This window comes from Lederbergia panacisoli (assembly GCF_024626525.1).
In the GTDB taxonomy this organism is placed as follows: domain Bacteria; phylum Bacillota; class Bacilli; order Bacillales; family Bacillaceae_C; genus Lederbergia; species Lederbergia panacisoli.
This window is the reverse complement of the sequence record NZ_JANJGU010000002.1, coordinates 1-57671: the sequence shown is the minus strand read 5'-3', so window position 1 is coordinate 57671 and position 57671 is coordinate 1. Positions and strand designations below refer to the sequence as shown.

Genomic DNA, 57671 nt, shown 5'->3' with positions numbered 1-57671 from the left:
ATCGGTCAGGAAATTAGAATGTATGATGATAATCCGGACTGGAGGCTATTTTTCGGAACGATCGAAAACATGTATCATACCCACCCAGTAAAAATAGATATAGCGGGAACGGTTGAGTCGATTTCACAGATTACAGCCGAACTTCTGTATGAGTGTTATAATACGTTTTACCACCCAAGCAACATGCTAATGTTTTTAGTAGGTCCTGTTAATCCGGAAGAAATGTTTAAACTCATTCACGAAAACCAAGCGAAGAAACAATATAGTGATGCCCCTGAAATACAGCGATATTTTGAGGAAGAGCCAGAAACCGTATATAATAAGAAACAAGAATTGAAAATGAATGTTCAAACTCCGAAATGTTATGTGGGTGTGAAAGGGAAAAACGTTGATCAAAGCGGCAGAGACATGCTAAAGCAGGAATTAGCTATAAATATAATTTTTGAATTGTTATTTGGAAAAAGTTCCGAAAACTATGAGGACCTTATTACAAGCGGCATAATTGATGACACATTTCAATATGACTATACGTTAGAGCGGGGATTTGGATTTGCTTATGTCGGTAGTGACACGAAGGATCCGGATGCTTTATCAGAACGTTTGCAAACCATTTTGATGGAAGCAAAAAACGGTCAATACTTATCGGATGAGGCATTACAACGAGCTAAGAAAAAACGAATAGGAGGATTCTTGCGCTCCATGAATTCTCCGGAATTTATTGCCAATCAATTTACAAGATATGCGTTTAACGGCATGGATCTTTTTGATACTGTTGCAGTCTTGGAAGAATTACAATTTGACTATATAAAGGAAGCAGCCAACGCATTTTTTGCGAAGGATCGAATGACTGTTTGTCAAGTTGTTCCAAAAAAATAAAGAAGCCGGCCCGGATAATACCGGGCTGTTTTTATGGGAGAAGAGAGTAAATGAAAAAATATGCGTTAATTACTGGAGCGAGTGGGGGAATAGGTGCAGCAACAGCTAGAAGGCTAGCTCGCAAGGGGTGGAATTTATATCTGCACTATAATCAGAATGAGAAAATAATAAACGATTTAATGACGGAACTTAAATCATTTGATATTGAGATGATACCTATTTGTGCGGATCTAACGTCCGATAATGGAGTACATATTGTTTGCAACTCGATATTCAACCTTAACGCCATAGTGTACTCAAGTGGTACGGCGCCATACGGATTATTTACAGATTTAAGTGAACAAACAATTGATGAAATGTTACAGATTCACGTAAAGAGTCCATTGGTAATGATACAAAAACTCCTTCCTCAATTAATGAAAACTCCTAAATCATCAATAGTACTAATTAGTTCCATATGGGGACAAACAGGTGCGGCATGCGAAGTAATGTATTCAACTGTTAAAGGCGCACAAATTGCTTTTATGAAAGCTATTAGCAAGGAAGTAGCGATGTCAGGGACAAGAGTGAATTGTGTGGCACCTGGTGCGGTAAAAACAAATATGTTGAACAGTTTTTCACAAGAAGAATTGGACATGCTTGAACAGGAAATACCTGTAGGAAGATTAGCAGAACCAGAAGAAATTTCAGATGTTATTTCTTTTTTATTATCGAAAGAATCATCATACATTACAGGGCAAGTAATTGGGGTAAATGGTGGTTGGTATACATAAATGTCATGTCAAAATCCTGCATAATGTCAGTTTTCCAAGTGCATAATAACATCGTACGTTATATTCCAAAGGAGGAAATGGCATGTCAGTACTTGAAAATTGGGATCAGTGGAAAAATTTCCTTGGCGATCGTCTAGATAATGCCCAAGACCAAGGAATGTCACAGAAAGTAATCAACTCGCTGGCACACCAAGTAGGCGATTATCTTGCAAAGCAAGTGGACCCTAAAAACGAGCAAGAAAGGGTACTTTCTGATTTGTGGTCTGTTGCTTCTGAAGAAGAACAAAAAGCAATCGCAAGCATAATGGTGAAACTTGTCGAAAATAATAGTACACATTAGATAAATGTTTTGGGACTGTCTTTTAAGTGGTTCAAATCCTACTTGGATATAAGGATTTGCCCTTAAAAATGGGACAGTCCTTTTCTATGCTTAAAAAAGATGATTGTATATATGTTTTTCTTTCATGTTTACTTAATTTCAGCTATGATATAATCGAGACTACTTTGATGAAGAACATAAAAACGGCTATCTTCAAGGGGATGTTTGAATGGACAGAAAAGAATGGTATTTGGAATATGAAATTACAATCGATCGTCCAGGCTTACTTGGGGATATTTCATCATTATTAGGGATGCTTTCAATCAATATTGTAAGCATTAATGGAATTGATAGCGGGAGGCGTGGCCTTTTAATACGTGCGAGTAGTAAAAATCAAATTTTACGGCTTGAATCTATATTAAAGACAGTTGAAACGATTAAAGTTACTAAAATTCGCGAACCGAAACTTAGGGACCGTCTTGCGGTAAGACATGGAAGATATATTCAACGTGATATGGATGATAAAAAAACATTTCGTTTCGTTCGCGATGAACTTGGACTTTTGGTCGATTTTATGGCCGAATTATTTAAACAAGAAGGTCACAAGCTTATCGGGATTAGAGGCATGCCGCGAGTAGGCAAGACAGAATCTGTAGTAGCATCAAGTGTTTGTGCCAATAAAAAATGGCTGTTTGTATCATCTACTCTATTAAAGCAAACAATACGTAAAGAATTAATAAAAGACGAATACAATGCTGATAATATATTCATTCTCGATGGGATTGTCTCAAGAAGAAGAGCTGATGAACGCCATTGGCAGTTAGTTCGGGAAATTATGAAACTTCCCGCAGTAAAAGTTATCGAACATCCTGATATTTTTGTTCAGCATTCTGAATTTTCCATGGAGGATTTTGATTATATCATCGAACTAAGAAATAATGATGATGAAGAAATTACATATGAAATTGTGCAAGACCATAATTTATTCACTGAACCAGACTTTGGTTTTGATTTTTAGGATTGGCAGGTGTTTTCATTGACGGAATTAGGGAGCCGACTTCGCATGGCTCGTGAAGAAAAAAGTATTACCTTAGATGAACTGCAAAATATTACGAGGATACAAAAAAGATATTTGCTCGCGATTGAAGAGGGAAAATATGATATCATGCCCGGCAAATTTTATGCGAGAGCCTTTATCAAACAATATGCAGAGGCAGTTGGACTGGAACCGGAACTACTATTTGAGGAACATAAAAATGAAATTCCTCTTGCATATGATGAGAATTTAACAGAACAGCTTTCCAGAACACAGTCTAGAAGATCAGTATCACCGAGCAGTTCTAAAGCTTTGGAACTTTTTCCGAAAGTTATTACGGCTATATTTGTACTCGCCCTATTAGTATTAATCTGGTTTTTAGTTACAAAATATATCGATTTAGGCGATAAATCAGCCGTAAATAAAAATAATAATGGAGCTGTGGATATAAAAGAATCAGGTGATGTTATTCCGCCTGCAGGTGAGAAAGAAGAAGAAACAGCACCTGCAGATGAAGAAACAGAAGAGGCTACTCCTGAAGAAACTGTACAGCAGGAAATGACGGTGGATGGTGTTTCTGGAACTACGACTACTTATACTTTATCAAATGCTGATAAATTTGAGGTGGAAGTGAAGGCGGCATCTGATGGTGCAACTTGGGTAAAAATTGCCAACAGTAAAAATGAAGTGCTTTTCACAGGGGAATTAAAAGATGGTGCAGGTGAGAAATTTGATCTTACCGATGATTCTAGTGTGAGTATCAGGGCTGGATTTACTCCTAAAACTGAAATTTATGTAAACGATGAATTACTGGAGTACGAATTGTCCCCGGAAGAAAAAAACAATACTGTGCAAAACATTATCATTCAATTTCAAAAGATGGAATAAGCAGTACTCGATCACTTTTTTACCGCCTTTTTGGCGGTTCCTTTTTTCATAAGCTTGAGGAGGTTCTTTCATGAATTTGCCAAATAAAATTACAGTCGCCAGGGTAATATTAATCCCGCTTTTTTTACTATTAATGCTAGTTCCTTTTAACTGGGGGAGGGTAAGCCTGCCTGGAACTGAACTAGAATTATCTCATTTAATCGGAGCACTCATTTTTATTTTAGCTTCTATAACTGATTGGGTGGATGGCTATTATGCACGAAAACATAATTTGGTTACCAATTTAGGGAAGTTTTTAGATCCATTGGCAGATAAACTTCTTGTCTCTGCCGCATTTATTGTTCTTGTCGAAATGCATCTTGCTCCATCTTGGATCGTCATAGTCATTATTAGTCGAGAGTTTGCAGTCACAGGATTAAGGATGATTTTATCCGGAACAGGTGAAGTTGTAGCTGCTAATATGTTGGGGAAAATTAAAACTTGGACACAGATTATTGCGATCTCACTTTTACTTTTACATAATGTTTTTTTTGAGGCTATTGGGTTTCCGCTCGATACAATTGCTTTGTGGGTGGCATTATTTTTTACAGTCTGGTCTGGCTATGAATATTTTTATAAGAACAGGGCGATATTTAAAAATTCAAAATAGAATTTTAAAGGGAAGGATATGCATATATGAATGCAGAAATTATAGCGGTTGGAACAGAGCTTTTATTAGGACAAATCGTCAATACAAATGCCAAGTTTCTTTCGGAACAGCTTGCTGAAATAGGTGTAAATGTTTATTATCACACCGTCGTAGGGGATAATCCAGTTCGGCTTGAAAAGGCCATTTTACATGCGGAAGAAAGAGCGGATTTGATTATTTTTACCGGTGGATTAGGTCCAACAAAAGATGATCTTACAAAAGAAACAATTGCAAAACATATCGGGACAAGCCTTGTTCTTGATGAGGATGCTATGCAAACCATTCTTGCATACTTCCAAAAAACCGGACGAACAATGACAGAAAACAATAAAAAGCAAGCACTTGTCCTTGATGGGGCTAGAGTACTTCCAAATGAACATGGAATGGCACCAGGAATGTTTTTACATAATAAACCATATTCTTATATGCTTTTGCCAGGACCGCCTCATGAAATGCAGCCAATGTTTCGCAAATACGGCCGTTTAGCTATATTAGATCAATTAGAATCACGTGAGAGAATTGAATCTCGTGTTTTACGCTATTTCGGAATCGGCGAATCACAGCTTGAGGTAGAGATAGAAGATATACTCGATACACAAACAAACCCAACGGTAGCTCCACTTGCAGGGGATAATGAGGTTACTTTACGAATAACCGCTAGGCATCAATCTGAAAGTGAAGCTCATAAAATGATTGATGCAATGGAAAAAAAGGTTAACGATCGAGTTGGACAGTATTTTTATGGATATGACCAAACTTCAATCATGAAAGAACTTCTTAAGGTTCTAGAAGAGAAGAAACTTACTATTGCATGCGCCGAGAGCTTGACAGGCGGGCTCTTTCAATCTGAAATGACTTCAATAGTTGGCGTAAGTACAATGCTGATTGGCGGCGTAGTATGCTATTCTAATAATGCAAAAATAAAACTATGTAATGTAAAAAAAGAAACGCTTGATCATTTCGGTGCTGTTAGTGAAGAATGTGCAATTGAATTAGCGGAAAATGTAAGAAACATGCTTGGAACAAATATCGGCATAAGCTTTACGGGCGTGGCGGGACCTGATTCATTAGAAGGCCACCCAGCCGGGACAGTATGGATTGGAATATCCTTTGACAATAAGCCCGCAAAAGCATATCTCCTTAACTTAGCAGGTTCTAGAAATGGCAATCAGAAGAGATCTGTTATGTATGGCTGTCATTATTTGCTGCAGGAATTAAAAAAATAGAGAAACTTTAAGAGGATGTCCAAAAGTGTAACTTTTTAGGGGCATCCTCTTTTTTGTATCATTCTTTAAACTCGTCCATTGAGTTTCCGTTCCAGGCGCTTCGTCTCGATTGGGTTGGAATCGGGACTCAACAGCAATTTTCTGGTGGTTTCGTCTCGATTGAGTTGGAATCGAGACTGAAAAGTAATTTTCTGGTGGTTTCGTCTCGATTGAGTTGGAATCGAGACTGAAAAGTAATTTTCTGGTGGTTTCAGTCTAGATTGAGTTGGAATCGAGACTCAAAAGTAATTATCCCATGGTTTCAGTCTCGATTGGGTTCGAATCGAGACTCAAAATCAGTTTTTCAATGCCTTCTCGTTTTCTCCGCAGGGTATTTCGCGCCTTCCACTACAGTCTACCCACCTGAAAATAATGTTTGAAATTTTGTCCAAAAAAAGTTAAAAATTGATTTTTTAACATCAAGCCACTAATAAAACAGTTTTTTCATTAGGCAATTATTCAATATGGGCTATTTTTCCGTTCGAAAATTATCGAATAAATGTTCGCTTTTTACTTGGCAAACCGAATAAAAACTTGTATACTGAAGTTAGCTTTTGATATGAACCACACTTTATTTAATAGAATATGAGTGTATAAGGAGGAAACTAAGTGAGTGATCGTCAGAAAGCATTAGATATGGCGTTAAAACAAATTGAAAAGCAGTTCGGAAAAGGATCTATTATGAAACTTGGAGAGCAGACAGACCGTAGAATTTCCACTGTCCCAAGTGGCTCATTAGCTCTTGATGTAGCTTTAGGAGTTGGCGGCTATCCGCGTGGACGTGTCATAGAAGTTTATGGACCAGAAAGCTCTGGTAAAACAACGGTAGCCCTTCATGCAATTGCAGAAGTGCAAGCAAAAGGTGGCCAAGCGGCCTTTATCGATGCAGAACATGCGCTCGATCCAGTTTACGCACAGAAATTGGGAGTTAATATTGATGCGTTGTTGCTTTCCCAGCCTGATACAGGTGAGCAAGCGCTTGAAATTGCGGAAGCACTTGTCCGAAGCGGTGCAATTGAAATAATCGTTGTTGACTCGGTGGCAGCTTTGGTACCGAAAGCTGAAATAGAAGGGGAAATGGGAGATTCACATGTAGGATTACAAGCGCGCTTAATGTCCCAAGCCCTTCGTAAACTTTCAGGTGCCATCAATAAATCGAACACAATTGCTATTTTCATCAATCAAATTCGTGAAAAGATTGGAGTTATGTTCGGAAATCCCGAGACAACACCTGGAGGACGCGCATTGAAATTCTACTCCTCCGTACGTCTTGAAGTCCGTCGCGCTGAACAACTAAAGCTAGGGCAAGATATTGTTGGGAATAAGACGAAGGTAAAAATAGTCAAAAATAAAGTGGCTCCTCCATTCAAAGTAGCGGAAGTAGATATTATGTATGGTGAAGGAATTTCTCGTGAGGGCGAAATCATTGATATGGGCTCTGAACTTGATATTGTTCAAAAGAGTGGTTCTTGGTATTCGTATAATGAAGAGCGCCTTGGACAAGGCCGCGAAAATGCGAAGCAATTTTTAAAAGAAAATCCTTCGCTTAAAAACGAAATTATGGTCAAAATTCGTGATCATTACGGACTTGATAAAGAAAAAATTGCACCACCAGAAGAAGAGATAGACCCGCAAGAAGAATTTAGTTTATTAAATGATTAATTAGTTTAAAAAGCAGAGCCTCCGCGCTTTGCTTTTTCCATTTATCGATAGATAACGAAAAAGCCAAACATAAAACGAACATCCCTTGACAATGAAACGCCACAACTATAAAATTAACATGTATATTTTACATTTTTTTCGCATGAAAATTTTGAGCTTGGCTCAGTATATTGAAACCTATGTAACAATGTACCAGCCGACATGTTAAAAACATGATACAAGTTAATAGCAAGAGGGGGTGAATTTATGGGTACACTCGCAATCATCATCTCCATTTTGCTTAGCCTTATCGTCGGTGTAGTTGTTGGCTATTTCATCTTTAAAACATTTGCTCAAGCAAAAATAACAGGTGCTAGAGGTTCTGCAGAGTTAATATTGGAAGACGCAAGCCGCGCCGCGGAATCTATGAAAAAAGAAGCCCTGTTGGAAGCAAAGGATGAAAATCATAAACTTCGAACTGAAACTGAACGTGAACTTCGGGACAGAAGAACCGAATTGCAAAAACAAGAAAACCGCTTATTGCAAAAGGAGGAGAACCTCGACAGGAAAGACGAAACTCTTGACAAGCGCGAAAATTTGCTTGAAAAGAAAGAGGAATCTCTTAATGAAAGACAACAACATATTGAAGAGATGGAAAGCAAAGTGGATGAGATGATCCGCAAGCAGAAAAGTGAGTTAGAACGCATTTCAGGCTTGACTCGTGATGAAGCAAAATCAATCATTTTATCGGGTGTCGAAAAGGAATTAGCACATGAATCGGCCATCATGATAAAAGAAAGTGAAATGCGAGCAAAAGAAGAAGCGGATAAGAAAGCTAAGAATATTCTATCTCTCGCCATTCAACGTTGTGCAGCCGAACACGTAGCGGAAACAACAGTATCCGTCGTCAATCTGCCTAACGATGAAATGAAAGGTCGAATTATTGGTCGCGAAGGCCGAAACATTCGAACGCTTGAAACATTGACAGGGATAGATCTCATCATAGATGATACACCAGAGGCTGTCATTCTTTCCGGTTTTGATCCAATTAGGCGGGAAACGGCTCGAATTGCGTTAGAGAAACTTGTTCAAGATGGTCGAATCCATCCAGCACGCATTGAAGAGATGGTTGATAAAGCAAGGCGGGAAGTGGATGAACACATTCGTGAAATTGGTGAACAAACGACATTTGAAGTGGGAGTCCACGGATTGCATCCTGACTTGATTAAAATTCTCGGACGCTTAAAATACCGGACAAGCTATGGGCAAAACGTTCTAAAGCATTCCATGGAAGTTGCCTTCCTATCTGGTCTTCTTGCAGCGGAACTCGGAGAGGATGAAACTCTTGCCCGCCGTGCAGGATTGCTTCATGACATTGGTAAAGCCATTGACCATGAAGTGGAAGGAAGCCATGTTGAAATCGGAATTGAGCTTGCGACTAAGTATAAAGAGCATGCCGTTGTCATTAACAGTATTGCTTCTCACCATGGGGACACAGAGCCAACATCTGTTATTTCTGTCCTAGTCGCTGCTGCAGATGCACTATCAGCTGCACGACCGGGTGCCAGAAGTGAGACGCTAGAAAATTATATAAGGCGCCTTGAAAAATTGGAGGAAATCTCCGAGTCGTATGAAGGGGTAGAGAAGTCATTTGCCATCCAAGCTGGTAGAGAGGTTCGCATAATTGTGAAACCAGAACAAATCAATGACTTGGAAGCACATAGACTAGCTCGAGATATCCGTAAGAGAATTGAGGATGACCTTGATTATCCAGGTCATATCAAAGTCACTGTCATTCGTGAAACAAGGGCTGTTGAATATGCAAAATAAGCAGTGTGATCTCACACTGCTTTTTTGTGTCTATAATGATAGAATAGAACTTAGAATGAACTTCACGCTAGAAAGGGATTTATATGGACATTTTATTTGTTGGCGATGTTGTAGGATCGCCTGGTAGGGAAATGATTAAGGAATATCTTCCCGCATTAAAAAGAAAATACCGTCCTCATCTAACCATTGTAAACGGAGAAAATGCCGCAGGTGGAAGAGGGATAACGGAACAAATTTATAAGCAATTTTTAGAAGCAGGTGCAAATGCTGTAACTCTCGGAAATCATTCTTGGGACAATAAAGATATTTTTGAGTTTATTGATAATGCGAAATACTTAGTAAGACCAGCCAACTTCCCAGAAAATACTCCTGGAAATGGTTTGATTTTTATTAGAATGAATTCCCTCGAGATTGCGGTCATCAACTTGCAGGGGAGAACCTTTATGCCGCCGCTTGATTGCCCATTTAAAAAGGTGGATGAACTTACAGCAATCGCAAAGAAACGGACAAATATTATTTTTGTTGACTTCCATGCTGAAGCGACAAGTGAAAAGCAAGCGCTGGGCTGGTATGTTGATGGGCAAGTATCTGCCGTAATTGGTACACATACACATGTGCAAACAGCAGACCATCGAATTCTCCCTAATGGAACTGCCTATTTGACAGATGTTGGAATGACAGGACCGTATGACGGAATCCTTGGAATGGAGAGAGAAGCTGTTATTAAGAAATTCATAACTGCCCTGCCAACCCGTTTTGAAGTGCCAAAAACAGGAAGGAAACAACTTAGTGCATGTTTAATTAATATTGATAATCAATCTGGTAAAGCATTAAATATAAAAACAATTCGCATCAACGATGATCAGCCAATGTTTGAGGAATAATTAAAATCCATAATCTTGATGTCTGGCTCCATCGCCTATCGACTAGCAAACTTCTTGTCCTTTTCGCTTGCGTAGGAAGCCAGGCTCGTCTTGTCTAGCTTCAGTCGCCAGCCCCTCGAGGTCAAATAACCTGAGGCAATAAAAGTCAAAATACGGACTTTTTTTGCCTCAGGACATTTGCTTGTCGGGGCTGATCAGGCGACTTCCGCTTTTCCAACCTCGCCGTGTTTCCTTTATCGCAAGTCTTGGGCCAAAAAAAGAACGTCGACTAAAAATCGCCACGTCCTGCGGCACGTCGACGGACCCGCATCCCGTGGGCCTGTATGTCGAAGAGCAAGGCGCTTTTCACCTTTCTAATTCTCCTGTCATGTGTTTTGGACAATCCGGAATAGTTCATAAATTCCCTGAATATAGTAACAATGGAAAGGTTAACTGCGATTGAGAATGACAAGACGATCGCTATGGGGAAATGACAAGGAGGAACAAGAAATGGAAATATTAAAAGTTTCAGCAAAATCTAATCCAAATTCTGTGGCGGGCGCGCTAGCAGGTGTTCTCCGGGAAAGAGGCAATGCAGAAATCCAAGCAATAGGGGCTGGAGCATTGAATCAAGCAGTGAAAGCAGTAGCTATAGCAAGGGGATTTGTCGCCCCAGGTGGTGTTGACTTAATTTGTATACCTGCTTTTACAGATATCATTATTGATGGAGAAGAAAGAACAGCCATCAAGCTTATTGTTGAGCCAAGGTAAAAAATAAAATGTAAAAGATGTATAATTAGGACTTGATTGCAGAGATGCAATCAAGTCTTTTCGAATTTTATTCAACAAATAGGGCCTTAAGTTGTATTCAAAAATAAAAGGCTATATACTAATAGAATGGATACATGTAATGAATAACATTTTCGTTCATCGATTTACGATAAGAAGAAAGGGGATTTTCATGAACGAGAAACAACGTTTAGAAAGTCAACAAGTTAACCAATCTACTACTCCTAGCCTGAAAAAGGAAAAGGATTATAGTCAATATTTCCAAACCGTATACACTCCTCCATCCTTGAAGGATGCTAGAAGGCGTGGGAGAGAAGAAATCAAGTATCATAATGATTATGAAATAGATGAAAAATATCAAGGTATGGGCACAGGCCGTAAATTTTATATACGCACGTATGGCTGCCAGATGAACGAACATGACACAGAAGTCATGGCAGGAATCTTTAGTGGTTTAGGTTATGAGGTTACTGATACAGTAGAAGATGCAGATGTGATTTTACTTAATACATGCGCTATTAGAGAAAATGCCGAAAACAAAGTATTTGGTGAACTCGGTCACTTGAAATCTTTGAAATTAGAAAAACCAGATTTATTGCTAGGTGTTTGCGGATGTATGTCACAACAAGAATCTGTCGTTAACAGAATCCTAGAGAAGCACCAATTCGTTGATATGATTTTCGGAACACATAATATCCATCGCCTGCCAGACATTTTGCATGAAGCATATATGTCTAAGGAAATGGTTGTTGAAGTATGGTCAAAAGAAGGCGACGTCATTGAAAACTTACCGAAAGTACGTAGAGGGAATATTAAAGCTTGGGTAAATATAATGTACGGCTGCGATAAATTTTGCACTTATTGCATCGTGCCTTTTACAAGAGGAAAAGAGCGAAGCCGACGACCGAAAGAAATTATCCAAGAAGTACGGCAATTGGCTGCACATGGGTATCAAGAAATCACGTTGCTTGGTCAAAATGTTAATGCCTATGGGAAAGATTTTGAAGATCTCAATTATCGTTTAGGCGATTTAATGGATGATTTAAGAAAAATCAATATCCCGAGAATTCGCTTTACAACTAGCCATCCACGCGATTTTGATGATCATTTAATTGAAGTGCTTGCAAAAAAAGGAAATATGGTTGAACATATTCATCTACCCGTTCAATCTGGTTCAAGTGATATATTAAAAATCATGGGTCGTAAATATACAAGAGAACAATATCTTGAACTTGTAAGAAAAATTAAAGAAGCCATCCCTGATGTTTCACTTTCTACGGATATTATTGTAGGTTTTCCAAACGAAACGGATGAACAATTTGAAGAAACGATGTCTCTTTATCGAGAAGTTGGTTTTGAAATTGCCTATACGTTTATTTACTCACCGAGGGAAGGAACTCCTGCTGCAAAAATGAAGGATAATGTCTCAATGGAAGTGAAAAAAGCCCGTTTGCAACGTTTAAATGACCTTGTAAATGAATTATCGAGGGAAGCAATGAAAAAATATAAGGGTCAAATTGTGGAAGTGCTTGTTGAAGGCGAAAGCAAAAATAACCCTGAAATCCTTTCTGGGTATACAAGAAAAAATAAGCTTGTAAACTTTAAAGGACCAAAATCTGCAATCGGTCAATTAGTAAATGTAAAAATCAGAGAAGCAAAAACATGGACCTTAGATGGCGAAATGGTTGAAGAACTAGAATCAGTAGAGGTGATGTAACATGGGGAAATATACGAAAGATGATATATTAAAACAAGCCCATGAATTGGCAAAAATGATAGCAGAAACTGAAGAGGTTGATTTTTTTAAACGTGCGGAAGCCGGGATCAATGAAAACCAAACAGTTCGAGAAATGATTGCGAGTATTAAAAGTTTACAAAAACAAGCTGTTAATTTTCAACACTATGGTAAAGATAGAGCATTGCAATTAACGGAAGAAAAACTTGAAAAACTAGAAGCTGAACTAGATGAAATTCCAATCGTACAGGAATTTAAACAATCACAAATCGATGTAAATGATTTACTCCAATTAGTTGCATCAGCTATTTCTAATAAAGTAACAGATGAAATTTTAATCTCAACCGGCGGCGACTTGCTCTCCGGTGAAACAGGTTCAAAAATAAAATACAGCGGGTCCAGCTGTTCATAAAGTAGTAAGCCATTATCCAATTGTGGATAATGGCTTTTTCAATGTGCCCAAATCGGTGAAATAAAGGGTAGATCTTAAACAAAATCCTTTGCTTTACATACAATATCATAGTTAGACCTAGTGAATTAGCCTTCACGTAATAAGCACATTCGTCTAGAGAAATGCATACGATGAAGGGAAAATGAATGAGGAGGGTTCGCTCGAATGGCAGAATATAGAGAAATAATAACAAAAGCGGTCGTGGCGAAAGGGAAAAAATATACAAATTCCAACAATGCGATCAGCCCGCAGCATCATCCTTCGAGCATTTTAGGCTGCTGGATTATCAATCATAAATATGAAGCGCGCAAAGTCGGCAAAAAGGTCGAAGTAAGCGGTTCTTTTGATATGAATGTTTGGTATTCCCATCACGATAACACGAAAACATCAGTAGCAACGGAGAGAGTGGATTATAAAGATGTCATCGCACTTCATTATCAAGACCCTGATTGCTTAGATGATAAGGTAGTATCTGCACGAGTTCTCCAACAGCCTAATTGTTTAGAAGCAGTGATTTCCAAAAAGGGCAACAAGATTCTAGTAAGCAATGAAAGAGAGTTTCTAGTGGAAGTAATAGGTGAAACAAAGGTTTGCGTAGCAGTTCACCCAGGTGAATGTCCTTGTGATGATGAGGATGAAGATGAGGATTGGACTGAAGAATTAACTGACAGCGAATTAGCTGAGGAGATTAATCCAGATTTCCTCGTCGCGAATGAAGCAGAATAAAGTCCGGGAAGAAAATCTTCCCGGTTTTTTTCTTTTTTATTGGAAAGTGTGAGTTTTAATATTAAACAGTTTATCTTTTCTTTATTAACACAACTAACACATAAGGCCCAACAACAATAAATTCTCCCTCGATGTCACGATTAGCATTTATTAAATCATTTGTAGCTACTACTTTCCATAAACCAGGTGAAGGTAATTGCAAATTATAGTTTTCTTTTGTTGGATTAATATAAATAGTAAAATCTTCACCATTGCCGAATAATGTGTAGGCAAATAAAGGCTTAGGTGTTTTTAATACGTGCAGTCTTCTTCTAATCTCATCATCTGATCTTAAACGAAAAACTTCATATTTTTTTCGCATAGAAATAAGATTATCAATAAACTTAATATTTTTTTCTTCTAACTCCCTTTTCTTCCAATCTAATTGATTTATTTCATCTCCTGAAATATAACTATTTTCAATCCCTTGCTTTGTTCTAAACCATTCTTGACCGGCATGAATAAATGGAACGCCTTGGCTTAATAAGGTGATACCTGTGGCTAGTGAATGTATTTTTTTTCTTACATCATCATTTTCATGACTGTTTGTTAATATCAATCGATCCCATAATGTATGATTATCATGACATTCAACGTAATTAATTGTTTGCAGGTGGCTTAACCCTTCAACATTTGATCCCATCACAAGATGAGGCAGCCGTTCCACAAGTCGTCCTCCACCATTGACATAACCGGTATCAGCCTCATTAAATAAATTTCCTTTCAATGAATCTCGAAAATAATCGTTGAAAAATCGAATGCCTTGTAATTGATCTGAATTTACAGTGGTTGCCCTTTTAAATGGATCTAATGCAGTTGCAAGATCCCAACCTTCTCCTAGCAGCATTATTGGATTTGATTCTTTTTCACAACGGCGAGCGATTTCATTCATTGTCTCTATATCAATTGCGCCCATTAAGTCAAATCTAAAACCAGACACTTGATATTCCGATATAAATAAATCAATCGTATCTAAAATGAGTTTTCGAACCATTGTTCGCTCAGTAGCTAAATCATTACCGACACCGGTGCCATTACTAATACTCCCGTCTTCTTTATAGCGGAAGTAGTAACCCGGGACAAGCTTTTCAAATGGTGATTGTTCCATAATAAATACATGATTAAAAACAACATCCAATATGACGGAAAGTCCAGCTTCATGGAAAGACTGAATCATATTTTTACATTCATTAATTCTAGATATAGGATCATTCGGAGATATGGAATAACTTCCTTCTAAGGCTTGGAAAAATAATGGATCATATCCCCAATTATACTGCTCCTTTGGCTCGAGCTCGTTTACACGGGCAAAATCATTGATTGGCAACAGCTGAATATGGGTAAACCCCAAATCTTTAATATAGGATAATCCAGTGGAAAAACCATTTTCAGTTTTTGCTTCTTTTTCACTTAAACCAAGAAAGGTACCTTTATTTTTAACTCCGCTTTCAGGATGAATGGTTGCGTCCCTAACATGCAATTCGTAAATAATGGCATCCTGTAAACTTTCTATAACTGGCCTTTTTGCTGTGATTTGGTTTGTTTTAGAAAAATCTATAACAATTCCTTTTTCACTATTGGCAAGCAATGATTTTGCATAAGGATCATTTACGCGCATCGTTTTTCCATTGACCGTTATTTCATATTCGTATGCAGAACCATGCCAATTTCCATCTATTTGACAAGTCCATACACCTTTTTTTTGTCGATTTAACTTTTTTGCCATATTATTCAAATATAATGTTACCGATGTGGCAATTGGTGCCCAAATTGAAAAATATGTGATGTCATTAATACAATACGCTCCTAATTTTTCATCAATTGCAGAATAATTTTCATCAAACCATTTCGTTTGAACAACCGCCCTTGGGTACACTGGAAAGGTCTCCTCACCCCATATTAATTCTAATATTTCACCCATTGGAAGAAAATCAGAAAATCCTATATTAACAGTAGATGAACCGGTTACATTTTTTATTTTTGCCATAAAATATTTCTTTTTTCTTGGCCAATAAATCTTTGGCAAATCTTGAAGAATTAGAGTTGAAATATTATTCGTTTTTAATGTTATATGATGAAAATCATCTATCCACGCTACATGTGTATCCACAAATGCCACTCCTTTTTAACCAATCTCTGGCTAGGTATTTGCAGTATATGTTCTCACCCTTGTTCACGTAAGTAATACCTTAAACTTGATCATCTATACATAAAAAAGATAGAGCTATATTTAAATAATTTAATCGACAAACCCATACATAAAGGCTTAAATCTCTGAAAGATGTGTCGAAGGAATCTTCGTTAAAACGTGCCGATTGTCTCCTATAATAGGAATTGTTATCGTCCGTGAAAGGAGTCAACGTATTGTATTTTAACATTTCTGAGCAGGACATATTTTTATTCCACCAAGGTACCAACTACCATAGTCAACAAATATTAGGTTGCCACCATATCAGATGGAAGGGGAAAAATGGTTTTAGATTTTCGATATGGGCCCCAAACGCGAAATGTATTTATGTTGTCGGTGATTTTAATCATTGGAGCGGGGAAGCGTACGCATTAAATCGAATTACAAATGAAGGGTTATGGGCAGGTTTTTTTACAAATATACCAGTAGGATCATCTTATAAATATAAAATTGTTACACCTAACGATGAAATTCTTTTAAAGTCAGATCCATATGCTCTTCAATCTGAGCTCCGCCCAGCAACTGCATCATTAGTTACAGAACCTTCTATATATGAATGGCAGGATCAGGACTTTCAGAAAAAAAAGTTGGAGTTTCATGCATATTCATCACCTATCTCAGTTTATGAAGTTCACTTAGGGTCATGGAAAAAGAAAGGTGATGGGGAATTTTATACATATTGTGAGCTTGCTGATGAGTTGGTTCCTTATGTTAAATCTTTAGGTTTTACCCACATCGAATTGCTCCCGCTTGCGGAACATCCATTTGATCTTTCGTGGGGATACCAAATTACCGGATATTTCTCTGTAACTTCTCGATATGGGTCTCCGGATGACTTTAAATATTTCGTTGATGTATGTCATCAAAACGAGCTAGGCGTCATTATGGATTGGGTGCCTGGACACTTTTGTAAAGATGATTGCGGTCTAAGAAACTTTGATGGCAAACCAATTTATGAATATAAAGATACGCGTAAGGCTGAAAAACGCTCATGGGGAACGTTAACGTTTGATTTTGGCAGGCCAGAAGTACAAAGTTTTTTAATCTCAAATGCATTATTTTGGCTTGAAGAATACCATGTTGATGGTATTCGCGTAGATGCTGTCGCGAGCATGCTCTATCTTAATTTTGATCGTCATGATGGTGAGGAGAAAATTTACAATTCATTTGGCGGCGAAGAGAATCTAGAAGCATATGCTTTTATGCGTAAATTGAATGAAATTGTATATGCGTATCATCCCAATGCATTAGTGATGGCAGAAGATAGCTCTGATGTACCACTTGTTACAGCACCAACCTATATGGGTGGTCTCGGATTTAATTATAAATGGAATATGGGTTGGATGAACGACTTGCTTGACTATATGAAAAAGGATCCTATTTATCGAAAATGGCATCATAATTTGCTGACATTTTCATTTATGTATACACATTCGGAAAATTTCTTGCTCCCATTATCACATGATGAGGTTGTCCATGGAAAAAAGTCACTATTAGATAAAATGCCTGGAGATCAGTGGCAGCAATTTGCCAATTTGCGATTACTTTATGGTTATATGATGGTTCATCCTGGAAAAAAGTTAATGTTTATGGGGGGAGAACTTGGACAATATGCTGAGTGGAAAGATCAAGATCAGCTTGATTGGCATTTACTCGACTACCCTTTGCATAAAGGAATTTTTAATTACGTAAAAGCGCTAAATCATTTTTATTTGGAAAATCCTGCTCTTTTCGAGTTAGACCATAAGTCTCAAGGATTCGAGTGGATAGATCCCCATAATATTGATCAAAGCGTCATTGCATTTAGAAGACGAGGTAAGACTCAACATGATGAATTAATTATTATTTGTAATTTTACTTCTAATGTTTCATATGACTATAAGGTTGGCGTTCCAGAGAGTGGTAAGTATAAGGAAATATTTAATTCGGATGCCGATGAATTCGGCGGCTCAGGTCAGTTAAATGAGGGGGAGCATTTTAGTTTTCCGAAGAAATGGCATGGATTGCCGCATCATATAAAAATCAAAGTACCACCATTAGCCGTCACGATTTTTAAACGGGAAATTACAATAATCGAGGAGGACGTAAATTGAAAGAATGTGTAGGTATGCTACTAGCTGGTGGAGAAGGTAAAAGGTTAGGAGCATTAACAAAGGAAGTGGCAAAGCCGGCAGTACACTTTGGAGGGAAATATCGCATTATTGATTTTACATTAAGTAATTGCACGAATTCAGGAATTCACACATTAGGTGTAATGACACAATACTCACCGCTTGAATTAAATAAACATATTGGCAATGGAAAACCGTGGGACCTGCACCGACAGGATGGTGGAGTAACGATTCTATCCCCTTATACTGCGCAAAGCGGGGGGAACTGGTATTCAGGAACTGCAGATGCCATTTACCAGAATATTCATTTCATCGATCTGCATAGCCCTGAGTACATTCTTGTAATGTCAGGGGATCATATTTATCAAATGGATTATAAAGCACTACTTGAAGAACATAAACAGTCAAAAGCAGATGTAACAATATCCGTTATTACTGTTCCTTGGGAAGAAGCATCACGATTCGGCATTTTAAATACGACTGAAGACTTAAGAATATATGAATTTGATGAAAAGCCGAAAGTGCCAAAAAGCAATTTAGCTTCAATGGGTATTTATATGTTTACATGGAAAACATTAAGAACTTATTTATTGGACGATGCCAATAATAAATATTCAACTCATGACTTTGGAAAAGATATTATTCCAGCAATGTTAGCTGATAACCTCAGGCTTTATGCATATCGTTTTAATGGCTATTGGAAAGATGTTGGTACTGTCCAAAGTTATTGGGAAGCAAATATGGACTTACTGGATGAAGATTGGAGATTATCATTAACGAACAAAAAACAGAGACTGTATTCGAATGACTCTGACTTTCCGCCACAGTTTATTGGTGAATCAGGAGTCGTAAAACATTCGCTTATTAATTCGGGTTGCTGGGTATTTGGAACGGTAGAAAACTCTATTTTATTTCAACATGTTCTAATCGAAGAAGGAAGCTTTGTTCATCAATCCATTTTACATCCAGGAGTAAAAGTTGGAAAAAATTCTATATTAGAACGTGTAATCGTTATGGAAAATACGGAAATTCCTGAAGGGACTTATATACGAATTAAAAATGATGAAGAACCACTTGTTATTGATGATGAAAAATTATATGAAATTTTACACGAAATAAAGGAGGCATAGTTTGATGAACACGATGATGGGATTAATAAACTTAGAGCATGAGCACCATTTTTTTCATGAATTAACCTATTTTCGGAATGGCGCCTCCGTTCCTTTCGTAGGTCGTTATCGCTTAATCGATTTTGCTCTATCTAATATGGTGAATTCAAATATTGAAGAAGTGGCAATCTTTACACGAAATAAATATAGATCTTTAATGGATCATCTCGGAACGGGTGAAAGTTGGGAGTTAGATAGAAGAAATGGTGGTTTATTTATCCTTCCGCCTGATTGGAACGACCCATCCGATATTTCAAAAGGTGATTTGCAATTTTTTCACAATAATCGTGATTACTTTGATAGGGGAAAGTCATCATACGTTTTGGTTAGTGGAAGCCAATTTGTAGCGAATATGGATTATAAGGATGCTTTTGCTTATCACTTAGAGCGGAAGGCAGATGTGACGCTCATTTCTACAAGGTTTGAAAATGAGCTGCCGGAACATGAACTTTGTTTACGAATTGAAGCAGATGATTTAGGAAGGGTTAAAAACATTACAAATGTTAGATCGAATCCACTTTTATATACGGGTATTTATATCGTTAATAAAGATGTTTTGATGGCATTAGTCGACCACTGTATTGCCCATCACCAAGATTACTTTTTTATTAACGGTATTAAGGAAAATCTTTCTAAATTAAAGGTTCAATCGTATGAGTATAAGGGGTATAGTGCTTTTATCAATTCAATTGAAAGTTTTTACAGACATAATATGAATCTATTAAATGAAGAAAATTATAGAGCATTGTTTTATAAAAAGCCTTTTGTACGAACAAAGGTTGGAAGTTCCCCACCCGCAACATATCTTTCCTCCGCAAATGTAAAAAGGTCGCTTCTAGCAAATGGCTGTGTCATTGATGGGAATGTGGAAGGAAGCATCCTTTTCAGAGGTGTGACAATAAAAGAAGGGGCGACGATCAAGGATTCAATCATCATGCAACGTTGTACAATTGAACCAGGGGTATACTTGGAAAATGTCATTTTAGACAAGGATGTCCATGTAAAAGCAAACCAGAGATTTATAGGATCAAAAGATAAACCATATGTCGTTGCAAAAAGGAAAGAAATGTAAGTTGGTGGAGCCGGCGGGAGGAGATAGCATGAAAAATGTCTTATTTGTAGCTTCAGAATGTACTCCATTTATTAAAACAGGTGGATTAGCCGATGTAATTGGTTCGCTGCCTCAGGCACTTAAGGAAAATGAACAAATCGACGTTCAAGTCATTCTTCCTCTCTATGATGAGATATCTGAAGAATGGAAAAGCCAAATGCATTTATTTAAATCAATCGATGTTCCAGTGGGCTGGCGTGATCAAGAGGCAAGTATATATAAGTTAACTTATAATCAAATTACTTATTATTTCATTTCGAATGATTATTATTTCACCCGCAAAGGCATTTACGGCTATTATGACGATGGTGAACGATTTGTCTTTTTTAGTAGAGCGGTGATAGAGGCATTAAATTATCTTGAACGAAAACCACATATTCTTCACGCCCATGATTGGCAAGCTGGAATGGCTGTTGCTCTTGCCAAAATTATGCAGCCGATTGAGGATTTAAAAACGGTTTTCACCATTCATAATATAAAATATCAAGGTGTTATGCCTATAGGGACGTTTGAGGATTTCTTTGAATTACCAGCAGAGCATATTGGCGGCCTGGAGTGGGATGGGAAGTTAAATTGTCTAAAAAGCGCCCTTTTTCATGCAGATAAAATTACGACCGTAAGTCCATCTTATGCTGAAGAAATTAAAGATCCTTATTACGGTGAAGGACTTTCTCCTATTTTGATAGAGAGAGCGGATGATCTAGTTGGGATTTTAAACGGAATTGATATAAAAGAATATAATCCATTAACAGATCCAGCTCTTCCCGTAAAATACCGTTCTTCCAAAGCTAGAAAAAAGGAAAATAAAATATTGCTGCAAGAAAAACTTGGTCTGACGATTAACAGCGATAAGCCTCTTTATGCCATCATTACTCGACTTGTAGAACAAAAAGGACTCCACCTTGTTCAACATATTTTTGAAGAGTTCCTTCAAGAAGATGTCCAATGTATTGTTTTGGGAACAGGCGATGAAGAGTTTGAATCGTATTTCTCTGATATCGCTCAACGTTATCCTGAAAAGGTAGCAGCACTTTTATACTTTGATGAAGGAATGGCAAGACAGATTTATGCAAGTGCTGATTTTTTTATTATGCCGTCTAAGTTTGAGCCTTGTGGATTAGCACAACTCATCGCTCTGCAGTACAAGGCTGTCCCCATTGTACGTGAAACAGGGGGTTTGAAAGATACAGTCCAGCCTTTCAATGAAATAACAGGAGAAGGAAATGGATTTAGCTTCACTCATTACAATGCTCACGATTTATTAGCCGTTTTATGTTATTCGTTAACCATTTATCGTTCACAAGAGCTATGGAATACCCTTGCTAAAAATGTGAATAAAAGTCAGTTTAGCTGGAAGAAGTCAGCTCGAGATTATGCAAACTTATATTATCAATTAACTATGGAGTATGCTTAAGGAGGTGAGGGCACACTTGCCTCAATTAACCGTTAATGAATTGGCAGAGAGAATTAAACATAAAATAGGGATTGAAAAAGGCAAAGAAATAAAAGACGCCGGTTCGATCGATGTGTATAATGCATTAGCTTCTATCGTAAATGAAGAAATTATTCCGAATTGGCAAAAGACTCAAAAGACATATAAGGAAAAGGAATGTAAACAAGTATATTATTTATCGATGGAGTTTTTAATCGGTACTTTACTTGAAAGTAATCTTCTTAATGTTGGATTATTAGATATTTCTAATGAGGCTCTGAAAAGATTAGGCTTTAATCCAGAACATATTTATGCGAAAGAGCGTGATCCTGGCTTAGGGAATGGCGGGTTGGGCAGGTTAGCTGCTTGCTTCCTTGACTCCCTAGCTTCCCTTCACTACGCAGGGCATGGTTATGGAATTAGATATCGATACGGCCTATTTGAACAACGATTTATCCATGGGAATCAGATAGAGCTTCCCGATTACTGGTTAAATGACGGTTATGCTTGGGAAACGAGGAAAGAGAAAGAGGCTGTTTGCATTCATTTCAATGGGGTTGTTCATATGTTTAAAAAAAACAATGGCAATCTCGAATTTAAGTATGAACATACGGATAAGGTAATGGCTATCCCTTATGATATACCTATAATCGGTTATCAAAATAATGTAATAAATACTTTGCGTCTTTGGAGTGCTGAACCAGCCTTAAATGAAACTAATTCTCGCGAAAATGAATCCAATCATTATCACGATCTTGATCATGATCATTCAATTGAACAAATATCCGGATATTTATATCCAGATGATTCCAGCCACGATGGGAAAGTGCTGCGCTTAAAACAACAATATTTTCTTGTTTCTTCAAGCATTCAAAATATTGTTCAACATTTTAAGCAAAATCACGCTTTATCACTGAAGCATTTACACGAAAAAGTAGCGATTCAAATTAACGATACGCACCCAAGCTTAGCAATACCTGAACTTATGAGAATTCTCATGGATCATGAAGGATATGGCTGGGAAGATGCGTGGAATATTACAACAAAAGTCATCGCATATACGAACCATACAACCTTAAGCGAAGCGTTGGAAACATGGCCTAAAGACATGTTGCAACATCTGCTCCCTCGTATTTATATGATTATTGATGAAATTAATGAACGGTTCTGTAAACATATTTGGTATAACCATCATGATCTCAGGGAACATATTCCCGAAATGGCCGTAATAGCATATGAAAGAGTACATATGGCGAGGCTGGCAGTTATCGGCAGTCATAGTGTAAATGGGGTTGCTAGAATCCATACAGAAATCCTAAAAAATAAAGAAATGAAACATTATTATTCATTATTTCCAGAACGATTTAATAACAAAACCAATGGGATTACCCACCGAAGATGGTTGCTAAAAGTAAATCCCGATTTATCTAGTCTAATTACAGAGATTATTGGCCCCCAATGGATTAAGCGTCCAAAACAGCTAATTAGCCTTTTAAAATATACGAGAGATCATTCTTTCTTACAAAAATTTGATCAGGTAAAGCAGAAAAACAAACAGGTATTAGCGAATTTTATTCATGAGCGTACAGGGATTTTAGTGGATCACCAATCCATTTTTGATGTACAAATAAAACGACTCCATGAATACAAGCGCCAGCTGCTCAATGTTTTTCGGATTATTTCTGTTTATAATGAAATAAAAAACAATCCTAATATCGATATGACACCTCGTACTTTTATTTTCGGAGCAAAAGCTGCTCCGAGCTATCATTTGGCAAAAGAGGTCATAAAGCTAATCAATAAGGTTGCCACAATGGTCAATTATGATTCCGACATTCGCGGGAAATTAAAAGTCATTTTTTTAGAAAACTATAATGTTAGCCTTGCTGAAAAAATTATTCCGGCTGCAGATATTAGTGAACAAATTTCAACGGCAAGTAAGGAAGCTTCAGGTACTGGCAATATGAAAATGATGATGAATGGTGCTTTGACTGTCGGCACATTAGATGGAGCAAATATTGAAATTAAAGATTTAGTAGGGGACCAAAATATATTTATTTTTGGATTAACGGCCGAAGAGGTGATTAATTATCAGCGTTATGGCGGCTATAATGCGCTGGATATTTATAACACGGATGACAGAGTAAAGCGAATTTTAGAGCAATTACATCACGGTGAATTTGGTCCGTATGAAATTGAATTTAAAGATATTTACTATAATATACTTTCACATAATGACCCGTATTTTGTGTTGAAGGATTTTGACCCCTTTATTGAAATTCATGAGCTTGTGGAACAAACATATCGCGATCGCTGGACATGGCTAAATATGAGCGTCACAAATATCGCCCACTCAGGTAAATTTTCAAGTGATCGAACGATACAAGAATATGCATCTGGAATCTGGAAAATAAAACCAGTCTAACAGGCTATCCATTAACGGATAGCTTTTTTACATTTCAAAAAAATAACTGTCATCTATGAATATGTTATACTAATCACGATAAGCTTTGAACGGAAAGGAATTATGAAAAAATGGGTCAATATACGCCAATGATTCAACAATATTTGCAAGTAAAGGCAAATTATGAAGATGCCTTTTTATTTTTTCGCCTTGGAGATTTTTATGAAATGTTCTTTGAAGATGCTATAAAAGCTTCACAAGAACTAGAAATAACGTTAACTAGTAGAGAGGGTGGAACGAAGGAACGCATTCCAATGTGCGGAGTTCCTTACCATGCCGCTGCTGGCTATATAGAAGTTTTGATACAAAAAGGATATAAAGTTGCAATTTGTGAACAAACAGAAGACCCGAAGCAAGCAAAAGGCGTTGTCAGGCGAGAGGTTGTGCAACTTATTACTCCTGGAACCGTCATGGAAGGGAAAGGATTACTCGAGAAAGAGAATAATTATATTACATCGATTACGATGTTTGATGAGAATACTTACGGAATTGCGTTTAATGATCTATCGACTGGAGAAAGTAAAGCAACCATTATAACAGGCTCCCATGAAGTATTATTAAATGAATTGTTTACAATCGGGGCGAAAGAAGTTGTAGTAGATTCAAATTTTGACAGCGAACTTAAGAAAAAAATAAATGAGCGAATGAGCGCGATAATTTCCATTGAAGAAAATGTAAACAATGATGATGAATTCATCAATATAATTGTGAAACTCTCGAATGAAAGATTGCAAACCGCGGCGAACCGTCTTCTTCATTATTTAAAGAAAACACAAAAGCGGAGTTTAGACCATCTGCAGCCTTTTTCTGAATATGAAGTAAATCAATATATGAAACTTGATTATTATTCAAAAAGAAATCTTGAATTAACAGAATCGATAAGAGGAAAAGGAAGTAAGGGCACACTATTATGGCTATTGGATGAAACAGTAACCGCAATGGGTGGAAGAATGCTGAAACAATGGATTGACCGCCCACTAATCAACGAAGCAGAAATTGGAAAAAGAGTGAATCTAGTAGAAACAACTCTACATCATTATTTTGAGCGCCAAGAGCTTCGTGAATTGTTAAAAGGTGTGTATGATCTTGAAAGACTTTCCGGAAGGGTAGCGTTTGGAAATGCCAATGCCCGTGATTTTATTCAACTAAAAAAATCGCTTTTACAAATACCAGAAATTATTTCATTAGTTCATCAGCTTGATCAGAGTGAAGCCCAAAGCTTAGCAGAAAAATTAGACCCATGCGAGGAATTGACGGATCTGCTTGAAAAATCAATCATTGATCTTCCCCCGCTTTCCATAAAAGAAGGTGGAATCATTAAGGATGGCTATCATAAAGAATTGGATACATATAAAGATGCGAGCCGAAACGGAAAACAGTGGATTGCTGAACTTGAAAAAGAGGAAAGACAAAGAACTGGCATCAAATCATTAAAGGTCGGCTATAATCGTATTTTTGGTTATTATATTGAAGTTACTCGAGCGAATGTCCATTTACTTGAAGAAGGACGTTATGAACGTAAACAAACATTAGCGAATGCGGAGCGGTACATTACACCAGAGCTTAAGGAAAAGGAAGCTCTTATTCTCCAAGCAGAAGAAAAATGTATTGATCTAGAATACGCATTATTTATGGAAATTCGTGAAACAGTGAAAACATATATACCAAGAATACAACAAGCGGCAAAAATCATCAGTGAGTTAGATGTATACCAAAGCTTCGCGACTGTCAGTGAATCCAGGCATTACGTCCGACCATCCTTTAACAGAAATCGTGTGATTCACATTACAAATGGTCGTCATCCTGTTGTTGAAAAGGTAATGGGGTCGCAGGAATATGTACCGAATGATTGTATGATGGATGCTGAACGAGAGATGTACCTGATAACAGGGCCAAATATGTCTGGGAAAAGTACATTTATGAGACAAATTGCATTAACGGCGATTATGGCCCAAATTGGTTGCTTTGTGCCTGCAGAAAACGCAAATATTCCTATTTTTGACCAAGTATTTACAAGGATAGGAGCAGCAGATGATTTGATTTCTGGACAAAGTACTTTCATGGTAGAGATGTTAGAGGCAAAAAATGCAATTGCCAATGCGACTGAAAATAGTTTAATATTATTCGATGAAATTGGCCGAGGCACTTCGACATATGATGGTATGGCATTAGCACAAGCAATCATCGAATATATACATGATAGAATTGGGGCAAAAACACTATTTTCCACACATTATCATGAGTTGACGGCACTTGAGGAAAAATTAGGGCAACTGAAAAACATCCATGTAAGTGCAGTGGAACAACAAGGAAAACTAGTATTTCTTCATAAAGTAAAAGCTGGACCTGCTGATAAAAGCTATGGCATTCACGTTGCCGAGCTTGCTGATCTTCCAAAAGTACTTATTGACCGGGCTACAGAAATCTTGAATGAATTAGAAAATGAAAATACTAGACATTCAAAAAGACAAGAACATGTAAATGAACAACTTGCTTTCTTTTCCGAGCCAACCCAGAATCAACTTTCAGATCATGAGCGGAAAATCCTTGATGAACTTAGGAATCTAAACATAATGGAAATGAACCCAATGCAAGCAATGAATAGTCTTTTTGAAATACAAAAAAAATTAAAATGATAAATATAAGCTCTCGAAATTTCAAGCTTTTTATAAAATTTTTCTGTATACATTGTTCCTTTACCAAGGTAGTGCCTGGTTGATTTCCGCTACAGTTGCTCGCTTTCCGCGGGGCGGGCGGTTAGCCTCCTTGGCGTAAACGCCTGCGGGGTCTCACCTGTCCCGCAGATCCCGCGATGGACAGGACGTCCTAGTGTCGGCGTAGGCCACAGGACGTGGCCGTCTTTAGCCGACCAGGAGTCTCGCACTTTCGCTACAATCAACCTTTATAAGATTTTGTTTTAAAAGCAACGATCCCTTAGTAAAGAGGCTTTAAAAAAGATTAAATTATTGAAGAGAAAATAGGACCGTTAAGGAACTATAGTACATCTTCTTGATGATAATAAGGTTTCTGCAAAAGACTTAAGTTTGTATCTTTTACAAAGAATTTTTATTTTCCTATTTGTGGAACTTTTTGGACGTTATAGTTGTTTCCGGATAATCCTGACCTATTGAAACAACTGGATACCTAAGAAGCAATTGTACGTGAATTACATTGCCCACTAACAAAAGGAAGAGATTTGAGAACAAGGAAGGATCAGTCATCCCACTATGGGCAAAAGAATATCTTAGTTGATCTACGTTCCAGGCGGCGACTCCTGGGGGATTAGCGTGACAGGTGAGACCCCGCAGGGCGCGAAGCGACCGAGGAGGCTCACCGCACGCCCCCCGGAAAGCGTCCGCCTGGAACGGAAATCAACGGTGGCAGGTGGGACGCGTGTTATGTAAATTTATCCCGTCTGACCCACTGAATGCTAAGAGCCAAGAAAAACGTAAGGAGGCAATGGGCTATGCACGAAATCATAGAATTAAATGATTCTTTATCAAATAAAATCGCGGCTGGCGAAGTAGTGGAGCGCCCAGCCTCTGTCGTAAAGGAATTACTAGAAAACTCAATTGACGCAAAAAGTTCAGTTATTGAAATAGATATAGAAGAAGCGGGTCTAAGCAAAATACGCGTGATCGATAATGGAAATGGTATTGGGGAAGAGGATGCACTCCTTGCCTTTAAAAGGCATGCAACTAGTAAAATAAAAGATGAGAATGATTTATTTCGAATTAGAACACTTGGGTTTAGAGGAGAGGCTCTGCCAAGTATCGCTTCTGTGTCTAATTTGCAGTTAGTGTCAGCGAAGGCTGGTCAAGATGGTACAAGGGTGAATCTTGAAGGCGGAAAGTTGATTCGTCATGAAAAGGCTGCTGCAAGAAAAGGAACTGATATTTCAGTTACTAATTTATTTTTCAATACTCCTGCCCGCTTAAAATATTTAAAAACGATTCACACTGAAATTGGTCATATTTCAGATATTGTAAACCGCATTGCCCTTGCACATCCGGAAGTCTCAATCAGACTACGCCATAACGAACGACTTTTGCTGCATACGACAGGAAATGGTGATGTCCGTCAAGTACTAGCTGCTATATACGGAGTCCCAATAGCTAAAAAAATGATTCCTATTCAAACAGAGTCACTTGATTTTAAAGTATCCGGCTTTATTTCACTTCCTGAAGTGACACGGGCTTCTAGAAATTACTTATCTACGATGATTAATGGAAGATTTATTAAAAATTATTCACTCATAAAGGCAGTGTTAGAAGGTTATCATACTCTTTTACCCATCAATCGCTACCCTATCGTTCTATTATCAATTGAGATGGACCCTATTCTTGTAGATGTGAATGTTCATCCCGCAAAAATGGAAGTGCGAATAAGTAAAGAAATAGAATTAAATGAACTGATTACATCAACAATAAAAGCTGCCTTTAAAACGAGGGAGCTTATACCGTCAAGCAATGTTCAAGCTAAAAAAAGGCAAATCAATATTTCAGAGCAAACGTCGCTGGAACTGGATAACAGTCAAGTTGCTCAAAAAAATCCATTCAATATCAATACTCAGTATCAAAGTAAACAAAATAACATACAAAAAGAGCCACTTTTGCCTACTGAGGAAATGAAAAAGTTATATGAGCCCGCAGAAGAGAGATTTACTCCTGGGTTTATTGCAAATGAAGCTCAAGTTGATGATCATCTACCAATAGAAAAACCTGTTTTAAAGAATGATCCGCCTAAGGAAAATAATAGAATTCCACCTTTATATCCTATTGGGCAAATGCATGGCACCTATATATTCGCACAAAATGATCAAGGTTTTTATATGATTGATCAGCATGCTGCTCAGGAGAGAATTAAGTATGAATATTACCGTGAAAAGGTAGGGGAAGTGGATAAAGAAGTGCAGGAAATGCTTGTCCCCTTACACCTGGAGTTCTCTCGTGATGAATTTATTAAAATAGAAGAATACAAAGACGATTTAGAACAGATTGGTATATTTTTAGAAGATTTCGGGATGAGTAGTTATATGATCAGATCCCATCCAAGCTGGTTTCCTAAGGGGCAGGAAAAAGAGATAATCGAAGAAATGATTGAGCAGTTGCTGACGATGAAGAAGATAGATATTAAAAAAATTATGGAGGAGGCAGCCATTATGATGAGCTGTAAAGCTTCCATTAAAGCAAATCAATATTTACGCAACGATGAAATCCAAGCATTATTAAATGAATTACGGAGGACCGAGGATCCGTTTACTTGCCCGCACGGACGTCCTATTATTATTCATTTTTCAACTTATGAAATAGAAAAAATGTTTAAGAGAATTATGTGAATATAGAGACCTGTTGAAGGTCTTTTTTTATATACCATAACAATATTATGTAAACTGAATGTGATTTTTTAACAAATATTACCTCATTTTGTTATACTTATTATATTCTAAGCGAAAATGAGGAGTGGATGCCTAGTGGAAAAATACATATTGTCTCTTGATCAAGGAACGACAAGTACGAGGGCAATTTTGTTTACGAAAGAAGGCAAAATAAAGCATATTTCTCAAAAAGAATTTACTCAATATTTTCCACATTCAGGTTGGGTGGAACATGATGCAAACGAAATTTGGGGTTCCGTTTTATCCGTTATTGCCACTTGTTTGACAGAAGCTAGTGTTAAACCATCTCAAATTGCGGGAATTGGAATTACAAATCAGCGAGAAACAGCTGTCGTATGGGATAAAGAAACGGGAAAACCGATTTACCGCGCTATCGTGTGGCAGTCAAGGCAAACTGAAAAAATTTGTAAGGATTTAAAAGAAAAAAATTTAGACAATATCTTTAGAAGCAAAACGGGACTGCTTATTGACCCTTATTTTTCCGGAACAAAAGTAAAATGGATCCTCGATCACATTGATGGAGCAAGAGAAAAAGCGACGCAAGGGAAGCTTTTATTCGGCACGATTGATACGTGGATCATTTGGAAGCTGTCAGGCGGTTCAGTACACGTGACAGATTATTCAAATGCTAGTAGAACGTTGATGTATAATATTTTTGAACTTAAGTGGGATGAAGATTTATTGGAATTATTGGATGTTCCTAGAACAATGCTTCCTGACGTACGCCCTTCATCAGAAATTTATGCCCATACAGCAACGTATCACTTTTTTGGTCAAAAAATTCCAATTGCAGGCATTGCCGGTGATCAACAATCGGCTTTATTTGGTCAGGCTTGCTTTGAAAGGGGAATGGCTAAAAACACATATGGAACTGGCTGTTTCATGTTGATGAATACAGGTGAAGAACCTGTAAGCTCCGATAATGGATTATTAACAACGATTGCATGGGGATTGGATGGTAAAGTCGAATATGCTTTAGAGGGCAGTATTTTTGTTGCTGGTTCCGCGATACAATGGCTGCGAGATGGATTAAGAATGATCAAGGATGCAAAGGAGAGCGAGCAATACGCTTTAAGTGTTGATTCTTCAGATGGTGTCTATGTTGTCCCAGCCTTTGTGGGTCTTGGTACACCGTATTGGGATAGCGATGTACGAGGGGCTGTTTTTGGTTTGACGCGAGGCACTACAAAAGAGCATTTTATAAGAGCTACGTTAGAATCCTTGGCTTATCAAACGAAAGATGTGTTGATGGCAATGGAAGCGGATTCAGGAATATCGTTAAAAACATTAAGAGTTGACGGTGGAGCTGTATCGAATGACTTTTTAATGCAGTTTCAAAGTGACCTTTTGCGAACAGGGGTAGAACGACCGGAAATCAATGAGACAACCGCACTTGGTTCAGCTTATTTAGCAGGACTTGCTGTTGGCTTTTGGGGAAGCAAGGAAGAAATTACAAAAAGATGGGAATTGAATCAGCGCTTCGAACCTAAAATGGCACTTGAAACTTCAAATGATTTATACTCTGGTTGGAAAATAGCTGTTCAAGCAGCCACTCATTTTAAAAAATAAGTACTTCTTTCATCCATATCCTTTTGAAAGGAAGGAAGAATGTGAAAAATTTATCAGGATTAAACCGTGAAAATCAATTGGATAAACTATCGAAGACCCAATATGATGTATTAGTAATTGGTGGAGGCATTACAGGAGCAGGTATCGCATTTGACGCTATTACAAGGGGTATGAAAACAGCACTTGTTGAAATGCAGGATTTTGCAGCAGGAACATCTAGTCGTTCAACAAAACTCGTCCACGGCGGATTACGATATTTAAAACAATTGGAAATAAAAGAAGTAGCGGATCTCGGAAAAGAGCGTGCCATCGTTTATGAAAATGGACCGCATGTTACGACTCCGGAATGGATGCTTCTTCCTTTTTATGAAAAAGGTACATTTGGAAAGTTTACTACTTCAATTGGACTGAAAGTATACGATTTTTTAGCGAGGGTTAAAAAAGAAGAACGGCGGAAAATATTATCGAAAGAGGAAACGATTTTAAAGGAGCCTCTAATCAAGACAGATGGCTTATTAGGTGGGGGATACTATGTAGAATACCGTACAGATGATGCAAGACTCACAATCGAAGTCATTAAAGCTGCGAATGAGCATGGTGCTGATATCGTTAATTATGCGAAAGTTGAAAAGCTTCTTTATGATGAAAGTGGGAAAATAATTGGTGCAATCATTAAAGATATGTGTTCTGGCAATGAATATACCATCTATGCAAACATCATCATTAATGCGACGGGACCTTGGGTTGATGAGCTGCGTTTAATGGATCATTCCAAAGAAGGGAAACACTTGCAGCTATCCAAAGGGGTTCATCTCGTTTTTGATCAGTCAAAGTTTCCTTTAAAACAATCTGTTTATTTTGATGCACCTGATGGTCGAATGATCTTTGCAATTCCAAGGGCTGGTAAAACGTATGTAGGTACAACCGATACATTTTATGATGGAGAAATCCAATATCCAAAACCAATGCAAGGGGATATTGATTATTTATTAGCATGCATACACTATATGTTTCCGACATTGAACCTACTGATGAATGATATTGAATCGAGTTGGGCAGGATTACGGCCGCTAATTTATGAAGATGGAAAAAAGCCGTCCGAAATTTCCCGAAAAGATGAAATATGGGTTTCTAATAGTGGATTAATCACCATTGCCGGCGGTAAATTGACTGGTTATAGAAAAATGGCCGAGACGACCGTAAATCTGATTGCTAAGGAACTAAGCAAAAGCAATCCGAATCATTATAAACCATCAAAAACGAAAACCTTGCCAATATCTGGGGGAGATCTCGGTGGTTCAGAAAAGTTTCATGCATTCATTAATGACCAAAAGGAAAAATCAAAATTCCTTGGTATAACTGAAGACGAGGTTGAACGGCTTGCCGCTTTTTACGGTTCGAATATTGATGATGTTTATCCATTTATTGAAAAAGATTCGTCATTACCCCCGACAATATATGCTCAATTGATGTATGCCATTCATTATGAGATGACTATAAAACCGATTGACTTCTTTATTCGTCGTACAGGATGGCTTTACTTCAATTTTCATGAGGTGGAAAAGTGGAAGTTTAATGTAATGGAAATAATGGCAAAAATATATAAATGGAATGATAATCAAATTGAAGATTACGAGAAAGAATTAAATGAAGCAATAAAGGTGGCTGGCTTTAAAGTTTGAAATGAAATTGGTAAGATATAGACTATGACGAATTTAATACGTGATAGTGAAGAGGTCGCAAAGAATATGCAGAAATTAATCGTTATAGTTGGCCCTACTGCAGTAGGTAAGACAAAATTAAGCATAGAAGTAGCTAAACGTTTTAACGGGGAAATTATTAGCGGAGATTCTATGCAAGTATACCGAGGAATGGATGTTGGAACTGCAAAAATCACAGCTGATGAAATGGAAGGAATCCCACACCATTTCATTAATATAAAGGAACCTGACGAAACTTTTTCGGTTGCGGAATTTCAAACATTAGTCAGGCAAAAAATAACTGAAATTGCAGATCGCCACGCTATTCCTATCATTGTAGGAGGTACTGGCCTCTATATCCAATCCGTTTTGTATGATTATCAATTTTCCGAAAGTGCAAGTGAACATCCGAGGTTAGACCTACTCGATAAGAATCATCTAGAACTTTATAAACAGCTTGAATCCATTGATCCCGAGAGTGCTAAGAAAATTCATCCTAATAATGTTAGAAGGGTAATAAGGGCACTGGAGATTTATGAAAACACCGGTAAAACAATGACGGAAATGCAAAGTGAACAACAAAAATCTTATTTTTATGATACGGCTCTAATTGGACTTACAATGGAAAGGGATTTATTATATAGTCGAATCAATAAAAGGGTGGACATCATGCTTAAAGCTGGGCTTTTAAATGAGGTCGAAAGCCTTTATAATGGGGGGATATCTAGGGATGCCCAATCAGTAAAAGCAATTGGGTACAAAGAAATATACGATTTTTTAGATGGGAACATTCCTTTTGAAGATGCGATTGTCCAATTAAAGAAAAATTCTCGTAACTATGCAAAGAGACAGCTAACATGGTTTCGCAATAAAATGGATGTCACATGGTTTGATATGACCGAAGAAAGGGAACACTTGAAAAAAACAACAGAGATTATTGATTTCATTGCAGGAAAGCTGCAAATAAAATCGAATACATAAGTATAGAGATAAACGAGGAGGCCATTTGTATGAAACAACCAGTTAATATTCAAGATCAATTTTTAAATCAACTAAGAAAGGAATCAGTACCTGTCACTGTATTCCTATTGAACGGTTTTCAACTAAGAGGAAATGTTAAAGGCTTTGATAACTTTACCGTATTATTTGAGAGTGAAGGGAAGCAACAGCTTGTTTTCAAACACGCTATCTCCACTTTCTCTCCTCAACGCAACGTACAAATTAATTTTGAAGAGTAATAAGAAAAGCGGAAGTGCCATGCTAATCGACGTAAAACTTCACGGCCGCAGGCAGAGATTATGAAAACACGATAAGCCTGCAAGTTTAATCGATGTTCACTACGCAAGCGAGAAGGACAAGAAGTTAGCTAGTCGATAGGCACTGTAGCTGAATAAATAAAAAATAGCCGTCCTATTATACTTAAGTACTTTCACTTTTTTAGAAGTGGTGTTCTTATAAGTAGAATAGGACGGTTTATTTCATTTCCTTGAAATGTTGTGAATATAATGTAGAACGTGTAGTTTGGGCTCATTTTAAAAAAATTAGCACCAATCTCTTTTCTGGGCGTATACTGGTTTTGAATGTGAGGTGATGGGGATGAGTGAGCCAATACGAATGAAAAATAATGGGCAAATCAGCATAATGTTAAATGTGAACAAAAGAGAAAAAATAAAAGTTCAGAGTACTGCCATATCTTCTAAACCATTATCACATGAACATGCGGTATTAAATGAAATTGAAAATGAAATGAATGCACTTGTTGGAATGGATCAAATCAAAAAAATGATGAAAGAAGTTTATGCATGGATATATATCAATAAAAAGAGAGAAGAAGCAGGTTTAAAAGCTGGTCAGCAAGTCCTTCATATGATGTTTAAAGGCAATCCTGGTACTGGTAAAACAACTGTCGCTCGTTTAATCGGCAAGCTGTTTCAAAAAATGGATGTACTCCCAAAAGGACATTTAATTGAAGCGGAGCGAGCAGATTTAGTCGGAGAATATATTGGTCATACAGCTCAAAAAACGCGCGATTTAATTAAAAAAGCATCTGGTGGCATTCTTTTTGTTGATGAGGCATATTCGTTAGGTCGGGGTGGGGAAAAAGATTTTGGAAAAGAAGCGATTGATACATTAGTCAAGCATATGGAAGATAAGCAAAATGAATTTATATTAATTATTGCTGGTTATTCAAGAGAAATGGAATATTTCCTAAGTTTAAATCCAGGGTTGCAATCACGCTTCCCGCTCGTTTTTCACTTTCCCGATTATACGGTCAATGAATTAATGGAAATAGGGAAGCGAATGCTCAATGAAAAAGAATATACGATTAGTAAAGATGCAGAAACAAAATTAAAAGATCATCTATTATATGTAAGAGGAATAAAAGGGGATAGTTTTTCAAATGGTCGATATGTACGGAACGTCATTGAAAAAGCAATTCGCTCTCAAGCAATGCGGTTATTAAACGAACATCATTTGGAACGAACGATTTTATCGTCCTTAATTAGTGAGGATTTTATATTTCCTGAGGCAACTTAATATGAAAGCGGCTGTTCCTCCTCATTCGGGACAGTCTTTTATTTTTAGGTTAGCGATTCGTTTTTCACTACACTTTTTGATATTATTGGACTATGGCATTTGAAAGAAAGTAGGGATTTTCTTGCAGGATAATAATAAGGAAAAAGCAATCCTTGTTGGCTGTCAACTACAAGATAAAGATGATCGATTTGAATATTCCATGACTGAACTTGGTTCTTTAGTATCAACCGCTAAAGGTGAGACAGTTGCAACTCTTACTCAAAAACAAGAAAGATTGCATCCCGCAACTTACATAGGAAAGGGAAAGTTGGAGGAACTTCATCAATTAGAAGAAGAGTTTGAGGCGGATATCATTATTTTTAATGATGAACTGACTCCAAGCCAATTGCGGAATATACAAAATAGCCTAAATGCAAGGGTTTTGGATCGTACCCAACTCATATTAGACATATTTGCACAACGAGCCAGATCAAAGGAAGGGAAGCTCCAAGTGGAATATGCTCAACTTCAGTATTTATTACCGCGGCTAGCAGGCCAAGGAATTGCCCTTTCAAGACTTGGCGGCGGAATTGGCACGAGGGGTCCTGGTGAAACACAGCTTGAAACGGACCGACGCCATATTCGCCGAAGAATAAATGAAATAAAAAAACAATTACAGCTAGTTGTTGAACAAAGAGAGCGCTACAGGGAAAGAAGAAAACGAAATAAAGCTTTCCAAATTGCCATTGTCGGTTATACGAACGCTGGAAAATCAACCTTATTTAATCGCCTTTCTACTGCTGATACCCTTGAAGAAAACCAATTATTTGCCACACTAGATCCAATGACAAGAAAACTTGTTCTTCCTAGTGGTTATTCTACCATCATTACAGATACCGTCGGGTTTATTCAAGATTTGCCTACTTCATTAATTGCGGCCTTTAGGTCAACACTAGAAGAGGTAAAAGATGCTGATTTAATCCTTCATGTAGTAGATAGTTCGAATCCGGATTATGTAAACCATGAAAAAACAGTTCAAAAACTTTTAAAGGAATTAGAAATGGATCAATTGCCTCAACTTACTGTATACAATAAGGCTGATGAAACACATGCTGATTTTGTTCCAAGCTCCGGTGAGAATTTTATTATGAGTGCCTTTGATGAAAAGGATCGAAATCAATTAAAGAAAAGAATTGAAGAAATGGCTGTATTAAGTATGCACTACTATCAAGTTGTCATTCCGTCAAATGAAGGAAGGCTGCTTTCAGTATTAAAAAATGATACGATCTTACGTGAACTCATTTTTATTGAGGACGACCAGGCATACAAGTGCAAGGGCTATGTACATAAAGACCATCCAGTAATGGGGTCATTAAAAATATATGAGAGTTAAAGGGAGTATGTCTTCATGAATCTTGATCTACAATACAGCAAACATTTACAAACCATTATTGAAGAAGTGGAAAATCAAATTTCCCCTATACATAAGGAAATTGACCGGATGATCGAGATTAATCAATTTCGAGTATTAAAAAGCTTCCAAGATCATCGTGTGAGTGATACTTACTTTACTCCTTCAACTGGATATGGCTATGGGGACATCGGCAGAGATGAATTAGAAAAAATATACGCTGATGTATTCGGTGCTGAAGCGGGATTAGTTCGTCCACAAATTATTTCGGGGACTCATGCCATTTCGATTGCACTATTTGGAATTTTACGCCCTGGAGATGAGCTTTTATATATAACAGGGAAACCTTACGATACTTTAGAAGAGGTTATCGGGATTCGGGGAGAAAATAGTGGGTCGTTAAAGGATTTTGGAATTAGTTATCGTTGTGTAGAGCTTACGGAAAAAGGAGAAATCGATTTTTCCGCTGTTGGCAAATTGATGAAGACAAACACAAAAGTGATTGGAATCCAACGATCAAAAGGCTATGCTGAAAGACCTTCATTTACAATTGAAGATATTAAAGAAATGGTTCGTTTTGTTAAAGAAATTAATCCTGAAGTAGTTGTTTTTGTTGATAATTGTTACGGGGAATTTGTAGAGGAAATGGAGCCATGCCATGTAGGTGCGGATCTTATGGCCGGGTCCCTCATTAAAAACCCAGGTGGAGGAATTGTGAAAACGGGTGGGTATATTGTTGGGAAGAAGAAATGGGTGGAAGCATGCTCGTACCGGATGACCTCACCAGGAATCGGATCTGAGGCAGGAGCTTCTTTATATAGTTTACTTGAAATGTATCAAGGATTTTTTCTAGCCCCACATATAACAGGCCAAGCATTAAAGGGTGCCGTCTTTACTTCAGCCTTGCTTGAGCGTATGGGACTCCTTACATTTCCAAAATGGGATGCAAAAAGAACAGATCTCATACAATCCGTCCAATTTGATAATGAGCAAATGATGATTGAATTTTGCCAGGCCATTCAATACGCATCACCAGTGGACTCCTATGTCACGCCATATCCAAGTTATATGCCTGGATATGAAGATGATGTGATCATGGCTGCTGGAGCATTTATCCAAGGGGCTAGTATTGAATTATCTGCAGACGGTCCAATTAGACCGCCATATACAGCATATGTTCAGGGCGGGTTAACGTATGCACATGTAAAAATTGCCATTACGATGGCCCTTAATCGTTTGATTGAAAAAGGTTTAATTAAAGTTAATTAAGGAATATATAATAAAGACGGCAAAAAAATAGCTGTCTTTTTTTTCATTTTTTTTGTAAAATTTTAAAGTACATTTTTATGAAGAAGAGACGTCTATTCAAACAGGAGGACATAGGGAAAAATGGGTATGTATACAAAAGAAAGTATTTTACAACTTTCCGAAGAACAGAACGTGAAATTTATTAGGCTGCAGTTTACCGACATTTTAGGAACAGTGAAAAACGTCGAAATTCCAATCAGTCAATTGGAAAAAGCATTGGATAATAAAATGATGTTTGACGGTTCTTCGATTGAAGGATTCGTAAGAATTGAAGAATCGGATATGTATCTTTATCCTGATTTAGATACATGGGTAATTTTTCCATGGACTGCTGAAAAAGGTGGAAAAGTAGCACGATTGATTTGTGACGTATACGGTTCTGACTTAAAACCATTCCCGGGAGATCCTCGCAGTAATTTAAAAAGAGTATTAAAGGAAATGGAAAAATTCGGTTTCTCTAATTTTAATCTTGGCCCAGAACCAGAATTCTTTTTATTCAAGTTAGATGATAATGGCGATCCTACGCTTGACTTGAATGATAACGGCGGTTATTTTGACCTTGCTCCAACTGATCTTGGTGAAAACTGTCGCCGTGACATCGTGCTTGAATTAGAGGAAATGGGATTTGAAATAGAAGCATCCCATCATGAAGAAGCTCCGGGACAGCATGAAATTGATTTTAAATATGCGGATGCGGTAAAAGCTTGCGATCAAATCCAAACGTTTAAGCTTGTCGTCAAAACTATTGCTAGAAAGCATGGATTACATGCTACCTTCATGCCGAAGCCTTTATTTGGTGTTGCCGGATCGGGAATGCATTTTAATATGTCATTATTTAAAAATGGCGAGAATGCATTTTTCGATGAAAACGGAGAATTAAAAATGAGTGAAACGGCTTATCAATTTTTAGCTGGAATCATTAAGCATGCACCAGGCTTTACAGCAATCACAAATCCGACAGTAAATTCATATAAAAGGCTAGTACCCGGTTATGAAGCTCCGTGCTATATAGCCTGGTCTGCACAAAATAGAAGCCCGCTTGTGAGAATTCCTTCATCAAGGGGATTAAGTACACGGATTGAAGTTCGCAGTGTCGACCCAACCGCAAATCCATACCTTGCGATGGCAGTCCTATTAAAAGCAGGACTGAGCGGGATAGAAGATCAATTAATTCCACCACATTCTGTGGATAGAAATATATACAGTATGAATAAAAGTGAGCGATTGGAAGAAGGAGTCATTGATCTTCCGGCAAATCTTCATGAAGCAATTGAACAATTACAGCAAGATGAAGTGATTAAAGCTGGCCTCGGCAAACATATTTACGAAAATTTCGTAGAAGCCAAAGAGATTGAATGGGATATGTTTAGAACCCAAGTCCACCCTTGGGAAAGAGAACAGTATATAAGGATGTACTAAGGATATTAAGCTCTGGCTCGAAAGCCAGAGCTTTTTGACAAATTATGAAAAGTTTTTGAATTTAATCATTTGATATGCTGTTTTACCTATGATAAAATATTATGTACTTTCAGGTGGTACATATTCTATCGTACAGGGACAGTTTATACCCTTTGGGAGATAAACTGTCCCTAGGTTTTATTAAAATCTAATCATTAATTAAAGGGAATACTAGTAAAAATGTATTGTCGTTTTTGGGGAATAGGAGGAGATGTAGTTTGAACGACACGGTTGATTATAACGCTCAATTACGTAGTGATGTAAAGAAATTAGGTAATATTCTAGGCGAAATATTAGTTCATCATGGTGGAATTGAACTTTTTAATAAAGTTGAAGCTATTAGAGAATTAACGAAGAGCCTGCGTAAGGAATATTCAGAAAAGACATATACGGAATTAAAGGATATCATCAGTACACTTGAACCACCTACACGTCAGCAAGTAATTAGAGCATTCGCGATATACTTCCATCTAATAAATATAGCGGAACAAAACCATAGAATTCGTCGTAGGCGCCAATATCAATTAAAAGATGAAGGCGGTCAACCTTTTTCATTGGAAAATGTAGTATCCAAAGTAAAAGAGTTGAAGCTTTCCAATGAAGTGCTTCAACAAGTATTAAATGATTTATCGATTGAATTGATCATTACAGCCCACCCTACCGAGGCTACGAAGCGAACAGTTCTAGAAATTCAAAAAAGAATATCAACGATTCTACAAAAACTAGATAATCCTTTAGTAACAAAGAAAGAACGACGTAACTATGAAGAAAGCTTATTTAATGAAGTAACAGCTTTATGGCAAACAGATGAATTACGGCATAGAAAGCCGAAAGTTCTTGATGAAGTAAGGAATGGACTTTATTATTTCGATCAAACATTATTCGATACATTGCCTTCCATTCATCAAGAGTTGGAATTTCAATTGCAAGAAAATATTCCTGAACATGAGTGGGAAGTCCCTAATTTTCTCCATTTTGGATCATGGATCGGTGGGGATCGAGATGGGAATCCAAATGTAACTCCTGAAATTACGTGGGAAACGCTGCAAATGCAGAGAAGTCTCGTTTTAAAGAAATACGATGAATCAATCAATGAATTAATGAAAAGGTTTAGTCATTCTACCGAACGGACTCATGTAAGCGATGAATTAATTGCGTCCGTTGAGCAAGAAGAACCGAAATACTTAATGGAAGATGAAAAATGGCCAATAGAGTCAGAATTTTATCGCAGAAAATTCGCAGTTATAATAAAACGACTTAATGAGGTCGGAAAGTCAGATCTTGGATATGAGAGTTCAGCAGAATTATTGAAAGATTTGATCCAAATAATGGAAAGTGCGGAAAACCATCAACCTGATCATAAAAAGCTTAAAACGATTAGAAAATTGATTAGGCAGGTTCAATTATTTGGTTTCCATTTAGCGACATTAGATATTAGAAACCATAGTGGTGAACATGAAGCTGCTGTTAGTGAATTACTAAAAGCAGTCAATATAACTGCAAACTACTCTGAACTTTCAGAAGAGAAAAAACTCGATATTCTACGAAGAGTATTAAGTGATCCGCGACCACTTCTTCTACTTGAAGAAGGGTACTCTAAAGAAACATTGGCAATTTTGAATGTATTTAAACTTATTAAGAAAGCTCATAATGAGTTCGGAAAACGTTCAATAGAAGTATATTTAATTAGTATGACCCAATCGGCAAGTGATTTATTGGAAGTTCTTTTACTTGCCAAGGAAGCGGGAATCTATCGACTATTCTCCGATGGTAGAATAGAAAGTGACTTGCATGTTGCTCCACTTTTAGAAACCATTGATGATTTAATTGCAGGTCCATCTATATTAAAATCATTGTTTGGAATGGATGTTTATCGCAATCATTTAAACAAACGCGGCAATCATCAAGAGATCATGCTCGGTTATTCTGACGGAAGTAAGGATGGCGGAACCTTAACGGCTAATTGGAAACTCTTTAAGGCTCAACAAGAAATTCATAATATGGCGAGAGAATTTAATATTCGCCTGAAATTTTTCCACGGACGCGGCGGTTCACTAGGACGCGGCGGCGGTTCATTAAATACAAGTATTCTTTCCCAACCTGTTGAAACACTAGGAGACGGAGTTAAAATAACAGAGCAAGGAGAAGTACTTTCTTCTAGATATTTGCTGGAAGATATTGCCTATCGCAATTTAGAGCAGGCTGCATCTGCATTATTCGAGGCTTGTTCCAAAGTTGCTTCATTTAATGATTCTGCCTACTTACGAAAAAAAGAATGGGAAATTGCCATGGAGGAAATCTCCAAACATGCATTGGAGAAATATCAATCACTTGTATTCGGTGACAAAGACTTCCTAACTTATTTTAATCAAGCAACCCCATTAAAGGAAATAGGCGCCTTAAATATTGGGTCACGGCCAATGAGTAGAAAGAATAGTCAACGCTTCGAAGATTTACGTGCCATTCCTTGGGTTTTTGCCTGGACTCAATCAAGGCAAATGATCCCTGCATGGTATGCATCAGGTACAGGGCTAGAATCTTTCCTAAAATTGAAAGAGTCGAATCTTGAATTGCTGCAAACGATGTATAAACATTGGCCTTTCTTCAAATCAACAATTAATAATTTGCAAATGGCGTTGATGAAAGCAGATATGGCTACTGCCAAAGAATATTTAAGCTTAGTTGAGGATCCGGCAATGGCTAATCGAATATTTGAAAATATTTCCAATGAATATTACAGAACAAAAAAGGTTCTATTGCAAATCTCCGGAAACGAAGAATTGCTTGCCCATACACCTAATATCCAAGAATCTGTCCATAGAAGGAACCCTTATGTAGATCCATTGAACTTTTTACAAGTTGATCTAATTAAAAAGTTAAGAGAAACCGAAAATCCTTCTGATGAACTCGTAACGGAAGTTTTGCTTACCATTAATGGAGTAGCAGCAGGATTAGTTAATACAGGTTGATAATAGACAAAAAAACCTTGTGGTTAAGGCAAACCACAAGGTTTTTTGTGTTCTACTAAAAAATTTCAGTATTTATTCATAGTCTATTAACTTTTTCATATAAATGGAATGTAGTTACAATTTGATAAAGGGATGAAGACGATGATTAAAATTGCTGCAAGGTCCTCGCTATCAGTTATCGCTGTATTCTTTATAATATCCATTATTGCTTTTTCAAGTCTAAAAATTAGCGCTTTTTCTTTTATCGGATCTGATTCATCGAAAACAGATTCTTTTCTCTATATTTTGTCTTTGGAAAATCACTCCCTTCATTCCGTAATGCCAACACAGCCAGATAGCTCTCTCGGGAAAGTGGCTCTTGAAATTTTAACGAATATTAACCTGGCTGATATGAAAACATTTTTATTTACGGAAATCCCCGGGTTATACGCATCAAGCCCCCAAATCCTCATTGCTGGCCAAGGAACGGATTTTACAAATCTACCTATTGAATCACCTCCCCCTCAGGATTTTGGAATGCATGACGAAACAGACGAGGCGGAACTCATACCTAATGATGAAAAGAAAGAATTAACAAATGATTATGTAGCTTTCATCTACCATTCCCATACACGTGAATCATTCCACTCATTAGCTCCCAATTCAAAGGATGCGAATAGTAAAGATAAAAATGTAACGTTGCTGGGTAAAAGACTCGGTGAAAAACTTGAAGAAAGAGGGATCAAAACATTAGTTGATACGACAGATATTTCGGACAAGTTAGTGAAAAAAGGAATGAACTATAACCAATCATACACAGCATCACGGGAAATTGTGGTAGATGCAATGAGTCAAAATAAGGAATTTAAACTCATGTTTGATATTCATCGTGATTCGGTGAAAAAACATGTAACTACAAAAAAAATTAAGGGACAAGCATATGCAAAGGTCATGTTCGTCATTGGTAAATCAAATCCAAACTATAACAAAAACCTAGAATTTGCGGATAAACTTCATAGATTACTTGAAAAAAAATATCCAGGTCTTTCAAGAGGTGCGATAGCAAAGCCGAATACAGTTGGAAATGGCATATACAACCAAGACTTGTTCGATCACAATCTTATAATTGAAGTCGGTGGAGTAGATAATAATCTCGAGGAACTTAATCGAACAGTGGATGCTTTGGCAGAAGTAATCAGTGACTATTATTGGGGAGAGGCTGTGGAAGCTAGTAAAAATAAATAGAGCCTGGTAAAAAGGCTCTATTCCATCTATTAATGTATAACTTGTCTATAAAGTCCAACGACTTTCCCTAAAATCGAAACTTCACGTAATATAATTGGTTCCATATTCGAATTTTCCGGTTGTAAGCGGAAATAATCTCTCTCTTTAAAAAAACGTTTTACAGTAGCTTCATTTTCGTCCGTCATCGCAACAACGATTTCACCGTTATTGGCGGTGCTTTGCTGGCGCACGATTACATAATCACCGTCTAATATACCAGCTTCAATCATACTTTCACCAACAATTTCAAGCATGAAAACTTGATCGTCTGCAGGTACAAGCTGTTCAGGAAGCGGAAAATATTCTTCGATATTCTCAATGGCAGAAATAGGAAGACCTGCCGTAACTTTCCCCACTAATGGAACACTGATTGTTTTTTGGTGAGGAATATTATCGTTATCAGGCTGGATAATTTCAATAGCCCTTGGCTTTGTCGGGTCACGCCTAATTAATCCTTTGTTTTCTAGTCTTGCAAGATGCCCATGTACAGTTGAACTGGAGGCCAGTCCTACTGCTTCCCCAATTTCACGAACGGAAGGAGGATATCCTTTTGATTTAACTTCTAATTTTATAAAATCAAGAATATCTTGTTGCCGTTTCGATAATTTTATCAATTATATTCACTCTCCTTTTGTCTCTTTTTAACTTAACTTCAGTATATCATGAACTTCCTATGTATACAAACATAAGTTCGAATTTCGCTTGACAACAAACGGATGTTCGTACTACAATAAATATCAAATAAGAACACACATTCGAAAGAAGGTTATCAAATGGTTGCAATATGGAAAAAATACTCTTATGCTATTTTATTTTTTATTATAACGTTGCTAATGGGCTTTTATATATTATTTAGTGGAGATGACAAACATCATACGGATCTCGTCATTACCGTACAAAAAGGTGACACATTATGGTCCATCTCTCAAAAAAATGCAGAGAGATATGGAATGTCTACAACAGATTTTATGAAAATATTAGAAAAGGAAAATCAATTAAAGAGCACTTCTATCAAAAATGGTGATGAGCTTATTATCTCGGGTTCATATTTGAAATTTAATGATGATAAAATAGAGTATGCATATAAGGGGAAATGAGGCAGGCATCCTATGAAAGCAATCATTTATTGCAGGGTTAGTACAGAAAAAGTTACACAGGAAACATCCCTTGCTAGACAAGAAGAGGAATTACTTGCTGCAGCAAGAATTTGGGGATTAGAGGTAGATTCAGTCATATGCGACCAATCGAGCGGATATGATCTTGACAGACCCGGCATCTTACAATTATTAGATAAACTTAAGTCTGATTCAATTGACGCTATATTGATACAGGACGAAACGAGGCTAGGAAGAGGAAACGCCAAAATTGCACTGCTTCACACGCTATATAAAGAAGGGATTAAATTATATAATCTTTCGCATAATGGAGAATTACAGCTTTCTGAGACAGATTCCATGGTTTTAAATATTGTGAGTATGGTTGAAGAATATCAAAGAAAACTTCATAATATTAAAATCAAACGCGGCATGAGGAAAGCAATCGAAAGAGGATATCGTCCAGAAAAAAACTTAAAAAGTCGTGGCAATGTTGAAGGCAGGGAAAGAAAGGATATACCGCTTGAAGAAATTATCCGTTTGAGAAATAATGGACTTACATTTAGTGAAATTGCAGCTACTATGAGGGGCTTTGGCTACGATGTATCAAAAGCGACTGTACATAGAAGATATAAAGAACACATCTTACATAATGAAAATATAGTAGAGAGGGCAGATGATTTGTAGTCTTGCCCTTTTTTTAGTACCATAAATTCTAATCTCAATAAACCTTTTTATAAGGAGTTTTTAAAATGTTGCCTAAAGATAAACTTATGAGAATCAATCAATTAGCCAAAAAAGCAAAAGAACAAGGTCTTACAAAAGAAGAAGCAAAGGAGCAAACAAGCTTGCGCTCTGAATATTTAAAGACTTTTCGTTCTTCAATGAGAAAGACGATTGAAAATGTACGAGTGTTTGATGTAACAGGAGAAGATGTAACACCGGAAAAAGTTAAAAAAATTCAAGAACAGAAAAAACTTCATTAACATATTTGCTTTCTAAAACAAATAACTTGTGCAACTTTCTCAATTTTTTAAAAATAGTTGTTTAATCAATCATTTATCTTTATGATAGATATATGCAAAATTAGATAGAAAGGTTGTTGTCAATGTTTGAACAAGTAGATCAACTAGCAGTAAACACAATAAGAACGCTTTCCATTGATGCTATTGAAAAGGCGGGCTCTGGTCATCCAGGATTACCGATGGGTGCTGCTCCGATGGCATACACGTTATGGACACGTTTTATGAACCATAACCCTAAAAACCCTGCATGGTTTAATCGTGATAGATTTGTTCTCTCCGCCGGACATGGTTCAATGCTATTGTACAGTTTACTACATTTATCAGGGTATGGAGTCGAAATTGAGGATTTAAAAAACTTCCGTCAATGGGGAAGCCGTACACCTGGACATCCGGAATATGGCTATACACCGGGGGTGGAAGCAACAACAGGTCCTCTTGGACAAGGTATTGCAATGGCTGTCGGTATGGCCCTAGCAGAACGCCATTTAGCAGCGGTTTATAATAAGGATCAATATAATGTTGTTGATCATTATACATATGCTCTTTGTGGCGACGGTGATTTGATGGAGGGGGTAGCCTCTGAAGCTGTATCCCTTGCTGGTCACTTGCAGCTTGGAAAAATGATTTTATTATATGATTCCAACGATATTACTCTTGATGGTGAATTGGATAAATCATTTTCTGAAAATGTAGGTGAACGCTTCAGAGCATACGGTTGGCATTATATAAGAGTTGAAGATGGCAACGATATGAAAGAAGTTGCAAAGGCCATTGAAGCCGCAAAAGCAGAAACTTCAAAACCAAGCCTTATTGAAGTAAAAACTGTGATCGGCTATGGATCTCCTAATAAATCCGGAAAATCAGCTGTTCACGGTAATCCATTGGGTGAGGCCGAGATGAAGCTGACAAAAGAATATTACAAATGGACATTTGAAGAAGATTTTCACGTTCCATCTGAAGTATATGAAGTGTTTGAAAATACCGCTGTTCAAAATGGTAAAGATAAGGAAGCTGAATGGGAAAGTCTTTTCGCAAACTATAAGCAAGATCATCCAGAACTAGCTGCATTGCTTGAAACGGCAATATCCGGAAAATTACCAGACGGATGGGATAAGGATCTTCCTATTTTTGAAGAAGGTAAAAGCCTTGCAACTAGGAAGTCAAGTAATGACGCTTTAAACGGCATTGCGAAAAACTTCCCTCATTTAATCGGAGGAGCTGCAGACTTGGCGGGCTCCAATTATACAATGATCAATGGCGAAACAGATTTAAGTGCTGAAAATTATTCGGGTAAAAATATTTGGTTTGGAGTTAGGGAATTCGGTATGGGTGCGGCCATGAATGGAATTGCTCTTCATGGCGGCTTGAAAGTATTCGGTGGAACATTCTTCGTTTTCTCTGATTATTTACGCCCAGCAATTCGTTTGGCAGCCCTTATGGAACTTCCAGTCACATATGTATTCACACATGATAGCATAGCTGTTGGAGAAGATGGACCTACACATGAGCCAATTGAGCAGCTTGCTTCCTTGCGTGCTATGCCAGGATTATCAATCATTAGGCCGGCAGATGCGAATGAGACTGCTGCTGCGTGGCGTCTTGCAATCGAATCAAGTAATAAGCCTACTGCGTTAGTGCTTACTCGACAAAACTTACCAACATTACCGGGAACTGATGAAAATGCAAGGGAAGGAGTAGAAAAAGGCGCATACGTCATTTCTCCTGCTGAAAATAAGGCAGATGCCCTATTGCTTGCTACTGGCTCTGAAGTCAGTCTTGCAGTTGATGCACAAAGAGCCCTTGCAGAAAAAGGAATCAGCGTTTCAGTTGTAAGTATGCCTTCATGGGATCGTTTTGAGGCACAAACAAAAGAATACAAAGAATCGGTTCTTCCACGTTCCGTTAAAAAACGATTGGCTATTGAAATGGGTTCATCATTTGGATGGGATAGATATACGGGTGATGAAGGAGATACTTTGGCTATCGATAAATTTGGTGCCTCTGCACCTGGAGGAAAAGTAATAGAAGAATACGGATTTACGGTCGAAAATCTAGTGGCCAAAGTGGAAAAGTTGTTACAAAATTAAAATGGGTTAAAAAGGGAGGAACTAAATTTCCTCTCTTTTTTTATCATTTTATGCAGGAGATTTCGGATCTTTAAAGAATAACCATATTATATTTAATCGTACATACAGCTTTAGACAATTATTTTACTAAACCTCGTCTACAATAGGAGAAAAGGTGACTGAGGAGTGAAGATATACTATGAGAATCTATTTAATTTATTTAATAGAGGATGAATTTGCGGATTTTTTTTATGGAAGAGAAAGTAAATTTATAGAACTTTTCATTGCCGAGCGAAGATTACGAGGAAATAGGAAAGAAATTGTTCAAAAACAAATAAAATATATTACGAAACCATTGCCTTATTTAGATCTACATAAACATCTAGCTCACTCAGTCGAGAATAAGGAGTTTTATATAAAAGGAAAAGTATATTGTGCCAACAATACTGGCTTACACGAAGGTGCGGAATTAGTAATTGGTGAACGTTGTTTGCAGTTAAAAGCATGGGGAAGCTATGCAAGCGAATCTATATTTTTTGAAGTGTTAAGGAAATTTAATGGTCGATTTTTGGCTATGGATATTGAGAATGATCAATATGGATGGGTAAAACCAATAAAAGAACGAAAATTCGTATGAAAATCTTATACATTATTGTATAATAATCGGGTATTTAGTAAACTGAAGTGTAGACAACTTGAAGGAGGAAACGAAGATGTTTTGGAATTTTTTCTGGGCATTTATTGGTATTTTGGGAGGAGTAGCACTTGGCTTCTTTATTGCCCGTAAATATATGATGAACTATTTAAAGAAAAACCCACCAATCAATGAACAAATGTTGAAAATGATGATGATGCAGATGGGTATGAAGCCATCGCAGAAGAAAATCAATCAAATGATGAGTGCAATGAATAAACAAATGAAGTAAAAAGTAGTCTGTCAGGAGAAAAAAACGGAAGCCCATAAGGCGTCCGTTTTTTTTGCCATATTAAGCTTTTTTCAATAGTAAGTATTGATTAATTAACGTATCCAGTTCCATACTATACTGAAGAGACAATGTCGATGTCAAACCAGTTTGAGCAGCGACTGAGAGCAACTGTTGACGTTTCGTTTCAATTTTCGAAAGCAGCTGTTTATTTGACATAGTCTATTATCCTTTCCATGATGAAATATATTTTCATGTTTAATTTTTAATATAGTGGCAGGCCATTTTTGACTGACTAAAACTATAATCTAAACTATGTATTAGTCTATACGATTTGATGTATAGAAACGTTACAAAATAAATATTATATTAAATATATTATACCAGATAATAACATATTTTCATATGTTATAACAACCTTTTTATTCGACACAGAAGATTCACAATCGCTATATGACAGAATGTGTTCAATTTTTGATAGAATGGATGCAAATGATATTAGGAGTTGTAATGAAATGACTGGAGATATTAATTTGTTTTTAGCTTTTGGGGCAGGACTTTTAAGCTTCATTTCACCATGTTGTCTGCCGTTATATCCAGCTTTTATATCGTATATTACCGGAATGTCAGTAAGTGAATTAAAAAATGAACATGCCATGTTTAAGCGTAGAAGTATGCTTCATACGCTATTTTTCCTGCTTGGGTTCTCTGTTATATTTATCGTTTTGGGTTTTAGTACATCATATATAGGTAACTTTTTTTCGGAATATCAAAATTTAATTAGACAAGTAGGCGCCATTTTTATAGTTCTTTTTGGTTTAATGGTAACGGGGATTTTCTCACCGGAATTTTTAATGAAGGACCGCAGATTTGAATTTAAACACCGTCCTGCAGGATATGTTGGATCTTCGTTAATCGGCATGGCTTTTGCCGCGGGTTGGACTCCTTGTACGGGCCCAATTTTGATGATGGTTATTACTCTAGCGGCTTCTAACCCGGGTTCTGGTGTTTTATATATGATAACCTATACTCTTGGGTTTGCCATTCCATTTTTTATTCTTTCATTCTTTATTGGACGGATGAACTGGATCCGGAAGCATAATGTAAAAATCATGAAGATTGGTGGGTACATTATGATTTTGGTCGGGATCCTTCTTTTCTTTGATGGCATGACGCTTATTATTAGTATTTTTTCTTACTTTTTTGGTGATTTCGTAGGTTTCTAAATATGGGAAATTTATATTATTCCAAATTGAAGCATGTTTGTGTATAATTTTTAAGTCACATATATTGAAGTTTTAAGGAATGATGGAAATGAAAATTTTATTACCTTCAATTATAGCGATAATGATGAGTATAGGGGTCATTTTTATTCGGATGAAGGCTTCTCATAAGCCTGTTTCCGTAAAGAAAATCATCCTTCCGCCCATCTTTATGAGTACAGGTGCCCTAATGTTCATCTTCCCTTATTTTAGGGTTACAAGCATGGAGATTCTTGAAGCTGCCATGGCGGGATTGCTTTTTTCTATTTTACTAATTAAAACATCTAAATTTGAAGTGCGTGACAATTATGTATATCTAAAACGTTCCAAAGCATTTGCTTTTATTTTAATCGGGTTGTTGATCGTGAGGATCGTGGCTAAGTCAATTCTAAGTCAAGAAATTGAAGTGGGACAATTAAGCGGGATGTTTTGGATTTTAGCTTTCGGGATGATTGTTCCTTGGCGTGTAGTAATGTTATTACAATATAAAAAGCTTGTTGTAACAAATTAAAAAGCAGCTTTGGCTGCTTTTTTACTTTCCGATGGAAATACCTAGCATTAGCCCTGCAAATGCCAATAACATTCCGATAAAATAACTACAAATAGTATAAATGAGCATACTTTTCCATTTCTTTTCTAGAATCAATTTTACATTCTCGACCATAAAAGTAGAATAAGTAGTAAAAGAACCTAAAAAACCTACACCGAATAATAAGTTTATTCCCATCGGCAAAGTCGAGCCGATAATAACTCCGAGGGAAAATGAGCCAATTATATTCACTAGAATTGTCGGAAATGGGAAGTCAGAAATATTATGTTTTAAAAACTGGCCAATGCCATATCTAGCAATGGCACCAAAAAAACCACCAATAGCCACGTAGAAAATGGTCATTTACTAAATACCTTCTTCCGTTGTCTTCCTGAACCAAATAAAAATCCGACCAATGCCAATGCCAAACCACCAATAAAACTGACAAGAAAATATATACATGCTTGCAAGTAATTTTGATCTAATATTAATTGAACAATATCTGTACTAAATGTGGAAAAAGTAGTAAAGGAACCGATTAAGCCGGTTCCTACGGAGATCTGTATATAGGAAGGGATGTTAGGGAACCTAGTATAAAGTCCTGTTAAGAATCCCAATATATATGAACCGATCAGATTTACGAGTAAAGTATCGAAAGGCAGTAAGTCAGCAGGTAATCCAAAATGAATAGAACTGATAGAAAAACGTAATATGCTCCCGATTACCCCACCTATTCCTACTGCCAAATACTTCATCGTCATCACCTTTAATATTTTTTATAAGAACAAATGCTCATATGGTGTAACATCAATGTTTAACTGGGCAAGTTTTTTCTTTAAAAACTTATGGTCCCGCTTAGGAGTTGCCAAAATATACCCTCTAATCACCACGTCTAAATCAATTTTCTTTACTCTTTCTTTTAGTGCTAATTCCCCTATTTTTCCAGCTATCTTTTGTCTTGCTACATCTCTAAATAATTCAGGGACAGGGCTGACCAATTCATCCAATAAGGAATTTTGTTCCGGTGTCCATAATTTTTGAGTTTTTTCTACGAAATATTCTTCCCAGTCCATATCTGACTTTCCATCTTCTTTTGGCAATCTTTTTAAAAACTTCCGAAACATAAAAAAACCGCCGATCCCCATTAATGAGATTAAAATAAAGACCCAAAATAGAATAAACCACGTAAACCAACCAGAAAGCACTTTTCATTTCACCTCATTTCAAAAACGAACCATTATAAATCATTATAACGAATACAAAAACTTAATGACAAGCAACTAATTCAATATAGGGTGTCTTATTTCTCTCGAAGAAGCTATATAGATGGTGAAAGGGGGTGGGTGGCATGGCAGAGGCTTATCTTAAAGCAACAAGCTTAAAGCTTGTATTTGATTACGGCATGGATGAGAACAATAAACCTATTTATAAAAGCAAGACGTTTAATAACATCCTTCGTAATTCAAGTGCAGACAAGCTTTTTCAAGCAGCACAAGCATTTAGCTCTTTAAAATCAGAGCCGCTTTGGTTAATTGAGAAGGGCGATACCTTTAATATCGATGAATAAAGTTATGGGGTTGCTATTAATATGGCAACCCCAAAATACAACAAGCTAGCGATCATCTACTTTGGTATAATAGTAGAAAAGTGCTAAAAGGGGTGGTTTGAGTGAAATTTATACATACTGCCGACTGGCATCTAGGTAAACTCGTGCATGGTGTATATATGACAAATGAGCAAAGATATATTCTGAATCAATTTATACAGTTAATTGAAGAAGAACAGCCCGATGCGATTATCATTGCTGGTGATCTTTATGATCGCTCCGTACCGCCTACAGAGGCTGTCAGTCTTTTAGAAGAAATATTATTTAAAATAAATGTTGAGTTAAAGATTCCTATATTAGCGATATCAGGCAACCATGACAGTGCAGAAAGACTTTCCTTCGGATCATCCTGGTATAAACATAGCAACCTTTTTATTAATGGAAAGATTCAAGATTGCTTTAAACCTATACATATCAATGGTGCAAATTTCTATTTAGTCCCTTATGCAGAGCCGGGGACAATACGGGAGTTTTTTCAAGATCAATCGATTACGTCGCATGACGATGCAATGTGTCGACTGGTTTCCGAAATAGAAGAATCTTTAAATCCAAACGGACCAAATATATTTGTAGGACATGCTTTTGTATTAGGAGGTAAAACAAGTGATTCTGAACGCACCCTGTCAGTTGGAGGATCAGGTTGTGTTTCTGTCGAACATTTTTCACCATTCTCCTATACGGCACTTGGGCATTTACACAGCCCGGACGCAATTAAGCATGATACAGTCCGTTATTCCGGATCGTTGCTAAAATACTCGTTTTCTGAAGTCAATCATCAAAAAAGTGTTTCTATTATTGAAATGAATCAAGATGGTTCCTATGAATTAACGGAAAAATCCCTTGTACCGAATCAGGATATGAGGGAAATAAGCGGATATATAGAAGAATTATTGGATGCTAGTTTCTTTCAACATCAAAAGGTAGATGACTACTTAAAAGTGACACTTTTAGATGAAGGTGCTTTAATAGATCCCATAAATAAGTTGAGGCAAATTTATCCTAATGTATTGCATTTGGAAAAAAGAATTGAACAATATGATTTGAGAAAAAAACATTCACTATCTCATGTTGGATTTGAAAGGAAATCTGAATTAGATCTATTTAATGATTTTTATAATGAAATGACTACAAGTGAATTCTCAGAGGAAAAAAGACGATTAATGGCACAAATGATTGACGATGTAAAAAAAGGGGTGGTGCTAGTATGAGACCTCTTAAATTAATGATGCAAGCTTTTGGTCCTTATGCAGAATCAGAAATTATCGATTTTTCCAAGCTCCAAAATCGTACAATGTTTGTTATTTCAGGCAAGACTGGATCAGGAAAAACGACTATCTTTGATGGAATTAGTTTTGCGATTTACGGTCGTGCAAGTGGAGATGATAGGGCTGGGACTGACTTGCGCAGCCAATTTGCTGGGGACAATGTTGCTACAGAAGTAGCACTCGAGTTTTCATTAAAAGGGAATACGTACTACATATGGAGGTCGCCGCAGCAAGAAAAGAAAAAAAGTCGTGGGGAAGGCTATACAATTGTCAACGCGAAAGCGGAACTGTATCTTATTGACTCTAGTGGTGAACGGAAGCTGCTTGCTGCGAATGTTAGGGATACTGATGAAAAAATAAAAGAAATTATCCAATTGGATGCAAATCAGTTTAGACAAATATTGATGATTCCTCAAGGCGAATTTCGTAAACTTCTTACATCTGATAGCAGGGAGAAAGAGGCAATTTTACAAAAGCTTTTTCATACTGAACTATATAAACAAATAGAAGAAAAATTAAAAGAATATGCCAATAGTTTGAAAAGGGAAGTAGATTTAGGAGTTGCTGAGAGAAGCCGACATCTAAAAAACATAGTATACAGAGATAATGAACAACTAGATGAAGCATTGATGGAAGAGCATCTCAACGATACGCATATTTTACTTTTATTAGATGATGTAATAACACAAATACATGAAGAAATTGCATTATTAAAAAAGAATGTGGAAGAGCAGAGAATAAAGCGTGATGAAGCTAAACGTTATGTAGATGCCGCAGAAGACTTATTAAAGCAAATGACTATTCGCGATCAGCTAGTTGAACAGAAAAATATATTACTAAATAAAGAGCAAGCAATTGCCCATACAAAAAAAGAAATCGAAATGGCCCATAAGGCAAATAAATTACAGCATCAGGAGGATCTTTGTCAAAGATTAAAATTAGATTTAGATCAATTCACATCAAGGTTAAATGCCGAAGAAGATCAATTAAAACAATTTGAATTACAGCTTGAAAAAGCGATGGAGCGCCTCCAATACGAGGAAAAGCAAGGAGATAAGAGGGATCAATTTTATAGTGAATTTTCTAGGCTTAAAAATATGCGAGAGGATGTCATTTCTTTTGAATCCAGAAAAGCAAATTTTAAGAATGCCGAAAAAGATCTCCAACAATGTCAAAAACAATTATTAGCTAGTAAAAATATCGTAGATAAACAAATAGCGGATTTAAAAGAGCAAGAAAACATATTAAAGGAATTAGAAGCGTTAAGAATTAGCACATTTGAAATTGAGAAAAAAGCTTCTGAATTAGCAACAGGATTACAATTATTAGAAGGAATTACGACTTTTATTGAAAAAGGAGCTTCTTTGGAAAAGGGAATACTAACAAAAAAAATGGAGCTAGATCATGCGAAAAAGGTTGTCGACGATGCTAAAGAATCTTTAAAAGCAATAGAAAGCGGGTGGTTTGCTAGTCAAGCAGGACTTCTTGCCGCTTCTTTAGCTGACGGAAAAGCTTGTCCAGTTTGTGGGTCTTTTAAACATCCAAATCCTGCAACTCATACGTACGAACATATTAATGAAAATGATATGAAATCAGCAAAAGAAAATATTGATTCAGCGATTGAATACTTTTCCGGTATTGAACGAGAATGGATGAAGATGAGTACTGAGGCAGATCTATTAGATGGCCAAATTCAAGAAACTTTGCAAACTATATTAAATGTGATCCCTGATTTTTCACTTGATCAGAAAGATATATTTTTAAATGATTATAAGCAAGAAATCATGGAAACAAACAACATATTAAATAAAAATAAAGCTAAAATAAAACAGATACCGATCTTAGAAAAACTTGTTTTACGGTTAAAAAGAGAGAATGATGAAGAAAAGTTGAATCTGGAACATTTACAAGAAAAAGAACGCAAACTTTCAATTTTGCATACAGAGTCAGCTTTGATTCTTGAAAGCCTTAGCCGCAGTATACCTATGGAACTTAGAGAAAAAGAAGCATATGATCAGAAAGTATTAGCGATTGAAACTGAAATCAAAAAAATGGATCATTCATTAAAAATGGCAAGAGATTATTTATCGCAAAGTAATGAGCAAGTTGCCTTGGCTAAAGGAACGATTAAAAATCTGCAAGATAATCTGCAATCCGTAACAGAAACATTAAACAACGAACGTAAAGTCTTTTTAGAAAAGTTGGAAGAAGAAAATTTCACTTCGTTTAAGCATTATAGTCAATCTAAAAAGAACGTTTCTGATATAAATCAACTAGAAGATATGATTAAGACATATTATGAGGATTTTAGATCTATAACGGATAGACTTAACGATTATGAATTGCGGCTCCAAAACAAAGAAAAGCCCGATATGGAACAATTACAAATTGAATTTGAAGAGAGCGAACGGCTCTATCATTCATTAGGTGAGCAATATTCCCTCCTAAATATACAGTTCGAAAAAAATAAGGAAATTAAAATTGCAGTAACTACCATCAATCGGCAAATTAAAGATTTAGAGAGTGAATATGAATTGGTTGGTCACTTGGCTGATATTACGAGAGGTCAAAATACATATAAGCTTTCTTTTGAACGTTTTGTTCTTGCATCATTTTTAGATGGGATATTAGAAGCTGCAAATCTCCGTCTTATTAAAATGACAAATGGAAGATATCAATTAATACGTAAAAAGGATCGATCGAAAGGTAATATACAAAGTGGTTTGGAATTACTTGTTTTTGATCAATATACGGGTCAGGAACGCCATGTGAAGACCCTCTCTGGAGGCGAGAGTTTTAAATCTGCACTGGCTCTTGCGCTTGGTCTAGCCGATATAGTTCAGGAATACGCGGGAGGAGTTTCATTGGAAACAATGTTTATTGATGAAGGGTTTGGTACTTTGGACCCTGAATCCCTTGATCAAGCAATTGAAGCTTTGATGGACATACAAAGCAGCGGAAGGCTTGTTGGAATCATTTCGCATGTACCTGAGCTAAAAGAAAGAATTGATGCTAGGCTTGAGGTGAAAGCTGACCATAATGGCAGTAAGACTGAATTTCAATTTTTATGTTGAAGGTGATGAATTGGAGAAAACGTATTTCGTTGTAACACTGATATTTGGCTCGTTTATTTCATTGAGTCTTGCTGTCTTTACTTATTATGCATTTAAACTAGGATATTCCATCATTGGAGTGACGATTGCCCTAATTTTTTTAGCATCCGCTGCAATGAATATAGCAATGTTTCGAAAGTGGAAAAAATAATAATTAAGACCTGCCCGTTTTGGGAAGGTCTTTTAATCATTTTTTCTGTTTTTTTCTTGACTTTTAAGAAATATGATAAAGATGATAACGGCAGCAGTGAACAAAACCATCATAATGCCAGATAATAATATTGCAATATTGGTAATTCCCATTTAATTTCCCTCGCTTATGTATTGATACTATTACCATACCATGTTTTTAAGGATTCATGTTTTAAATGTTTATGAATTTTAACAAGATGAAAAACATAGCGGCCAGGAAAAAACCTGACCGCATAGAAATTATGATCTGAGAGAAGAAAATAACTTTATAAGCCCTATAATAATAATAGCAAGGGCAAATAATACAACGACAATTACTGCAACTGTCAGCAATATGTTTAATAGAGCGCCGAGAAGGCTTGCTACACTTGAAATTAGAGCCAATCCAATTATAGCATATGCTGCCAAAATACAAGCAAGATATAATGAGACTTTATTTTCGCAAAATTTGTGACCCATTATGACACCTCCTTAATAAACATCGTATTGTCAAAACATCTATAGTAAAAAGTTAATAATTCCTTGATATAAAAGGGTTTATAAGCAAAAAACTTGCCACCCCCATAATTTTAGGATAAAAGTGAGGTTACCACACACACACCAAAATCC

50 protein-coding genes (1 of these 50 running past the window's edge) are annotated in these 57671 nt (G+C 36.8%); 43 read left to right on the top strand and 7 right to left on the bottom strand.

Going from position 1 to position 57671, the window contains the following annotated elements; translation table 11 throughout:
- The 14 genes from yfmH to cotE all read left to right on the top strand — a co-directional run.
- A protein-coding gene (yfmH, locus tag NQ185_RS03175) for an EF-P 5-aminopentanol modification-associated protein YfmH (protein WP_257580100.1) crosses the window boundary here: on the top strand, window positions 1-876 show its 3' portion. The gene continues 414 nt to the left of window position 1, outside the view; 876 of the gene's 1290 nt are visible here — the last part of the coding sequence; its start codon lies beyond the left edge, outside the window; the stop codon is at window positions 874-876.
- A 50-nt stretch (window positions 877-926) separates the two neighbouring features.
- On the top strand, window positions 927-1649 hold the full coding sequence (gene ymfI, locus NQ185_RS03170) for an elongation factor P 5-aminopentanone reductase (RefSeq protein ID WP_257580099.1): 723 nt from the start codon (window positions 927-929) through the stop codon (window positions 1647-1649).
- Window positions 1650-1731: 82 nt separating this feature from the next.
- The gene (locus NQ185_RS03165; RefSeq protein ID WP_257580098.1) at window positions 1732-1989 is read left to right on the top strand and encodes a DUF3243 domain-containing protein; all 258 of its coding nucleotides are present in this window, start codon (window positions 1732-1734) and stop codon (window positions 1987-1989) included.
- 208 nt (window positions 1990-2197) lie between these two features.
- Window positions 2198-2986, top strand: a complete 789-nt coding sequence (locus NQ185_RS03160) for a YmfK family protein (RefSeq protein WP_257580097.1) — start codon at window positions 2198-2200, stop codon at window positions 2984-2986.
- A gap of 9 nt (window positions 2987-2995) precedes the next feature.
- Complete coding sequence (locus tag NQ185_RS03155) at window positions 2996-3892, top strand: helix-turn-helix domain-containing protein (protein WP_257580096.1); 897 nt, start codon at window positions 2996-2998, stop codon at window positions 3890-3892.
- 70 nt (window positions 3893-3962) lie between these two features.
- Window positions 3963-4541, top strand: a complete 579-nt coding sequence (gene pgsA, locus NQ185_RS03150; RefSeq protein ID WP_257580095.1) for a CDP-diacylglycerol--glycerol-3-phosphate 3-phosphatidyltransferase — start codon at window positions 3963-3965, stop codon at window positions 4539-4541.
- Between the two features lie 26 nt (window positions 4542-4567).
- Complete coding sequence (locus tag NQ185_RS03145; RefSeq protein ID WP_257580094.1) at window positions 4568-5806, top strand: competence/damage-inducible protein A; 1239 nt, start codon at window positions 4568-4570, stop codon at window positions 5804-5806.
- 648 nt (window positions 5807-6454) lie between these two features.
- Entirely contained in the window at window positions 6455-7507 is a 1053-nt protein-coding gene (gene recA / locus NQ185_RS03140) for a recombinase RecA (RefSeq protein WP_257580093.1), read from the top strand.
- Between the two features lie 246 nt (window positions 7508-7753).
- Complete coding sequence (gene rny, locus NQ185_RS03135; RefSeq protein ID WP_257580092.1) at window positions 7754-9316, top strand: ribonuclease Y; 1563 nt, start codon at window positions 7754-7756, stop codon at window positions 9314-9316.
- Between the two features lie 83 nt (window positions 9317-9399).
- On the top strand, window positions 9400-10200 hold the full coding sequence (locus tag NQ185_RS03130) for a TIGR00282 family metallophosphoesterase (protein WP_257580091.1): 801 nt from the start codon (window positions 9400-9402) through the stop codon (window positions 10198-10200).
- A gap of 489 nt (window positions 10201-10689) precedes the next feature.
- The gene (spoVS, locus tag NQ185_RS03125; RefSeq protein ID WP_257580090.1) at window positions 10690-10950 is read left to right on the top strand and encodes a stage V sporulation protein SpoVS; all 261 of its coding nucleotides are present in this window, start codon (window positions 10690-10692) and stop codon (window positions 10948-10950) included.
- A 190-nt stretch (window positions 10951-11140) separates the two neighbouring features.
- Window positions 11141-12685: a tRNA (N6-isopentenyl adenosine(37)-C2)-methylthiotransferase MiaB gene (gene miaB / locus NQ185_RS03120; protein WP_257580089.1), complete on the top strand. Its 1545-nt coding sequence runs from the start codon at window positions 11141-11143 to the stop codon at window positions 12683-12685.
- A gap of 1 nt (window position 12686) precedes the next feature.
- On the top strand, window positions 12687-13115 hold the full coding sequence (locus NQ185_RS03115) for a YlbF/YmcA family competence regulator (protein WP_257580088.1): 429 nt from the start codon (window positions 12687-12689) through the stop codon (window positions 13113-13115).
- Window positions 13116-13319: 204 nt separating this feature from the next.
- Window positions 13320-13880: an outer spore coat protein CotE gene (gene cotE, locus NQ185_RS03110; protein ID WP_257580087.1), complete on the top strand. Its 561-nt coding sequence runs from the start codon at window positions 13320-13322 to the stop codon at window positions 13878-13880.
- A 70-nt stretch (window positions 13881-13950) separates the two neighbouring features.
- Here cotE and pulA read toward each other — a convergent pair whose 3' ends face one another.
- The gene (gene pulA, locus NQ185_RS03105) at window positions 13951-16029 is read right to left on the bottom strand and encodes a type I pullulanase (RefSeq protein WP_257580086.1); all 2079 of its coding nucleotides are present in this window, start codon (window positions 16027-16029) and stop codon (window positions 13951-13953) included.
- 254 nt (window positions 16030-16283) lie between these two features.
- Between pulA and glgB the strand changes: the two genes are divergently transcribed.
- The 17 genes from glgB to spoIIP all read left to right on the top strand — a co-directional run bounded on the left by glgB (window position 16284) and on the right by spoIIP (window position 43948).
- A complete protein-coding gene (glgB, locus tag NQ185_RS03100; RefSeq protein ID WP_257580085.1) occupies window positions 16284-18200 on the top strand; it encodes a 1,4-alpha-glucan branching protein GlgB in 1917 nt (638 codons plus the stop codon).
- Window positions 18197-19348 (top strand): glucose-1-phosphate adenylyltransferase, encoded by a 1152-nt coding sequence (locus NQ185_RS03095; protein ID WP_257580084.1) that lies wholly within the window; start codon window positions 18197-18199, stop codon window positions 19346-19348. The genes glgB and NQ185_RS03095 overlap by 4 nt, the downstream gene beginning before the upstream one ends.
- A gap of 4 nt (window positions 19349-19352) precedes the next feature.
- A complete protein-coding gene (gene glgD, locus NQ185_RS03090; protein ID WP_257580083.1) occupies window positions 19353-20459 on the top strand; it encodes a glucose-1-phosphate adenylyltransferase subunit GlgD in 1107 nt (368 codons plus the stop codon).
- Window positions 20460-20487: 28 nt separating this feature from the next.
- A complete protein-coding gene (glgA, locus tag NQ185_RS03085; protein WP_257580082.1) occupies window positions 20488-21912 on the top strand; it encodes a glycogen synthase GlgA in 1425 nt (474 codons plus the stop codon).
- Between the two features lie 16 nt (window positions 21913-21928).
- Window positions 21929-24355, top strand: a complete 2427-nt coding sequence (locus NQ185_RS03080; protein WP_306999939.1) for a glycogen/starch/alpha-glucan phosphorylase — start codon at window positions 21929-21931, stop codon at window positions 24353-24355.
- A gap of 110 nt (window positions 24356-24465) precedes the next feature.
- A complete protein-coding gene (gene mutS / locus NQ185_RS03075; RefSeq protein ID WP_257580081.1) occupies window positions 24466-27030 on the top strand; it encodes a DNA mismatch repair protein MutS in 2565 nt (854 codons plus the stop codon).
- Between the two features lie 830 nt (window positions 27031-27860).
- Window positions 27861-29732, top strand: coding sequence for a DNA mismatch repair endonuclease MutL (mutL, locus tag NQ185_RS03070; RefSeq protein WP_257580080.1), 1872 nt, complete (start codon window positions 27861-27863; stop codon window positions 29730-29732).
- A 135-nt stretch (window positions 29733-29867) separates the two neighbouring features.
- Entirely contained in the window at window positions 29868-31361 is a 1494-nt protein-coding gene (gene glpK, locus NQ185_RS03065) for a glycerol kinase GlpK (RefSeq protein WP_257580079.1), read from the top strand.
- Window positions 31362-31402: 41 nt separating this feature from the next.
- Window positions 31403-33043 carry a glycerol-3-phosphate dehydrogenase/oxidase gene (locus NQ185_RS03060; protein WP_257580078.1) on the top strand — a complete coding sequence of 547 codons (1641 nt, stop codon included), beginning with the start codon at window positions 31403-31405 and terminating at the stop codon, window positions 33041-33043.
- 66 nt (window positions 33044-33109) lie between these two features.
- Window positions 33110-34042, top strand: coding sequence for a tRNA (adenosine(37)-N6)-dimethylallyltransferase MiaA (gene miaA / locus NQ185_RS03055; protein ID WP_373370778.1), 933 nt, complete (start codon window positions 33110-33112; stop codon window positions 34040-34042).
- A gap of 29 nt (window positions 34043-34071) precedes the next feature.
- Entirely contained in the window at window positions 34072-34299 is a 228-nt protein-coding gene (hfq, locus tag NQ185_RS03050) for an RNA chaperone Hfq (RefSeq protein WP_213128153.1), read from the top strand.
- A gap of 358 nt (window positions 34300-34657) precedes the next feature.
- Window positions 34658-35599: a stage V sporulation protein K gene (spoVK, locus tag NQ185_RS03045; RefSeq protein WP_257580076.1), complete on the top strand. Its 942-nt coding sequence runs from the start codon at window positions 34658-34660 to the stop codon at window positions 35597-35599.
- Window positions 35600-35720: 121 nt separating this feature from the next.
- Window positions 35721-36971 carry a GTPase HflX gene (gene hflX / locus NQ185_RS03040; protein WP_257580075.1) on the top strand — a complete coding sequence of 417 codons (1251 nt, stop codon included), beginning with the start codon at window positions 35721-35723 and terminating at the stop codon, window positions 36969-36971.
- Window positions 36972-36986: 15 nt separating this feature from the next.
- Window positions 36987-38258 (top strand): methionine gamma-lyase family protein, encoded by a 1272-nt coding sequence (locus NQ185_RS03035; protein ID WP_257580073.1) that lies wholly within the window; start codon window positions 36987-36989, stop codon window positions 38256-38258.
- A 120-nt stretch (window positions 38259-38378) separates the two neighbouring features.
- Window positions 38379-39716, top strand: coding sequence for a type I glutamate--ammonia ligase (gene glnA / locus NQ185_RS03030; RefSeq protein WP_257580072.1), 1338 nt, complete (start codon window positions 38379-38381; stop codon window positions 39714-39716).
- A 257-nt stretch (window positions 39717-39973) separates the two neighbouring features.
- Entirely contained in the window at window positions 39974-42724 is a 2751-nt protein-coding gene (gene ppc / locus NQ185_RS03025) for a phosphoenolpyruvate carboxylase (RefSeq protein WP_257580071.1), read from the top strand.
- A gap of 141 nt (window positions 42725-42865) precedes the next feature.
- Window positions 42866-43948, top strand: a complete 1083-nt coding sequence (spoIIP, locus tag NQ185_RS03020) for a stage II sporulation protein P (protein WP_257580070.1) — start codon at window positions 42866-42868, stop codon at window positions 43946-43948.
- 29 nt (window positions 43949-43977) lie between these two features.
- Here the strand turns inward: spoIIP and lexA are convergent, their stop codons facing one another.
- Window positions 43978-44601: a transcriptional repressor LexA gene (gene lexA, locus NQ185_RS03015; RefSeq protein WP_257580069.1), complete on the bottom strand. Its 624-nt coding sequence runs from the start codon at window positions 44599-44601 to the stop codon at window positions 43978-43980.
- 159 nt (window positions 44602-44760) lie between these two features.
- Here lexA and yneA point away from each other — a divergent pair, with 159 nt between their 5' ends.
- From yneA to NQ185_RS02985, 6 genes are all read left to right on the top strand, one after another.
- Window positions 44761-45084: a cell division suppressor protein YneA gene (gene yneA, locus NQ185_RS03010; protein ID WP_257580068.1), complete on the top strand. Its 324-nt coding sequence runs from the start codon at window positions 44761-44763 to the stop codon at window positions 45082-45084.
- A 12-nt stretch (window positions 45085-45096) separates the two neighbouring features.
- Window positions 45097-45768, top strand: a complete 672-nt coding sequence (locus tag NQ185_RS03005; RefSeq protein ID WP_257580067.1) for a YneB family resolvase-like protein — start codon at window positions 45097-45099, stop codon at window positions 45766-45768.
- Window positions 45769-45833: 65 nt separating this feature from the next.
- A complete protein-coding gene (locus NQ185_RS03000; protein ID WP_213128143.1) occupies window positions 45834-46067 on the top strand; it encodes a DUF896 domain-containing protein in 234 nt (77 codons plus the stop codon).
- A gap of 122 nt (window positions 46068-46189) precedes the next feature.
- Window positions 46190-48193, top strand: coding sequence for a transketolase (tkt, locus tag NQ185_RS02995; protein ID WP_257580066.1), 2004 nt, complete (start codon window positions 46190-46192; stop codon window positions 48191-48193).
- Window positions 48194-48371: 178 nt separating this feature from the next.
- Window positions 48372-48809, top strand: coding sequence for a sporulation inhibitor of replication protein SirA (gene sirA / locus NQ185_RS02990; protein ID WP_257580065.1), 438 nt, complete (start codon window positions 48372-48374; stop codon window positions 48807-48809).
- Between the two features lie 76 nt (window positions 48810-48885).
- Entirely contained in the window at window positions 48886-49098 is a 213-nt protein-coding gene (locus tag NQ185_RS02985; RefSeq protein WP_257580064.1) for a YneF family protein, read from the top strand.
- Between the two features lie 60 nt (window positions 49099-49158).
- On the opposite strand, the gene NQ185_RS02980 is transcribed toward NQ185_RS02985, so the two are convergent.
- The gene (locus NQ185_RS02980; RefSeq protein ID WP_213128140.1) at window positions 49159-49314 is read right to left on the bottom strand and encodes an aspartyl-phosphate phosphatase Spo0E family protein; all 156 of its coding nucleotides are present in this window, start codon (window positions 49312-49314) and stop codon (window positions 49159-49161) included.
- A gap of 296 nt (window positions 49315-49610) precedes the next feature.
- Between NQ185_RS02980 and NQ185_RS02975 the strand changes: the two genes are divergently transcribed.
- Entirely contained in the window at window positions 49611-50321 is a 711-nt protein-coding gene (locus NQ185_RS02975; protein WP_257580063.1) for a cytochrome c biogenesis CcdA family protein, read from the top strand.
- A 79-nt stretch (window positions 50322-50400) separates the two neighbouring features.
- Complete coding sequence (locus NQ185_RS02970; protein ID WP_257580062.1) at window positions 50401-50868, top strand: CcdC family protein; 468 nt, start codon at window positions 50401-50403, stop codon at window positions 50866-50868.
- A 21-nt stretch (window positions 50869-50889) separates the two neighbouring features.
- Here NQ185_RS02970 and NQ185_RS02965 read toward each other — a convergent pair whose 3' ends face one another.
- The 3 genes from NQ185_RS02965 to NQ185_RS02955 are packed head-to-tail and all read right to left on the bottom strand — an operon-like array spanning window position 50890 to window position 52091.
- A complete protein-coding gene (locus tag NQ185_RS02965) occupies window positions 50890-51249 on the bottom strand; it encodes a fluoride efflux transporter FluC (RefSeq protein ID WP_257580061.1) in 360 nt (119 codons plus the stop codon).
- The gene (crcB, locus tag NQ185_RS02960; protein WP_257580060.1) at window positions 51246-51641 is read right to left on the bottom strand and encodes a fluoride efflux transporter CrcB; all 396 of its coding nucleotides are present in this window, start codon (window positions 51639-51641) and stop codon (window positions 51246-51248) included. Before crcB ends, NQ185_RS02965 begins: the two co-directional genes overlap by 4 nt.
- Before the next feature lie 21 nt (window positions 51642-51662).
- Window positions 51663-52091 carry a DUF2621 domain-containing protein gene (locus NQ185_RS02955; protein ID WP_257580059.1) on the bottom strand — a complete coding sequence of 143 codons (429 nt, stop codon included), beginning with the start codon at window positions 52089-52091 and terminating at the stop codon, window positions 51663-51665.
- A gap of 143 nt (window positions 52092-52234) precedes the next feature.
- On the opposite strand from NQ185_RS02955, the gene NQ185_RS02950 reads away from it, so the two are divergent.
- The 4 genes from NQ185_RS02950 (at window position 52235) to NQ185_RS02935 (ending at window position 57021) form a co-directional block, all read left to right on the top strand.
- A complete protein-coding gene (locus tag NQ185_RS02950) occupies window positions 52235-52453 on the top strand; it encodes a DUF1659 domain-containing protein (RefSeq protein ID WP_257580058.1) in 219 nt (72 codons plus the stop codon).
- 101 nt (window positions 52454-52554) lie between these two features.
- Window positions 52555-53700 carry an exonuclease SbcCD subunit D gene (locus NQ185_RS02945; RefSeq protein WP_257580057.1) on the top strand — a complete coding sequence of 382 codons (1146 nt, stop codon included), beginning with the start codon at window positions 52555-52557 and terminating at the stop codon, window positions 53698-53700.
- Entirely contained in the window at window positions 53697-56831 is a 3135-nt protein-coding gene (locus NQ185_RS02940; protein WP_257580056.1) for an AAA family ATPase, read from the top strand. The genes NQ185_RS02945 and NQ185_RS02940 overlap by 4 nt, the downstream gene beginning before the upstream one ends.
- Window positions 56797-57021 carry a hypothetical protein gene (locus NQ185_RS02935; RefSeq protein ID WP_257580055.1) on the top strand — a complete coding sequence of 75 codons (225 nt, stop codon included), beginning with the start codon at window positions 56797-56799 and terminating at the stop codon, window positions 57019-57021. Before NQ185_RS02940 ends, NQ185_RS02935 begins: the two co-directional genes overlap by 35 nt.
- A gap of 281 nt (window positions 57022-57302) precedes the next feature.
- On the opposite strand, the gene NQ185_RS02930 is transcribed toward NQ185_RS02935, so the two are convergent.
- Window positions 57303-57521 (bottom strand): hypothetical protein, encoded by a 219-nt coding sequence (locus NQ185_RS02930; RefSeq protein WP_257580054.1) that lies wholly within the window; start codon window positions 57519-57521, stop codon window positions 57303-57305.
- Window positions 57522-57671: the final 150 nt, after the last annotated feature.

Bases quoted from the DNA above. Each gene is read 5' to 3' on its own strand.
- mutS (WP_257580081.1), top strand. From the start codon at position 24,466: ATGGGTCAATATACGCCAATGATTCAACAATATTTGCAAGTAAAGGCA.
- NQ185_RS02940 (WP_257580056.1), top strand. From the start codon at position 53,697: ATGAGACCTCTTAAATTAATGATGCAAGCTTTTGGTCCTTATGCAGAA.
- NQ185_RS02950 (WP_257580058.1), top strand. From the start codon at position 52,235: ATGGCAGAGGCTTATCTTAAAGCAACAAGCTTAAAGCTTGTATTTGAT.
- NQ185_RS03130 (WP_257580091.1), top strand. From the start codon at position 9,400: ATGGACATTTTATTTGTTGGCGATGTTGTAGGATCGCCTGGTAGGGAA.
- NQ185_RS02970 (WP_257580062.1), top strand. From the start codon at position 50,401: ATGATGGAAATGAAAATTTTATTACCTTCAATTATAGCGATAATGATG.
- NQ185_RS02930 (WP_257580054.1), bottom strand. From the start codon at position 57,521: ATGGGTCACAAATTTTGCGAAAATAAAGTCTCATTATATCTTGCTTGT.
- tkt (WP_257580066.1), top strand. From the start codon at position 46,190: ATGTTTGAACAAGTAGATCAACTAGCAGTAAACACAATAAGAACGCTT.
- spoVS (WP_257580090.1), top strand. From the start codon at position 10,690: ATGGAAATATTAAAAGTTTCAGCAAAATCTAATCCAAATTCTGTGGCG.
- NQ185_RS03115 (WP_257580088.1), top strand. From the start codon at position 12,687: ATGGGGAAATATACGAAAGATGATATATTAAAACAAGCCCATGAATTG.
- sirA (WP_257580065.1), top strand. From the start codon at position 48,372: ATGAGAATCTATTTAATTTATTTAATAGAGGATGAATTTGCGGATTTT.
- NQ185_RS02965 (WP_257580061.1), bottom strand. From the start codon at position 51,249: ATGACCATTTTCTACGTGGCTATTGGTGGTTTTTTTGGTGCCATTGCT.
- NQ185_RS03160 (WP_257580097.1), top strand. From the start codon at position 2,198: ATGGACAGAAAAGAATGGTATTTGGAATATGAAATTACAATCGATCGT.
- spoVK (WP_257580076.1), top strand. From the start codon at position 34,658: ATGAGTGAGCCAATACGAATGAAAAATAATGGGCAAATCAGCATAATG.
- NQ185_RS03000 (WP_213128143.1), top strand. From the start codon at position 45,834: ATGTTGCCTAAAGATAAACTTATGAGAATCAATCAATTAGCCAAAAAA.
- glgD (WP_257580083.1), top strand. From the start codon at position 19,353: ATGAACACGATGATGGGATTAATAAACTTAGAGCATGAGCACCATTTT.
- miaA (WP_373370778.1), top strand. From the start codon at position 33,110: ATGCAGAAATTAATCGTTATAGTTGGCCCTACTGCAGTAGGTAAGACA.
- NQ185_RS03145 (WP_257580094.1), top strand. From the start codon at position 4,568: ATGAATGCAGAAATTATAGCGGTTGGAACAGAGCTTTTATTAGGACAA.
- crcB (WP_257580060.1), bottom strand. From the start codon at position 51,641: ATGAAGTATTTGGCAGTAGGAATAGGTGGGGTAATCGGGAGCATATTA.
- NQ185_RS02935 (WP_257580055.1), top strand. From the start codon at position 56,797: ATGGCAGTAAGACTGAATTTCAATTTTTATGTTGAAGGTGATGAATTG.
- NQ185_RS03005 (WP_257580067.1), top strand. From the start codon at position 45,097: ATGAAAGCAATCATTTATTGCAGGGTTAGTACAGAAAAAGTTACACAG.
- glnA (WP_257580072.1), top strand. From the start codon at position 38,379: ATGGGTATGTATACAAAAGAAAGTATTTTACAACTTTCCGAAGAACAG.
- yneA (WP_257580068.1), top strand. From the start codon at position 44,761: ATGGTTGCAATATGGAAAAAATACTCTTATGCTATTTTATTTTTTATT.
- NQ185_RS03035 (WP_257580073.1), top strand. From the start codon at position 36,987: ATGAATCTTGATCTACAATACAGCAAACATTTACAAACCATTATTGAA.
- rny (WP_257580092.1), top strand. From the start codon at position 7,754: ATGGGTACACTCGCAATCATCATCTCCATTTTGCTTAGCCTTATCGTC.
- cotE (WP_257580087.1), top strand. From the start codon at position 13,320: ATGGCAGAATATAGAGAAATAATAACAAAAGCGGTCGTGGCGAAAGGG.
- NQ185_RS02975 (WP_257580063.1), top strand. From the start codon at position 49,611: ATGACTGGAGATATTAATTTGTTTTTAGCTTTTGGGGCAGGACTTTTA.
- mutL (WP_257580080.1), top strand. From the start codon at position 27,861: ATGCACGAAATCATAGAATTAAATGATTCTTTATCAAATAAAATCGCG.
- hfq (WP_213128153.1), top strand. From the start codon at position 34,072: ATGAAACAACCAGTTAATATTCAAGATCAATTTTTAAATCAACTAAGA.
- NQ185_RS03165 (WP_257580098.1), top strand. From the start codon at position 1,732: ATGTCAGTACTTGAAAATTGGGATCAGTGGAAAAATTTCCTTGGCGAT.
- NQ185_RS02980 (WP_213128140.1), bottom strand. From the start codon at position 49,314: ATGTCAAATAAACAGCTGCTTTCGAAAATTGAAACGAAACGTCAACAG.
- NQ185_RS02985 (WP_257580064.1), top strand. From the start codon at position 48,886: ATGTTTTGGAATTTTTTCTGGGCATTTATTGGTATTTTGGGAGGAGTA.
- glgA (WP_257580082.1), top strand. From the start codon at position 20,488: ATGAAAAATGTCTTATTTGTAGCTTCAGAATGTACTCCATTTATTAAA.
- ymfI (WP_257580099.1), top strand. From the start codon at position 927: ATGAAAAAATATGCGTTAATTACTGGAGCGAGTGGGGGAATAGGTGCA.
- pgsA (WP_257580095.1), top strand. From the start codon at position 3,963: ATGAATTTGCCAAATAAAATTACAGTCGCCAGGGTAATATTAATCCCG.
- spoIIP (WP_257580070.1), top strand. From the start codon at position 42,866: ATGATTAAAATTGCTGCAAGGTCCTCGCTATCAGTTATCGCTGTATTC.
- miaB (WP_257580089.1), top strand. From the start codon at position 11,141: ATGAACGAGAAACAACGTTTAGAAAGTCAACAAGTTAACCAATCTACT.